This window comes from Planotetraspora sp. A-T 1434 (assembly GCF_025420585.1).
Lineage (GTDB): Bacteria > Actinomycetota > Actinomycetes > Streptosporangiales > Streptosporangiaceae > JAOEGB01.
Genome location: NZ_JAOEGB010000018.1, coordinates 1 through 55,881 on the forward strand (window position 1 = coordinate 1; position 55,881 = coordinate 55,881).

The 55,881-nt window shown below is 69.4% G+C and carries 55 protein-coding genes, 1 pseudogene and 1 riboswitch (1 of these 57 only partly in view); of the genes and pseudogenes, 26 read left to right on the forward strand and 30 right to left on the reverse strand.

The genetic code is table 11. The features are described 5' to 3' along the window. Positions 1-315 precede the first annotated feature (315 nt). The gene (locus N5079_RS35605) at positions 316-696 is read right to left on the reverse strand and encodes a DUF4158 domain-containing protein (RefSeq protein ID WP_410007821.1); all 381 of its coding nucleotides are present in this window, start codon (positions 694-696) and stop codon (positions 316-318) included. 290 nt (positions 697-986) lie between these two features. Beyond that, the gene (locus N5079_RS22630) at positions 987-2,243 is read right to left on the reverse strand and encodes a hypothetical protein (RefSeq protein WP_261585979.1); all 1,257 of its coding nucleotides are present in this window, start codon (positions 2,241-2,243) and stop codon (positions 987-989) included. 498 nt (positions 2,244-2,741) lie between these two features. Between N5079_RS22630 and N5079_RS22635 the strand changes: the two genes are divergently transcribed. The 5 genes from N5079_RS22635 (at position 2,742) to N5079_RS22655 (ending at position 7,274) form a co-directional block, all read left to right on the forward strand. After that, entirely contained in the window at positions 2,742-3,584 is an 843-nt protein-coding gene (locus N5079_RS22635) for a BtpA/SgcQ family protein (protein ID WP_261585980.1), read from the forward strand. A 243-nt stretch (positions 3,585-3,827) separates the two neighbouring features. Next, the gene (locus N5079_RS22640) at positions 3,828-5,315 is read left to right on the forward strand and encodes a cytochrome P450 (protein ID WP_261585981.1); all 1,488 of its coding nucleotides are present in this window, start codon (positions 3,828-3,830) and stop codon (positions 5,313-5,315) included. Next, the gene (locus N5079_RS22645) at positions 5,312-6,292 is read left to right on the forward strand and encodes an aminotransferase class IV (RefSeq protein WP_261585982.1); all 981 of its coding nucleotides are present in this window, start codon (positions 5,312-5,314) and stop codon (positions 6,290-6,292) included. Before N5079_RS22640 ends, N5079_RS22645 begins: the two co-directional genes overlap by 4 nt. A gap of 24 nt (positions 6,293-6,316) precedes the next feature. Beyond that, positions 6,317-6,925: a hypothetical protein gene (locus N5079_RS22650; RefSeq protein WP_261585983.1), complete on the forward strand. Its 609-nt coding sequence runs from the start codon at positions 6,317-6,319 to the stop codon at positions 6,923-6,925. Beyond that, positions 6,915-7,274 (forward strand): non-heme iron oxygenase ferredoxin subunit, encoded by a 360-nt coding sequence (locus N5079_RS22655; protein ID WP_261585984.1) that lies wholly within the window; start codon positions 6,915-6,917, stop codon positions 7,272-7,274. Before N5079_RS22650 ends, N5079_RS22655 begins: the two co-directional genes overlap by 11 nt. 6 nt (positions 7,275-7,280) lie before the next feature. Here the strand turns inward: N5079_RS22655 and N5079_RS22660 are convergent, their stop codons facing one another. Beyond that, positions 7,281-8,510: a benzoate/H(+) symporter BenE family transporter gene (locus N5079_RS22660; RefSeq protein ID WP_261585985.1), complete on the reverse strand. Its 1,230-nt coding sequence runs from the start codon at positions 8,508-8,510 to the stop codon at positions 7,281-7,283. A gap of 739 nt (positions 8,511-9,249) precedes the next feature. On the opposite strand from N5079_RS22660, the gene N5079_RS22665 reads away from it, so the two are divergent. After that, entirely contained in the window at positions 9,250-9,618 is a 369-nt protein-coding gene (locus N5079_RS22665; protein WP_261585986.1) for a hypothetical protein, read from the forward strand. A gap of 327 nt (positions 9,619-9,945) precedes the next feature. Here N5079_RS22665 and N5079_RS22670 read toward each other — a convergent pair whose 3' ends face one another. The 4 genes and pseudogenes from N5079_RS22670 to N5079_RS22685 form a co-directional block, all read right to left on the reverse strand. Continuing rightward, positions 9,946-10,176, reverse strand: a complete 231-nt coding sequence (locus tag N5079_RS22670) for a hypothetical protein (protein WP_261585987.1) — start codon at positions 10,174-10,176, stop codon at positions 9,946-9,948. A gap of 50 nt (positions 10,177-10,226) precedes the next feature. Continuing rightward, the gene (locus tag N5079_RS22675) at positions 10,227-11,384 is read right to left on the reverse strand and encodes a DHHA1 domain-containing protein (protein WP_261585988.1); all 1,158 of its coding nucleotides are present in this window, start codon (positions 11,382-11,384) and stop codon (positions 10,227-10,229) included. Positions 11,385-11,544: 160 nt separating this feature from the next. Further along, a pseudogene (locus N5079_RS22680) lies at positions 11,545-11,760 on the reverse strand (FAD-dependent thymidylate synthase); the annotation flags it as partial. Between the two features lie 204 nt (positions 11,761-11,964). Then, positions 11,965-12,201, reverse strand: a complete 237-nt coding sequence (locus N5079_RS22685; protein WP_261585989.1) for a hypothetical protein — start codon at positions 12,199-12,201, stop codon at positions 11,965-11,967. Positions 12,202-12,335: 134 nt separating this feature from the next. On the opposite strand from N5079_RS22685, the gene N5079_RS22690 reads away from it, so the two are divergent. The 3 genes from N5079_RS22690 (at position 12,336) to grpE (ending at position 15,701) form a co-directional block, all read left to right on the forward strand. Continuing rightward, positions 12,336-12,899 (forward strand): TetR/AcrR family transcriptional regulator, encoded by a 564-nt coding sequence (locus N5079_RS22690; RefSeq protein ID WP_261585990.1) that lies wholly within the window; start codon positions 12,336-12,338, stop codon positions 12,897-12,899. A 319-nt stretch (positions 12,900-13,218) separates the two neighbouring features. Beyond that, positions 13,219-15,087 (forward strand): molecular chaperone DnaK, encoded by a 1,869-nt coding sequence (dnaK, locus tag N5079_RS22695; RefSeq protein ID WP_261585991.1) that lies wholly within the window; start codon positions 13,219-13,221, stop codon positions 15,085-15,087. After that, positions 15,084-15,701: a nucleotide exchange factor GrpE gene (gene grpE / locus N5079_RS22700; protein WP_261585992.1), complete on the forward strand. Its 618-nt coding sequence runs from the start codon at positions 15,084-15,086 to the stop codon at positions 15,699-15,701. The genes dnaK and grpE overlap by 4 nt, the downstream gene beginning before the upstream one ends. Before the next feature lie 24 nt (positions 15,702-15,725). On the opposite strand, the gene N5079_RS22705 is transcribed toward grpE, so the two are convergent. Next, complete coding sequence (locus tag N5079_RS22705) at positions 15,726-15,980, reverse strand: hypothetical protein (RefSeq protein ID WP_261585993.1); 255 nt, start codon at positions 15,978-15,980, stop codon at positions 15,726-15,728. Positions 15,981-16,133: 153 nt separating this feature from the next. Here N5079_RS22705 and N5079_RS22710 point away from each other — a divergent pair, with 153 nt between their 5' ends. Next, positions 16,134-16,646 (forward strand): hypothetical protein, encoded by a 513-nt coding sequence (locus N5079_RS22710; RefSeq protein WP_261585994.1) that lies wholly within the window; start codon positions 16,134-16,136, stop codon positions 16,644-16,646. Between the two features lie 216 nt (positions 16,647-16,862). Here the strand turns inward: N5079_RS22710 and N5079_RS22715 are convergent, their stop codons facing one another. After that, the gene (locus N5079_RS22715) at positions 16,863-17,834 is read right to left on the reverse strand and encodes an aldo/keto reductase (protein ID WP_261585995.1); all 972 of its coding nucleotides are present in this window, start codon (positions 17,832-17,834) and stop codon (positions 16,863-16,865) included. Positions 17,835-18,033: 199 nt separating this feature from the next. Between N5079_RS22715 and N5079_RS22720 the strand changes: the two genes are divergently transcribed. Further along, complete coding sequence (locus N5079_RS22720; RefSeq protein WP_261585996.1) at positions 18,034-18,624, forward strand: TetR/AcrR family transcriptional regulator; 591 nt, start codon at positions 18,034-18,036, stop codon at positions 18,622-18,624. A gap of 403 nt (positions 18,625-19,027) precedes the next feature. Here N5079_RS22720 and helR read toward each other — a convergent pair whose 3' ends face one another. Together helR and N5079_RS22730 are read right to left on the reverse strand one after the other, a co-directional pair. Further along, on the reverse strand, positions 19,028-21,175 hold the full coding sequence (gene helR / locus N5079_RS22725; protein WP_261585997.1) for an RNA polymerase recycling motor ATPase HelR: 2,148 nt from the start codon (positions 21,173-21,175) through the stop codon (positions 19,028-19,030). Between the two features lie 986 nt (positions 21,176-22,161). Continuing rightward, the gene (locus tag N5079_RS22730) at positions 22,162-22,917 is read right to left on the reverse strand and encodes a helix-turn-helix domain-containing protein (protein WP_261585998.1); all 756 of its coding nucleotides are present in this window, start codon (positions 22,915-22,917) and stop codon (positions 22,162-22,164) included. Positions 22,918-23,154: 237 nt separating this feature from the next. Here N5079_RS22730 and N5079_RS22735 point away from each other — a divergent pair, with 237 nt between their 5' ends. Together N5079_RS22735 and N5079_RS22740 are read left to right on the forward strand one after the other, a co-directional pair. After that, positions 23,155-23,820: a DUF4097 domain-containing protein gene (locus N5079_RS22735; protein WP_261585999.1), complete on the forward strand. Its 666-nt coding sequence runs from the start codon at positions 23,155-23,157 to the stop codon at positions 23,818-23,820. Between the two features lie 155 nt (positions 23,821-23,975). Beyond that, positions 23,976-24,791 (forward strand): alpha/beta fold hydrolase, encoded by an 816-nt coding sequence (locus tag N5079_RS22740; RefSeq protein WP_261586000.1) that lies wholly within the window; start codon positions 23,976-23,978, stop codon positions 24,789-24,791. Positions 24,792-24,816: 25 nt separating this feature from the next. On the opposite strand, the gene N5079_RS22745 is transcribed toward N5079_RS22740, so the two are convergent. Both N5079_RS22745 and N5079_RS22750 read right to left on the reverse strand, forming a co-directional pair. Continuing rightward, on the reverse strand, positions 24,817-25,041 hold the full coding sequence (locus tag N5079_RS22745; protein WP_261586001.1) for a hypothetical protein: 225 nt from the start codon (positions 25,039-25,041) through the stop codon (positions 24,817-24,819). An 83-nt stretch (positions 25,042-25,124) separates the two neighbouring features. Continuing rightward, positions 25,125-26,399, reverse strand: coding sequence for an MFS transporter (locus N5079_RS22750; protein WP_261586002.1), 1,275 nt, complete (start codon positions 26,397-26,399; stop codon positions 25,125-25,127). Positions 26,400-27,120: 721 nt separating this feature from the next. Here N5079_RS22750 and N5079_RS22755 point away from each other — a divergent pair. Beyond that, a complete protein-coding gene (locus N5079_RS22755) occupies positions 27,121-27,921 on the forward strand; it encodes a phosphatase PAP2 family protein (RefSeq protein ID WP_261586003.1) in 801 nt (266 codons plus the stop codon). Positions 27,922-28,209: 288 nt separating this feature from the next. Here N5079_RS22755 and N5079_RS22760 read toward each other — a convergent pair whose 3' ends face one another. The 4 genes from N5079_RS22760 to N5079_RS22775 all read right to left on the reverse strand — a co-directional run bounded on the left by N5079_RS22760 (position 28,210) and on the right by N5079_RS22775 (position 31,367). Next, entirely contained in the window at positions 28,210-28,956 is a 747-nt protein-coding gene (locus tag N5079_RS22760) for a GntR family transcriptional regulator (RefSeq protein ID WP_261586004.1), read from the reverse strand. Further along, positions 28,953-29,738 carry a tryptophan synthase subunit alpha gene (gene trpA, locus N5079_RS22765; protein ID WP_261586005.1) on the reverse strand — a complete coding sequence of 262 codons (786 nt, stop codon included), beginning with the start codon at positions 29,736-29,738 and terminating at the stop codon, positions 28,953-28,955. The genes N5079_RS22760 and trpA overlap by 4 nt, the downstream gene beginning before the upstream one ends. After that, complete coding sequence (trpB, locus tag N5079_RS22770; protein WP_261586006.1) at positions 29,735-30,952, reverse strand: tryptophan synthase subunit beta; 1,218 nt, start codon at positions 30,950-30,952, stop codon at positions 29,735-29,737. The genes trpA and trpB overlap by 4 nt, the downstream gene beginning before the upstream one ends. 139 nt (positions 30,953-31,091) lie before the next feature. Then, on the reverse strand, positions 31,092-31,367 hold the full coding sequence (locus N5079_RS22775; RefSeq protein ID WP_261586007.1) for a hypothetical protein: 276 nt from the start codon (positions 31,365-31,367) through the stop codon (positions 31,092-31,094). Between the two features lie 170 nt (positions 31,368-31,537). Here N5079_RS22775 and N5079_RS22780 point away from each other — a divergent pair, with 170 nt between their 5' ends. Continuing rightward, positions 31,538-32,143, forward strand: coding sequence for a dihydrofolate reductase family protein (locus N5079_RS22780; protein WP_261586008.1), 606 nt, complete (start codon positions 31,538-31,540; stop codon positions 32,141-32,143). Here the strand turns inward: N5079_RS22780 and N5079_RS22785 are convergent. Next, positions 32,062-32,595 (reverse strand): hypothetical protein, encoded by a 534-nt coding sequence (locus tag N5079_RS22785; RefSeq protein ID WP_261586009.1) that lies wholly within the window; start codon positions 32,593-32,595, stop codon positions 32,062-32,064. The genes N5079_RS22780 and N5079_RS22785 overlap by 82 nt on opposite strands. A 748-nt stretch (positions 32,596-33,343) precedes the next feature. Between N5079_RS22785 and N5079_RS22790 the strand changes: the two genes are divergently transcribed. Then, positions 33,344-34,513, forward strand: a complete 1,170-nt coding sequence (locus N5079_RS22790) for a hypothetical protein (RefSeq protein WP_261586143.1) — start codon at positions 33,344-33,346, stop codon at positions 34,511-34,513. Between the two features lie 191 nt (positions 34,514-34,704). Here the strand turns inward: N5079_RS22790 and N5079_RS22795 are convergent, their stop codons facing one another. The 3 genes from N5079_RS22795 to N5079_RS22805 all read right to left on the reverse strand — a co-directional run bounded on the left by N5079_RS22795 (position 34,705) and on the right by N5079_RS22805 (position 37,255). Further along, complete coding sequence (locus tag N5079_RS22795) at positions 34,705-35,514, reverse strand: ArsR/SmtB family transcription factor (RefSeq protein ID WP_261586010.1); 810 nt, start codon at positions 35,512-35,514, stop codon at positions 34,705-34,707. Between the two features lie 47 nt (positions 35,515-35,561). Next, the gene (locus N5079_RS22800) at positions 35,562-35,918 is read right to left on the reverse strand and encodes a hypothetical protein (RefSeq protein ID WP_261586011.1); all 357 of its coding nucleotides are present in this window, start codon (positions 35,916-35,918) and stop codon (positions 35,562-35,564) included. Positions 35,919-36,127: 209 nt separating this feature from the next. Next, entirely contained in the window at positions 36,128-37,255 is a 1,128-nt protein-coding gene (locus N5079_RS22805) for an epoxide hydrolase family protein (protein WP_261586012.1), read from the reverse strand. Between the two features lie 63 nt (positions 37,256-37,318). Here N5079_RS22805 and N5079_RS22810 point away from each other — a divergent pair, with 63 nt between their 5' ends. From N5079_RS22810 to N5079_RS22820, 3 genes are all read left to right on the forward strand, one after another. Continuing rightward, positions 37,319-38,365: a helix-turn-helix transcriptional regulator gene (locus N5079_RS22810; RefSeq protein ID WP_261586013.1), complete on the forward strand. Its 1,047-nt coding sequence runs from the start codon at positions 37,319-37,321 to the stop codon at positions 38,363-38,365. A 47-nt stretch (positions 38,366-38,412) separates the two neighbouring features. Beyond that, positions 38,413-39,177, forward strand: a complete 765-nt coding sequence (locus N5079_RS22815; protein WP_261586014.1) for an SRPBCC family protein — start codon at positions 38,413-38,415, stop codon at positions 39,175-39,177. Positions 39,178-39,270: 93 nt separating this feature from the next. Then, a complete protein-coding gene (locus N5079_RS22820; RefSeq protein ID WP_261586015.1) occupies positions 39,271-39,762 on the forward strand; it encodes an SRPBCC domain-containing protein in 492 nt (163 codons plus the stop codon). Positions 39,763-39,899: 137 nt separating this feature from the next. On the opposite strand, the gene N5079_RS22825 is transcribed toward N5079_RS22820, so the two are convergent. After that, the gene (locus N5079_RS22825; protein ID WP_261586016.1) at positions 39,900-40,577 is read right to left on the reverse strand and encodes a CHAP domain-containing protein; all 678 of its coding nucleotides are present in this window, start codon (positions 40,575-40,577) and stop codon (positions 39,900-39,902) included. A gap of 14 nt (positions 40,578-40,591) precedes the next feature. Then, a riboswitch (cyclic di-AMP (ydaO/yuaA leader) is annotated at positions 40,592-40,726 on the reverse strand. Positions 40,727-41,421: 695 nt separating this feature from the next. Between N5079_RS22825 and N5079_RS22830 the strand changes: the two genes are divergently transcribed. Continuing rightward, a complete protein-coding gene (locus N5079_RS22830; RefSeq protein ID WP_261586017.1) occupies positions 41,422-42,651 on the forward strand; it encodes an alginate lyase family protein in 1,230 nt (409 codons plus the stop codon). Positions 42,652-42,698: 47 nt separating this feature from the next. Here N5079_RS22830 and N5079_RS22835 read toward each other — a convergent pair whose 3' ends face one another. Beyond that, positions 42,699-44,051 (reverse strand): serine hydrolase domain-containing protein, encoded by a 1,353-nt coding sequence (locus N5079_RS22835; protein WP_261586018.1) that lies wholly within the window; start codon positions 44,049-44,051, stop codon positions 42,699-42,701. A gap of 128 nt (positions 44,052-44,179) precedes the next feature. On the opposite strand from N5079_RS22835, the gene N5079_RS22840 reads away from it, so the two are divergent. Together N5079_RS22840 and N5079_RS22845 are read left to right on the forward strand one after the other, a co-directional pair. Beyond that, entirely contained in the window at positions 44,180-46,417 is a 2,238-nt protein-coding gene (locus tag N5079_RS22840) for an ATP-dependent RecD-like DNA helicase (protein ID WP_261586019.1), read from the forward strand. A gap of 252 nt (positions 46,418-46,669) precedes the next feature. Next, complete coding sequence (locus tag N5079_RS22845; RefSeq protein ID WP_261586020.1) at positions 46,670-47,878, forward strand: Ig-like domain-containing protein; 1,209 nt, start codon at positions 46,670-46,672, stop codon at positions 47,876-47,878. Between the two features lie 46 nt (positions 47,879-47,924). On the opposite strand, the gene N5079_RS22850 is transcribed toward N5079_RS22845, so the two are convergent. Both N5079_RS22850 and N5079_RS22855 read right to left on the reverse strand, forming a co-directional pair. Next, positions 47,925-48,680, reverse strand: a complete 756-nt coding sequence (locus tag N5079_RS22850) for a phytanoyl-CoA dioxygenase (RefSeq protein WP_261586021.1) — start codon at positions 48,678-48,680, stop codon at positions 47,925-47,927. A 165-nt stretch (positions 48,681-48,845) separates the two neighbouring features. Further along, positions 48,846-49,883: a radical SAM protein gene (locus tag N5079_RS22855; RefSeq protein WP_261586022.1), complete on the reverse strand. Its 1,038-nt coding sequence runs from the start codon at positions 49,881-49,883 to the stop codon at positions 48,846-48,848. Positions 49,884-50,113: 230 nt separating this feature from the next. Between N5079_RS22855 and N5079_RS22860 the strand changes: the two genes are divergently transcribed. The 4 genes from N5079_RS22860 (at position 50,114) to N5079_RS22875 (ending at position 52,255) form a co-directional block, all read left to right on the forward strand. After that, positions 50,114-50,437 (forward strand): DMT family transporter, encoded by a 324-nt coding sequence (locus N5079_RS22860; protein ID WP_261586023.1) that lies wholly within the window; start codon positions 50,114-50,116, stop codon positions 50,435-50,437. A 14-nt stretch (positions 50,438-50,451) separates the two neighbouring features. Continuing rightward, positions 50,452-51,234 (forward strand): TetR/AcrR family transcriptional regulator, encoded by a 783-nt coding sequence (locus tag N5079_RS22865; protein ID WP_261586024.1) that lies wholly within the window; start codon positions 50,452-50,454, stop codon positions 51,232-51,234. A gap of 26 nt (positions 51,235-51,260) precedes the next feature. Beyond that, positions 51,261-51,584 (forward strand): DUF952 domain-containing protein, encoded by a 324-nt coding sequence (locus N5079_RS22870; protein WP_261586025.1) that lies wholly within the window; start codon positions 51,261-51,263, stop codon positions 51,582-51,584. Positions 51,585-51,856: 272 nt separating this feature from the next. Continuing rightward, the gene (locus tag N5079_RS22875; protein ID WP_261586026.1) at positions 51,857-52,255 is read left to right on the forward strand and encodes a VOC family protein; all 399 of its coding nucleotides are present in this window, start codon (positions 51,857-51,859) and stop codon (positions 52,253-52,255) included. Between the two features lie 256 nt (positions 52,256-52,511). Here N5079_RS22875 and N5079_RS22880 read toward each other — a convergent pair whose 3' ends face one another. The 5 genes from N5079_RS22880 to N5079_RS22900 form a co-directional block, all read right to left on the reverse strand. Beyond that, positions 52,512-53,198, reverse strand: a complete 687-nt coding sequence (locus N5079_RS22880; protein ID WP_261586027.1) for a helix-turn-helix transcriptional regulator — start codon at positions 53,196-53,198, stop codon at positions 52,512-52,514. A gap of 214 nt (positions 53,199-53,412) precedes the next feature. Next, complete coding sequence (locus N5079_RS22885; RefSeq protein WP_261586028.1) at positions 53,413-54,135, reverse strand: DUF2786 domain-containing protein; 723 nt, start codon at positions 54,133-54,135, stop codon at positions 53,413-53,415. A 165-nt stretch (positions 54,136-54,300) separates the two neighbouring features. Continuing rightward, complete coding sequence (locus tag N5079_RS22890; RefSeq protein ID WP_261586029.1) at positions 54,301-55,098, reverse strand: ABC transporter permease; 798 nt, start codon at positions 55,096-55,098, stop codon at positions 54,301-54,303. A gap of 2 nt (positions 55,099-55,100) precedes the next feature. Continuing rightward, positions 55,101-55,871: an ABC transporter permease gene (locus N5079_RS22895; RefSeq protein WP_261586030.1), complete on the reverse strand. Its 771-nt coding sequence runs from the start codon at positions 55,869-55,871 to the stop codon at positions 55,101-55,103. 1 nt (position 55,872) lies between these two features. Continuing rightward, a protein-coding gene (locus N5079_RS22900; RefSeq protein WP_261586031.1) for an ABC transporter ATP-binding protein crosses the window boundary here: on the reverse strand, positions 55,873-55,881 show its 3' portion. It continues 927 nt past the right edge of the window; the window shows 9 of its 936 coding nt (coding positions 928-936); its start codon lies beyond the right edge, outside the window; the stop codon is at positions 55,873-55,875.

The window sequence follows — 55,881 nt, forward strand, 5'->3', positions numbered from 1 at the left end:
ATCGGTCGGTTAGGACCCCCGTAGTTCCACAGGGAGCCACAGTGACCGACACGGCCGCCCGGCTGACGCCGTTCGCCAAAGTACCCCGCGCCGCGGCGCTCGATGACCGGCTGAGCTACCGGGCCCGCGGGCTGCTGGCCGAACGGTGGTGCGACCGGCCGGGGTGGACCTTCACTGTCGAGCACCTGGCCCGCACGCGCGGCCCGGGGGTGGAAGGGCACACCGCGATCGGCCGCACGGTCGGCGAGCTGCGCGAGACCGGCTACGTCCATCTGACCGGCGTCCCTGGCCGGGGCGATCGGATGCGGTCGGCCTTCACGCTGTACCGGGCCGCGATTCCGGGCGGGGTGGGCAACGCCGAGCCGTGGGTGTGGGCGCCGTACGCGACCGCCAGAGATGGGCGGCTGTCGTACCGGGCGCGGGGGCTGCTGCTGGCCGGCGCCCCTTGCAGGTCCTCCGGAACGAACCCCAGCCATGGCAGCGTGCACAACTGCAGAGCCAGCCCCATCCGGGCCTCAGGCCCCGACCGCGACCCCGGTTGTCGACGAACTCCAGATCCGCCCGCGTCAGCGTGAAGAACCGGATCAGTTCATCTCGCCCAATATCCGGGAACGACCGCAACCGCTCAATCTGATCAACAGAGAAAGAACCGTGTCGCCAATCCCGCCAACCCCTACGAAGTACCGGAACCGGCACGAACCGTAGCGACAGAGATCAACGCCAGTCAGGGAAACCGGAGAAATCCCAGCTCAAGACCAACTTCGTTGGATTCACGGCCGTTGCTCAGCTGACCCCTATAGCGAACGCCTCCCGGAGGTCTCTCTGGTCGGCGTCCGCTGCCATCCTTCCCTAGCCGTCGCGGTGGTCGGCGGGCCCCCGATACCGCCCACCACCGCGAGCAAGGCCGGGCCGCGGCTGGTCTCACCCCCAAGCAGGAACCTCCGCGCGCGGCCCACCCGTTCGATCCGCTGATCTACTCGTCGGGCTCAGCTGGCTTCCAGTGGTGCCCAGTCGCTCCAGCCGCCGTTCTTTGCGGTCTGCCAGATGTGGTAGGGCTGACCGTTGCCGCGAATGGCGACCACCTCAAGCCTGCCGTCTTTGTTGCGGCCCGCGCCGAGACCTGAGCGGGTGAATCCGGTAAAGGTACCGAGCCTGTCCCACCCGCTCCAACCGCCGTTCACTGCGGTCTGCCACATGTGCTGGATAGTGCCGTCACCGCGAACCGTGAACGCTTCGAGGCGTCCGTCCTCGTTGTCGGCGATCGCCACTGGGGCCGTCGTATCGATTTCGCCGTTACCGCGGTTGTCAAAGTTCGACCAGCCGCCGGTGGTCAGTTGCCACTGGTGGCAGAAGTCTCCCCTGTACACATTGTTGGTCGGCATTATCTCGATGAGTTCCAGTCTTCCATCCTTGTTTTTAGCGGTGGTTATCGACGCCAGAGTGGTCTCATTACAGTGACTCATCGGCAACCAGCCACTCCACTCACCACCAGGAGAGCGCTGCCACTTGTGGTAGATGCCCGGCATGCCGCACGAATTCGTCGGGGTTGCTATGCCGCAACCCACAGCGAACGCCTCCAGCCGGCCGTCACCGTTTTGGGCGGCGGCCACCGCGCCGTTGTTCAACCAGGTGAAGGTCGGCCTGCCGAGGTTGAGCGATGCCCAGGAGGTTCCCGACGTGGCCGAGGTCTGGAAGACCGACCACAGGTCAGCGCCATCCGAGAGGAACACCTCGATGCGGCCGTCCAGGTTGGTGGTCACCGAGAGGCCGGTCATCAAATCCCACTTGCCGAGTTGTGCCCAGCCGCTCCAGCCGCCGTTGGGGGCGAGCTGCCACATGTGGTAGAGCCTGCCGTCCGCGGTCCCGGCGAACACTTCCATGCGGCCGTCTTTGTTCGACCTGACGATCGGCCCTTGGGTCACGACACCAGCAGGAACGTGGTCACGGCGCTGCCAGCCGTTCCAGCCGCCGCTGGGAAGCTGGAAGTTCGCGTAGAGAGTGTCATCGCCACTGAGGGCGAACACTTCCAGTCGCCCGTCTTCGTTCGAACCGATGACCGTACCCCACAGGGGCGTCGGTGCCGCCAACGCCGGTGTGGCCGTCGAAATACCTAACGCCGTCAGCATGACAGCAACGACGGACAGTCCCATGAATTCCTTCATGAGCCGTCTCAGACCCTTGTCCAGCATCCAGCCCTCCAGTTCGTGCCAGCCGAAAATCGGCTCCGGGTGAGCATCGGACACGCCGGTATAGGTGAGGTATAGGACCTGGTAGAACGCGATTCCGCGCCAGGGGGGACGTACGGTTCACTGGACAGACCCCGGTGGGGTTGTGGGCCGCGATGCACTCCTCGAGTGACGCGTGGAGCTGAGAAGACGACGGAGGGCCCGGATCGCGTTGATCCGGGCCCTCCGTCGTTCGGTGTCGGGGGTCAGCCGGTGACTGGGTCGGTCCTGGCTTAAATGCACAGGTGCTGAACGGGGTAGCCGGGTCAGCTTCACCGACCCCCGCCTGTGCACGGCCATCGTCGACCGGCTCATCTTCTAATGCCGACACGTGGACGATGTCGCGACTCTGGGCCGGACATACCCGGCGGCTGGAGGCACTTTCGAAGCGGAGAGTCGACCAACACGATCCGGTCTCGACCATGGGCTGGCGGGGTTCTGGTTTGTACCGTCGAGGTGCGCGGCTCTGCCGAGGACCGCGACCGGATGTCCGGCAGGGGTGGCATGATCGGGAATGTGGTGGGACTCGCGGGGCGTGGGGATCTGAAGATGCTGTTCGGGCGGCGGTTTGCGCTGATGGGGATGATCCATCTGCTGCCGCTGCCGGGGGCGCCCGGGTATCGGGCGGAGGCCGGGATGGAAGCGGCGATCCGGCAGGCGATCCGGGAGGCGCGGATCCTGGTCGATGCCGGGTTCGACGGGCTGATCGTCGAGAACGGCGGGGACATCCCGTTCCTCAAGCCCGAGGAGATCGGGCCGGAGACGCCGGCGGCGATGGCCGTCGCGGTGGCCGAGGTGGGACGCGCTGTCTCCGTGCCGTTGGGGGTCAACTGCCTGGCGAACGCCGTGGACCGGTCACTTGCCGTTGCGGTGGCGGGCGGGGGGCGGTTCGTGCGGGCCAATCAGTGGGTGAACGCGTACGTGGCGAACGAGGGGTTCGTCGAGGGACGTGCGGGGGCGGTGATGCGGTACCGGCGGGCGATCGGCGCGGAGCACGTGACGGTATGGGCCGATGTGCAGGTCAAGCTCGGGGCGCACGCGATCACGGCGGACCGGTCGCTCGCCGAGCAGGCGAGGGACGCCGCGTGGTTCGGCGCGGACGTGCTCATTGGGACCGGCTCGCGGCTCGGGGACGTGCCCGACGCGGAGCATCTCCGGGTCATCCGGGAGGCGACCGAACTGCCGGTGGTCGCGGGGTCGGGGGTGCGTACGGAGAACCTCGCCGGGATCTTCGCGCACACCGATGGCGCGATCGTCGGGAGCTCGATCAAGACCGGCGGGGTGTGGCACGGCGCTCTCGACGGTGCAGAGTGCGAACGGCTGTGCGCGGAGCGGGACGCCCTTGAGAGCCGGTTATAGCCCCTGGAGAAATTGCGCCATTCAGCCCATTGCGAATATCGGTAAGGCGCTTGTATATTGAGCCGGTCAAATGATTTGACCGCAGCGTCGCGGAAGCATGGGGCTGGTGCTTGTTCATCTCGGTGCTCGTTCATCTGGATGAACGCATAAGGGGGAGCATGCCACCCATTCCCGCAAGGGATTCGCCTGTTCTCTCCTAGAGTGCCCGCCTGCCCGAAACCTTTTGGTGTTGAGGAGCAGATCATGAGGCCTGTCGTCTATGTCCCCGTGGCGGCCGCAGGCGCCGCCACCCTGGCCCTGGCCGCGAAGGCCGCGCGCACGGTACGCGAACGCAGGTACTACGAGAAGCAGGGCGTCGTCTTCAGCAGGACCTATCCGCTCATCGGCTCCGAGACGGACGTGTCCAGCCTGATCAACCGGAACAAGACCCGCGACTATCTGTACCTGGACCGGCCCGCCACCGACTTCATCGGCAGCATCCGCGGTTTCGACATCCAGCTTTACGGGGTCAACAGGAAAACCGCCGAGGTTCTTGTCAACCCCGCCATCACCGGGAAGAACATCGATCGGGACACGCCCGCGCTGTATTCCTTCGGCCAGCTGTCCCCGTCGGCGATGACGTTCCAAAAAATAACTACCGAGCATTTCGGCGACCGGAAACGCAATCTCGGAAAGGGTTTTGACCAGGAGCGGATCGGCGGGATCGCCGCCAAGCGCTCGGCCGAGCTGTGCGCGTCGTTCGGCGGAGGCGCCCCGATCGACCTGAAGCGCATCGTGGGCGACTACACCCAGGACGTCATGGGCGAGTTCGTTTGGGGCCGGGACGCCATGCGCCTCACGGTCGCCTACAAGGACAAGGCGGGCCGGGTGTCGCGGGTCCCGTTCATGTTCGCGCTGAACGAGACCTTCACCCATCTGCGCTTCTACTCCAACCGGTTCTGGAACCGGGTCCACTTCCCGGCGGCCACCTGGCCGGTCACCCGCGAGGCGAGGCGGCTACAGCACAACATCCGGCAGCTGCAGAACCACCTGGCGGAGGTCCTGCGCGGCACCCCCGGCCCGGGGACTGTCTGGGAGCAGGTCGCGCTCGGCAACGAAAAGCTCGGCATTGCGACCGAGATCATCCGGGACGACCTGCTGACGGCGTCGATCGCCGGTCTGGACACCGTCCAGAACACCATCCTCGCGACCCTCTGGTATGTCCTCCAGCCGGACAACGCCAAGTGGCGCCAGGCGATCGCCTACGCCGACGACGAGTCCCGCCGGAACGAGCTGGTCGAGGCGTGCGTCAGCGAGTCGCTGCGGCTCAGCCCGCCGGGGTCGGTAATCAACAACAAGGTGATCGAGGATCTCGCGATGGAGGTCGAAGGCCGCAAGTACGTGCTGCGCAAGGGCACCCGGGTGATGCCGAACATCCACGCGGTGCACGCCGAGTACGGCGACGCCTTCGAGCCGGAGCGGTTCCTGCCGGAGTCCAAGGGGGCCGAGCCGTATGTGATGCCGTTCGGCAAGGGCCGGCGCAGCTGCCCGGGACGCAACCTCGGCATGGTCATGGCGAAAACCTTCGTCGGCCGGTTCCTCACCACCCATCCGGACGCGTGGATCGCCAACACCGCGGACCGGGACGTCCACTTCAACAACCTGTCCCAGTCCCAGCTCATGATCGTGATCGGCGGGCGCTGGGAGCGGGACGACACCGCCGCGGGCGTCTGCCCGGTCATGCCCGCGTGAGCGGGCACCTGTGGCTGCCCTCGGTCGCGGTCTCGCGCGGCGCCGATGACGGCTACGAGCGGCCGGCGCTGACCGGGAACGCCGTCGGGGACCTCGCCGAGTTCGGCGCGGACGGTATCCAGTTCGGGTTCTCGGTCTTCGAAGGCATGCGGGCCTACGCCGACGGCACGTCGGTCCTCGTCTTCCGGGCACGCGACCATCACGAGCGGCTGCGTGCGTCGTGCGCGGCGCTGGCGCTGCCGTGCCCGGACTACGAGGTTTTCACTGAGGCGATCGAGCATGCGGTGTGCGCCAACGACGATGGCGTCACCACGCGCCTGTACGTCCGGCCGATCGTGTTCGCGGCCAGCGGCGACGTCATGCCGCTGCGGGACGGCAGGTTCGTCTTCGCGGTGCTGGTGAAGGCGTTCGACCCGGTCATCGCGGACCTCGGCGTGCTCGTCGAGGAGCACATGCCGCGCACGGTCCCGATGTTCGCCGCCGTCAAGACCGCCGGAAACTACACGAGTTCCGCACTGGCGATGCGGGACGCCCACGAGGCGGGCTGCGACACGGTCCTGTGGCTCGACGGCGGAGGCAACATCGCCGAGTGCACGACCATGAACGTCTTCCTGTTCCTGGACGGCCGGATCGTCACCCCGGGGCTCGGCGCGATCCTGCCCGGCGTCACCCGCGGGACCGTCCTGGACCTGCTGGCCGAGGCGGGCGAGCCGGTCGAGGAGCGGGACGTCCCCCTCGCGGAGTTGGCCGATCGTCTCGCCGCCGGGGAAAGCGTCGGCGTGTGCACGACGTCGACCGCGCTGGGGATCCGGCGCGTCTCCCGCCTGCGCCTCGGCTCCCGCGACCACCGGCTCGAGGCGAAGACGCCGGACGCGTGGCAGGCGATGCGGGAGCGGTACGCCCAGGCCACGGAGCGTTTCGCGGAGGCCCCGCACCCGCTGGTCATGGCGCGGTCCCACCTGTTCCGCACCGGTTGATCATCCAGACAAGATGGGATCCATGTGATTGTTCTTTTGGCGCAAGGGCCGCTGCACACGAAGTACGGCGATTTCACCGAGTACCTGTTCTACGACGGCAAGAGCGAGTCGATCGCGATCGTCAAGGGGGAGATCGCCGGACGCGAGAACGTGCTGTGCAGGGTCCACTCGCACTGCACGACCGCGCACGTCTTCAACGGCATCGAGTGCGACTGCCGCGAGCAGATGGCGATGGCACAGGAGAAGATCGACGAGGAGCGCGCCGGGCTCGTCATCTGGCTGGACCAGGACGGCAAGGGCAACGGCCGCATGGCCGAGCTGCTGACGGCGCGCCTGCGTGACGAGGGAGTCGCCCAGACCGAGGCCTACGCGCAGCTCGGGTTCCAGCGGGACGCCCGGTCGTTCGACCGGGCCGCGGAGATCCTGGCTTTCCTCGAGGTCGCCTCGGTCACGCTGCTCACCAACAACCCGGAGAAGGCCGAGGGGCTGGCCGCGTGCGGGATCAAGGTGGCCGGAACCTTGAGCCTGGCGTTCCTCCCCGACGACAACCCGCTGCTACAGAAGACCTACCGCGACAAGGTCCGGTACCAGAACCACTCCGTCGAGCTGGCGGAGGACGCCCATGGCCGTTGATCCGATCAAGGTCTGTTCCCTGTCTGACCTGTCCACGGACCAGGGCCGCCGGATCACGTCGGTGTCACCGCCGCTCGCGGTGTTCCTGACCGTGAGCGGCGAGGTGTACGTCCTCGACGACGTCTGCACCCACCAGGACGCCGCGCTGACCGACGGCTGGGTCGACGACTGCTTCGTGGAGTGCCCGCTGCACATGTCGCGGTTCGACCTGCGGACCGGAGCCGTCGACTCCTCGCCTGCCGAGCGATCGGTCCGGACGCACCGGGCCGAGGTTATCGGCGGCGAGGTCTGGGTGACCCTGTCGGAGGAGGCTCCGAACCTGCCGCCGGGCGTCCGGTCCGGAGCCTGATCCCGGTCAGGGCTTCGCCGATCCGTCCTGCGCCGGTGCCGACTCCGGGCTCGCGGCTCGCGCCCGGAACGCGAGCCGGACAGCGAGCCCGGCGACGAGCGCCCAGAAGGCCGAGCTGACGCCCGCGAGCGTCGTTCCGGAGGCGGCGACCAGGAATGTGACGGTCGCCGCCGTGCTCTCGGCCGGGCCACCGGTTCCGCTGAGCGCCGCGGTCAGGGAGTAGGTGAGCGTCCCGAGGAGGCCGAGCCCGGCGACGGTGCCGACGACCTCCACCGGGGCGACGGCGAGGAAGCTGGTGAGCGCGGTGGTGCCCGCGGCGATCCCCAGGTAGGTAATGCCGAACGCCTGGGACGCCTTCCACCGCCGCGCCGGGTCGGGGTGCGACTCCGGCGACGCCGGGAGGGCCGCGCTGATCGCGGCGAGGTTGACGGCGTGCCCGCCGAGCGGGGCAGCGAGGAGGCTACCAAGGCCGGTGACGCCCATGGCCGCCCGCCACGGCACCTGGTACCCGAACGAGCTCATGATCGCGACGCCGGGCACGTTCTGCGCGGCCATCGTCACGACGTACAGCGGCAGGGCGATGCCGATCAGCGCCGCCCAGGTTAGGCCCGGAGTCGTCCAAACAAGCTGTGGCAGCCACGGCCCGTGCAGCCCGTCGCCGGTGGCGGCGAGCACACCGACCACGATCACGGTGACGCCGAACGCAGCGAGGATGGCCCAGCGCGGTGCCGTCACCACGACGATCAGCCAAGTGAGGAGGATCGGCGCGACCTGCCAGGGATGGGACGCGAGCGCCTTCACCGGCACCAGGCAGAGCTCGACGAGCACACCGGCGAGCATCGCCTGTGCGATCGTCGCCGGGATCGCCGACACCAGGGAGCCGAGCCGCGGCCAGAGCCCGGTCAAGGCCACCAGGACGCTCGCGACCGCGAACCCGCCGACGGCCGCGGGCCAGCCGCCCGCCACCTGCCCCGCGCTCGCCAGCACGGCGGCACCCGGCGTCGACCAGGCCAGAGTGATCGGCATCCGGGTGCGGCGGCTCAGCCAGAGGCTGCCGAGGCCAAGGAAGGCGCAGAGCGCGACCAGCCCGGAGGTCGCCTCGGCCGGGCTCGCGCCGGTCGCCCGCAGCCCCACGAGGACGACGCCGAAGGTGCTCGTGTAGCCGATGAACGCGATCGCGATCCCGGTGACGACTGGTTGTCCGCGTTGCTCCCGGAGTTCCTGCCGAAGTTCCACCCGAAGCACACTAATCGAGCGCCTTGAGTCGCGCTCGAGCGATCTTCATATTGTCGGCCCAGTAGCCGCCGGAGACGCCGTCCGGTACCGCCCGCGCCCGATCGGGCGGCCCCAACGGACACCACTCAGCGAAGATCGCGAAAGCGAGGGCCAGAACCTATCTCGGCCGGGCGTAGCGCAGAGCGTCCGGGTCCACGGCGTCGACACGCTCGGCAGCGTACGGGCGGCTCTGGGAGGCCATGACCTCCAAGAGGATCCGGCCGTCGCGCTGTAAGAGCGTAACTAAACACCCACGGCTCTTTGTGTCGGCAGGACAGCCGGGCGGTGGCCGTGCCTAGACGATGACGTCGACCACCGGTCTAACGCAGATAAGCAGGGGGAGCCGCCCGGCCGCGGCGGGAAGTACCCCCAGGGCGGCACCGGCGCTATCGCAGATAATCACTCACTATCTGTGATAACAACCCGTGATCATCGCTACCGCTAATTTCTGCACTCAGGCTCCTCGAAGGCTGTCTTCCCGGCTGAGGCCCCGCTGGTCACCGAACCCGTGGCCTGCAGACCCGTCACCACGCTTAGGGCGTCACAGGGCGGCCAACGCCTCGGCGTGAGTCTCGTCGGTGCGGACGTCGCGTCCGACTGGACCTGGCCCCCTTGAGGCAGGCCTGCACGCCCGATGAGTGTACGGCCCGAACGCGGGCGTCCACTGTCTGACTTCGATGGACGAAAGGAAATGGGAGAGATGCCCGGTCGGCGGATGATGGTCCTGGCTGCGCTGGTCGCGGGTTCGATGCTCGCGGGGGCCTCGGGAGCCTCAGCAGACGTGGAGCCGTGGGGAGCCCGGCTCATGAACGGAAACGGCTCGGTCGACGTCAGTGCTGACCGCAAGGACATCACGGTCTGCGATCTGGAGGCCGACGACGATTTCGTGGGAGCCGAGTACGAGACGACGGCAGGGAGAACGATCAACGTGCAGGCGGGTCCGGGCCGGCAGTGCGTGAGCGACTCGGTTTTCTTCGGTCGCATCCGGTCGGTGATGCTCTGCCACGGCCCCGACGTCAACCCGGAGGGTGGCTCTTTGAGGTGGTGCGACCCACGCACCACATTCTGATACCGCCGCACTGCGACAGCCGACGCCGAAGCGGAGCCCCGGCCTCGCAGGCGTCGGCGCGGTCGTTGCGCGCTCAAGAGGAGAAGCTGCAAGTCGTTCTCCGAGGACGCGATGAGGACGGAGACCGTGCCAGTCCCCGACCAGCACCGGCCCAGGGGGGTCCGTCCCACCACGAACGCTCTGGCCGTACTCGGCATGATGCTCTGAACCCCGAAGGCCCGTTCACCACGCTCGGGGAAACCTCCGGCGCGCGGGACCCAAGTACCAGGTCTCGGCTGTGACGCTGTGAGCAGCTGCACCACTACGGCTGGTCGTGCGTTGTGGAGGTTACGGGCGCTCGGTCTGGACGAAACGTGCTTCCCAGCGGGCGAGCAGGGCCGCGTCCTCCTGCGGGTCGCCGGCCAGCCCGGAGAAGGTGATGGCGGTCGCGGCGTGGAGGTCGTAGTGCGGATCGCCTGGAGTCACGATGACGGCACCGTCGGCGTGCCAGCCCTCAGGGGTGCCGACGTGCACGGGCACCACGAGAGAGCCGTCGTCGCGCTTAACCGCTGACCACATGACGACCTCCTTCACACCCCATAGTGCCTCCGATAGTTGCGCTCAATCCGTTAGGCGAACAGCCGTGCGGCATCCTGGAACGCAGTCATCAACGCCTGATCGAGAGCCTCGGGGCGGCGGCCTCCCGCTTGCGCCACGCCTGGCTTGCCTCCAGCTCCGCCTCCGACGACGCGCGCAGCTTCCGTGAGGATCTGCTGCGCCTCGATGCCGCTGTCCAGGACAGAGTAGGAGACGGCGGCGACCAGCACAGCTTTACCTTCGTGTTCCAGGCCGAGGACCACCGCGGAGTGGCCTCCATGGACGCGGGCCACCGTGTCGGTGGCCAGGGCTCGCAGTTCGTCAGGGGCGATGCCGGTGACCTTCTGCGCGACGATCCAGCCGCCGCCGGACTGCTGCGCGGTGTCGGCGAGTAGCACGGCCTGGTGTCGCAGTTCCTCGGCCCGGAGCCGTCCGAGCTCGTCCTGCGCTTCCGCCAGGGCGCCCAGCCGCTTGCGCAAGACATCCGGGGCGTCCTTGGGACGGGTGCCAAGGAGGGAGGCCACCTGTTGGAGCAGGCGGCGCTCGGAGTCGTAGTAGAGCAGGACGTCCCGCCCGGTCAGAGCCTCGATCCGGCGCAGATTGGAGCCGATGGACGATTCCCCCAAAACGCGGACGGGGCCGGCGCCGGCGCCGTGGCCGACGTGGGTGCCGCCGCAAAGTTCACGGGAGATATCGCCGATGTCAACGATGCGGACCTGGTCGCCGTACTTCTCCCCGAACAGCGCGGTGGCGCCTGCGGCTTCGGCCTCGACGCGGGTGGTGTGCCAGATGCGCACCTCCGGGTCGTCCATCAGGTGGTCGTTGACCAGTGCCTCGACCGCGGCGAGCTGGGTGGGATCGACTGCGGAGAAGTGCGCGAAGTCAAACCGCAGCCAGCCTGCGTCCACAAGGGAACCCTGTTGGCGGGCGTGCTCCTCTTCGGCGGTGACGACCTGTTCGATCAGCGAGGACTGGGCGGTCAGCTCGGGCCAGACGTTGCCGAGGTTGGCGATCACGCTCGCGGTGGCGGCAGGCAGGACGGGCCCGGCACCCTCGGCGGCTACGTCGCGGGGGAGCCATCGTGTGTGCGCCAGCGTCGCCAGGGTGAATTCGCCGTCGTGGACGCCGCCGATGAAGGCGTCCCACTCCGCCGACGTGTACGGTTCTGCTCGTACGCGTGCTGGGTGCACGGGCAAATCTCGCTGGGCCGGTCGCCCCAGTGGAGGCCGTTGAGCGACCATTTGCGCAGAACGCCAGCTGCGCGCTCGCATCCGTCATAGAAGACGCCGAACGTCGCACGGAACTCGGCGCCGTCGCGGTTGCCGCAGAGATGGCACGCCCCTTGCTCCCTCATACCTTCCGCCACTTCGACGGGACCCACGCCCCGGTCTCGGTCACCTCGAAGTCGCCGAACAGGGCGGCCACCTCGTCCCGCATGATCCGGGCGACCTGCCCGAACACGAGGCGGATCTCCTCCTCGGCGCCATCGGCGGTACGGGTCTCGATCACGTGCCGCAAGGTGCGGATGTTCGCCGACCACACCATGCCCGTCGCGACACCTTCCGGGGTTGGAGTGGCAACCTGGGCAAGAACCGCGCCCGCCGCCGCGCCCAGCACCGGAGCGGTCGGCGGCTGCAGGCGCTGGACGCCCCCTCCGCATACCTGCCTGTCGCCGTGGGGAGGACGATCGTTACGGGTGGCAAACTCCATACCGGACAGAATGAGGTTTCTGTCTGGTATAGGACGCTCTGTCCATTTCCTGTCAGGGTCTCATACGTCGCTCTTCGCCTTCTCCACTCCCTGACGAAGGGTATCGGCTATCGCCGGTACCGAATCCGGCTCGTAGATGAGCAGGAGCCTTCGTTCCCGCCCCGTCTCCCGATCGATCCCGGTGACGTCCTGTACGACCATGCGGGCGCTGATAGTGCCTTCCTCCGTGGGCACGTCCACGTTGGCGACCCCGACAACCACCTCGCGCGAAAAGATCTGCTCAAGCTCATCCGCCATATCTCCGACGCTATTGCGCAGGCCAGCGGGGCACCACCCGCACCGGTTAATGTCCTGGCTCGTTATGCGTGGGCCGGGGCGGAGCTTTGGCGTGCACCAGCACGGCCAGCCTGGGAGGGTGCGGTGGTGATGGGGTGAGTTTTCGCAGGTCAGCGACGAACTACCGGTGCCGCTTGATCATCGCGGCGGCCCGGGAGCTGGCCGAGGCCGAAGGATGGGAGGCGGTGACGACCCGCCGCCTCGCTGAACGGGTCGAGTACAGCCAGCCCGTCCTCTACAGCCATTTCAACGGCAAGGACGCCATCATGGCGGCGGTGGCGGTGGAGGGCTTCGCCGACCTCGCCGCCGAGCTGCGCGCGGCCCGCATGTCGGCGTCCGACCCCCGCCAGTCCCTCGCCGCCGTCAGCGCCGCCTACGCCGCGTTCGCCGAGCGGCGGGCCGCGCTGTACGACGCCATGTTCAACCAGACGGTGGACCTGCCGTTCGCCACCCCCGAAGCACCGGCCGCCCTGCACGCGGCCTTTGACGAGCTGCGCGAAGCCGTACGGCCACTGGCCGCAGAGGACGACCTCGGCCTGCTCACCGAGACGTTCTGGGGCGGCCTGCACGGATTGATAACGCTCATGCGCGGCGGCAGGCTGCCGCGCGAGCACCACGAGCGGCGGCTGGCGCTGCTGCTCAGCCGCTTCTCACACTGACCCGCCGATCACACATGCCTTCCAAGGTCGCTGGGGCACGGCGGTGCCCGCCTGTGGGGGCACATCACGAGCTTCCCCACGCTGGGGTGGCGGCGAGCTACAGGAGCGCCTGGCTGTATAGCCCAATCCGGACGTCTTGACCAGTCTCCCTTGGAAGTTTTATACAAGTTTCAGGGGGGGTTTGACCGTACTCGCAGGTCACAGCGCTGCCCGCTGATGACGGTCCTCGGCGGAGGTGAGCGCGGTGGCCGCGCTGTATCCGGCACCACGGGCGGCCCACGGGGGAGGCGGTCAGGGGGAGCGACCAAGGAGGCCTGAGATGGCACGAGCGGTCGGTATCGATCTCGGCACGACGAACTCGGTGGTGTGCGCGCTGGAAGGCGGTGAGCCGACCGTCATCGCCAACACCGAGGGATCGCGGACGACGCCTTCCGTGGTGGCGTTCGCGAAGAGCGGTGAGGTGCTGGTCGGCGAGGTCGCCAAGCGTCAGGCGGTGACCAACGTGGAGCGCACCGCGCGGTCGGTGAAGCGCCATATGGGGGAGACCGCCTGGCGGTTCCCGGAGACCGGGAGCGTGGACGGCAAGCGGTACACGGCGCAGGAGATCTCCGCCCGGGTGCTGCAGAAGCTGAAGCGTGACGCCGAGGCCTACCTTGGAGAGGGCGTCCACGACGCCGTCATCACGGTGCCGGCGTACTTTGACGACGCCCAGCGGACCGCGACCAAGGAGGCGGGCGAGATCGCCGGCCTGAAGGTCCTGCGGATCATCAACGAGCCGACGGCCGCGGCCCTGGCGTACGGACTGGACAAGGAGAACGACCAGACCATCCTGGTCTTCGACCTTGGCGGCGGAACGTTCGACGTGTCGCTGCTGGAGATCGGCCAAGGCGTCGTCGAGGTGAAGGCCACCGCCGGTGACACCCACCTCGGTGGGGACGACTGGGACCAGCGGATCGTCGATCACCTGGTCAAGCAGTTCAAGAACGGCTACGGGGTCGACCTGTCCAAGGACAAGATGGCGGTCCAGCGGCTGCGCGAGGCCGCCGAGCGGGCCAAGATCGAGCTGTCGGCCGCCACGGAGACCACGATCAACCTTCCCTACATCACGGCCTCGGCGGAGGGCCCGCTGCATCTGGACGACAAGCTGACCCGCGCGCAGTTCCAGCAGCTCACCCACGACCTGCTGGACCGCTGCAAGGGCCCCTTCCACCAGGCGGTGAAGGACGCCGGGATCGCGGTCTCCGACATCGACCACGTCATCCTGGTCGGCGGCTCGACCCGGATGCCGGCCGTGGTCCATCTGGTCCGGGAGCTGACCGGCGGCAAGGAGCCGCACAAGGGCGTCAACCCCGACGAAGTGGTTGCGGTCGGCGCCGCGCTGCAGGCCGGGGTGCTCAAGGGCGAGGTCAAGGACGTGCTGCTACTGGACGTCACGCCGCTGTCCCTCGGCATCGAGACCAAGGGCGGCATCATGACCCGGCTCATCGAGCGCAACACCACGATCCCGACCAAGCGCTCGGAGGTGTTCACCACGGCGGACGACAACCAGCCGTCCGTGGCCATCCAGGTCTACCAGGGCGAGCGGGACATCGCCGCGTACAACAAGAAGCTCGGCATGTTCGAGCTGACCGGCCTGCCGCCCGCCCCGCGCGGGATCCCGCAGATCGAGGTCACCTTCGACATCGACGCCAACGGCATCATGCACGTGTCCGCCAAGGATCTCGGCACCGGCAGGGAGCAGTCGATAGCCATCACCGCCGGCTCGGCGCTGCCGAAGGAGGACATCGAGCGGATGGTGCGCGATGCCGAACAGCACGCCGACGAGGACCGCCGAAGGCGCGAGGCGGCCGAGACGCGCAACAGCGCCGAGACGCTCGTCTACACAACCGAAAAGCTGCTGCGGGACAACCCGGAGAAGGTGCCGGCGGATGTGAAGTCCGAAGTGGAGGCCGCGGTCGCCGACCTCAAGGACAAGCTGAAGGGCGAGGACGTCACCGCCATCCGCCAAGCCACCGAGAAGGCCACCGCGGCCGCCCAGAAGGTGGGCCAGGCGATGTACGCGCAGGCGCAGGGAGCCGCCGCTGGAGAGGCGCGTGCGGATGAAGGCGCGCAGCAGCGGACCGGCGAACAGGACGTCGTGGACGCGGAGATCGTCGATGAGGACAAACGACAGGGAGGCACCGGATGAGCCGCCCGTCTGATTCCCGGCGCGGAGGCCGGCCGCGTGCCGGCCTGCCGCCGCTCCCTGAGGGGACCCGAGGACGTAAGGCCATCCTGGCCGGTGCGCCGGCACCGGCCGGCGGAGTGCCCGCTCCGGCGCCGCGGACCGCGGCGGGCAAGCCACCCGCGCGGTCGCTGACAGCGAAGCTGAAGGCGGAACTCGCCGAGCGCACCGCGGACCTGCAGCGGGTCAAGGCGGAGTACGACAACTATCGCAAGCGGGTCCAGCGCGACCGCCTGGCGGTCCGCGAGATCGCGGTGGCGAACGTCCTGCGCGGCCTGCTGCCCGTGCTCGACGCCATCGCCCGGGCCCGCGAGCTCGGCCAGGTCCACGACGGCTTCCGGCAGGTCGCCGAGGTGCTGGAAGCCGAGCTCGCGGCTCTCGGCCTGCGGTCCTTCGGCGAGCCCGGCGAGCTCTTCGACCCCGAACGCCACGAGGCGATCTTCCACGCGTACTCCACCGGGGTCGACCAGGCGATATGCAGCGAGATCCTGGCCCATGGCTACCGGGTCGGCGACCTCCTCCTGCGCCCGGCCCAGGTGACGGTCACCGAGCCGGCCGCTCCCACCGGCGACGGGTGACAGGCGGCCTCGCTCGGCGCGGCTTCATCTCGGCGAATCCCAGCGATCGGAGGCGTTGCGACCAGTACCACCTCGAAACAGCCACCCGCGCGGCCAGCTCTCGGTGAGGGTCGGGGTCAGGTCGGCGCGGAGACGCTCGCACCCGATCAAAAAGTCCTCCAGGGTACCGGTCTCCATGAAACGGGCCCGCACGACCGGGTCGAGCACCCGCTTCCTGCCCTGGCACGACCCCGAGTAGCCAGCACCGTCGACGCCGTGCAACGCGAGCTGTGCTGGCACGGCTTGCTGCTGCGCTACCCGCCCCAGGCCGGCGGCGTCGACGGCTTGATGAAGGCGGGCAGCCGCATCTCAACTCACTCTCACCTCGCGTCGTTACACCTCATAGAGATTCGTGGTATGTTCTACCTATTTCCAGTAGAGAAAGTGGGGATCATGCGCGCCGAACTCGCCGCCCTCGCCACCACCCACCGGCCGTACAAGCCGGAGGAGTGCGCCGAGCTCGCCCGTCGGGCCGCGGAGTTCGTCGACATCGGCGAGCTGCCCCGGAGCGGGCCGGGGGGCTATGTGCTGCTGTGGTCGGACGAGCACTCCATTGCCTGGCTCAACACCTGGTGGGAGGCTCGCGACACCGGCTTCCACGATCACGACGGATCGGCGGTCGGCGTGTACGTGCTGGCGGGCAGGGTGTCCAACGAGGGGCTTTCGATCGCAGGCACGCGGCAGGTCGGGTTTTACGGAGCAGGCGAGTCGTTCTCCTTTCCCGGGACCGGCATCCACCGGATGGATCACGAGGCGGGTGCGGTCACGATCCATGTCTACTCGCCGCCGCTGCGCGGCATCGGGCACTACGAGGTGGTGGACGGGTTCCTGCGACGGACGCCCGGCTCTCCCGACGAGGCCTCGCCACCGAGCCCGGGGCTGCGCGAGGCGCTCGGCGTCGGCTGAAACCCTGTGGCGCACGCTGTACGAGACCGGTCGCCCGCGCTGCCGAGATCCTCTCCCTCAACACCGAAGACCTCGACCTGGAGAACCGGCGCGCTCCGCCGCGGTCCAAGGGCGGCGACACCCACTGGGTGCACTGGGATGCGGGCACACCGCCCTGGGTAACCGTCCTAGCGCGGAACGCCCGTCCGCCGCTGGCGGCCACTCGTACATGAGCGATCAGCGGCGGCGTAGCGATGGGTCGAGCAGGGCGGGCGGAGTGTCGAACTTCTCGTGTGCGGCAAGGTCGATGCCCGGCGCGACGATCGCGTCGATGGCGTCAAGGATGTCGGCGGAGAGCACCGTGTCTGCGGCGGCGAGCTGCGAGTGCAGGTGGTCCAGCGTGCGGGGGCCGATGATCGCGCTGGTCACGGCCGGGTGCGCGGTCACGAAACCGAGCGCGAGCTGGATCATCGTCAGACCGGCCTCGTCGGCGACCTTCGCCAGCCGCTCGACTGCGTCAAGCCTGGCGCGGTTGGACGGAATGGAGGTGTCGAAGCGCTGCGGCATGAACGTCGAGCGGCTGGTGGCGATTTCCCGGCCGTCGCGTATCGCGCCCGACAGCCAGCCCGAGGCCAACGGGCTCCACACCAGCACACCGAGCCCGTACTGCTCGGTCACGGGCAGTACGTGGGTCTCGATCCCGCGCTGCAGGATCGAGTAGCTGGGCTGCTCGGTGACGTAACGACTCAGGTGGTTTTCTCGGGCGGCCCATTGGGCTTGCACGAGGCGGTACGCCGGGAAGGTCGAGGAGCCGAAGTAGCGAATCTTTCCCGCGCGCTGCAGATCGGTCAGAGCCGACAGCGTCTCCTCGTCGCTGGTGCCCGGGTCCCACCGGTGGATCTGGTAGAGATCGACGTGGTCGACGCCGAGGCGGCGCAGGCTGTTGTCCAGCTCGGAGACCAACCAGCGGCGCGAACTGCCCTGATGGTTGCGCTCGTCACCCATCGGCATGCTCGCCTTCGTGGCCAGCACGATGTCCTCGCGGCGACCGGCAATGGCCTTGCCGACCATCTCTTCCGACTCGCCGTCGCTGTACCTGTCGGCGGTGTCGATGAGGTTGATCCCCGCCTCGATGGCGGCGTCGACGATAGCGGTGACCTCGTCCTGGGTGGTGCGTCCGATTTTGCCGAAGTTCATCGCGCCGAGCACGAGGGAACTGACCTGCACACCTGTGCGGCCCAATGTGCGGTAATGCATGACCGTGTTCCTCCACTGTGGTGAAGCGTGGTGACAAGGCGTGGCTTGGTTGTCGGCCGCTGCTCTGGCATCATGAGCAATCGGAACCTTGTTCCGATAACGATAGGGAACGTTGTTCCGTTTGACAAGTTCGGTAGCGGAGGGAACCGCGTTGAAGGACAGCGACGGGGGCGCAGGGCATCCAGCCCCGCGCAAGCGGGCCGACGCCCGGCGGAACGAGAGGACGCTGCTCGACGCCGCCGCAGCAGTCTTCGTGACCTCAGGCGTCGAAGCGCCGGTGCGCGACATCGCGTCCAGGGCGGGAGTCGGGGTGGCCACGATCTACCGCCACTTCCCGACGCGAGCGGCTCTCATCATCGCCGTCTACCGGCACCAGGTCGAGGCCTGCGCCGAGGCTGGTCCAGCCCTCCTGGCGAGCAGCGCGAGTCCTCACGCCGCACTAGCGCGATGGATCAACCTGTTCGTTGATTTCCTGGTCACCAAGCACGGACTCGCTGCCGTGCTGCAGTCCGACGACGCCGGCTTCGACACGCTGCACGCCTACTTCCTCGACCGGCTCGTGCCCGTGTGCGCCCAGCTGCTCGAAGCCGCAGCCGTGGCTGGCGAGATCCGCTCCGACGTGGACGCCTACGAACTCATGCGCGGTGTCGGGAACCTCTGCATCGGTGCGGACAACAATCCCCGCTACGACGCACGTCGGCTGGTCGAACTCCTCATCTCAGGACTGCGCCTACCGCGCTAGCCGTTGCGCGTATCGGAACACCGTTCAGGGGCGTTCATCTGGTATATACGGAACTACATTCCGGATGTGTCCGTCGCGGTAGAACGCCGTGGTCGCAGACCATTTCGACGTGACGCTCTGTCGAGACGCGACAGCGGTATCGGCGCCCGACTGGTGGCCGGACGGCCGAAACCGCAAGTGGTCACGAAGCGGTGTGCGCGTCCGACCATTCCGGGTGCTCTCTTGTCTTGGCCGCCACCGTGACCCATCAGCATTAGAGGCGCGCTATCGGAGCCGGATGCGGGCGACCAGAGCACGCCGGGGACCTCACCCACAGTGAGTGAAGTCGCGTTTGATTCGCCCCCGCGCCCTTGGCGCCGTGGTGAGGTTGTCCCGCACAAGCTCGACGAGCTGTTGGCCGACGTCAGGAGCTTGTGAGGATGACGAGTCGCTGGGTCGCTCGGGTCATCGCGACATAGCGGTCGACCGCTCCTTCGACGCCCTTGCCGTACGCCTCTGGGTCGATGAGGACGACCAGGTCGAACTCGAGCCCCTTCGACAGCTCCGGCGTCAGCGACCGCACGCGGGACGTCGACCGGAACGTGGGATCGCCGATGACGCAGGCGATTCCGTCGGCATGCGCGGCGAGCCACGTGTCGAGGATCGAGCCCAGATCCGAAACGGATCCGTGGACGACGGGGACGCCGCTGCTGCGGATGGAGGTCGGCACGTTGGCGTCCGGGAGCACGGCCCGGATGACCGGCTCGGCTTCCGCCATGACCTCTTCCGGCGTCCGGTAGTTGATGCTCAGGGAGGCCAGGTTGATCCGGTCGAGTCCGATCCGCTCGAGCCGTTCCTCCCACGACTCCGTGAACCCGTGCCTGGCCTGGGCACGGTCCCCGACGATGGTGAAGCTCCGGGACGGGCAGCGGAGCAGCAACATCTGCCACTCCGCGTCGGTCAGTTCCTGAGCCTCGTCCACGACGATGTGCGCGAACGGGCCGGCGAGCACATCCGGGTCGGTGCTGGGGAATGCGGTCTCGTCGACCAGGGCGTCCTGTATGTCCTGTCCTCGCAGCATCGTCACCACACCTTCACCGTCGTCATCGGCCTGGAGCAGGTCGTCGACGACCCTGGCCATGTGCTCCCGTTCGGCGGCGACAGAGGCGTTGTGCCGACGCTTACGTCGTGACGACTCCGGGTCGCCGAGCCGCTGCCGTGCCGCGTCCAGGAGCGGCAGGTCGGACACCGTCCAGGCCTGGGCATCCCCGCGCTGCAGCGTCTGAACGTCATCGGGGCTCAGCCAGGGAGCGCACATCCGCAGGTAGGCGGGTACCGACCACAGGTCTCCGACGAGGTCAGCCGCTTCGATCAGCGGCCACGCGCGGTTGAAGGTCGTGAGCAGATTCCTGTCCTGCAGCAGCGACTTGCGGAGCAGGTCGGCCGGGGCGTCGCCGTCGTGCTTGTCCATCAGGATCGTGAGCAGCTCATCCCAGATCTGGTCGCGCGCCTCGTTGTGCGGAGTACCGGGTTCTGGCGCTTCGAACGCCTCGGCCCAATCGTCGGCACTCAGCCAGATGTCGGACCAGTGGGTCGCGACCGTCATCCCCTTGGTGGGCGGGTTCTCGTAGAACCTTACGGCTGTCTCGATCGCCTTCACCAGGTTCGCGGACGACTTCAGGAGGGCTACGTTCGGGTCGGCCTCGATCGCTGCTGCGGCTCCCTCGGAGACGAGGTCCCGCAGGGTGCAGGTCTGTACGCCCTCCTCTCCGAGGCTGGGGAGTACGTCGGCGACGTAGGCCAGGTAGGGCTGGTGCGGACCGACGAACAGCACGCCGCCCCGGCGGTGACCGAGGCGAGGGTCGGAGTAGAGGAGGTAGGCGGAGCGGTGCAGAGCGACGACGGTCTTCCCCGTGCCCGGACCGCCGTCGACGACGAGAGCGCCGCGGGATCCCGCGCGGATGATGGCGTCCTGGTCGGCCTGGATCGTACCGAGCACGTCTCGCATCCGGGCCGACCGGTTGCCGCCCAGACTGGCGATGAAGGCGGACTGGTCGTCGAGCGCGGCGTGCCCTTCGAACACGTCCGAGGTGAACACCTCGTCCCAGTAGTCGCTGATCCGGCCGCGGGTCCAGCGATACCTGCGGCGGCTCGCCAGACCCATCGGGTTGGCGTGGGTCGCTCCGAAGAACGGCTCAGCCGCGGGGGAACGCCAGTCGAGCAGCAGCCGACGACCCGCGCTGTCCGTGAGGCCGAGTCGTCCGATGTACACGGGCTCGGGGTCGTCCGCGCTGACGATGTGTCCGAGGCACAGGTCCAAACCGAAGCGACGCAGGGCGCGCAGGCGAGCGGTCAGCCGATGGATCTCCATGTCCCGGTCCATCGCCTGCCGGCCTTTGCCGCCGGGCGCCCTCCGCTCGGCATCGAGGCGGTCGGACAGGTCGGCGATCGACTGCTCGAGGCTCGCCGCGATGGCCGCGAAGTGCTGCTCATCGCCGGCGATCAGCGTCGGGTCGGCCTTGGCGGCAAGGTGGTCGGGAAGGTCAAACGCGCTGGTGGTCAGGGGGTTCACGTCATCAGCTCCGATCTGAGGTGGACGAGGCGCTTTCCCGGCTCGGGGATCCCGCGTGGTTCACGCGGACACTGGCGGCCTTTCTCGGCTGATCGCGTCGAGCAGTGGCTTCGCGGCCACCGTCGCCCCCTCGGTGCGGATCGCGCCGGCCACGGCGGCCGCTCGTGCACGCACACCCGCGCCCCCGCGCCGAGTTCCCGCAACCGCACCGAAAGTCCACCATCGGTTCGACGTCCCCGTGTAACCCATACGTCGACAGCAACACACGCACTTCGCAACCCCCGTTTCCGCAGGTTCTGGCCTCGGCCAGCGATTCTGCGGCACGACCCGGGTCTTGCCGCAAGCCCCCCGGTGCGCTATACGTTGAGAGTGGAAAGGAACGGGTAGCTTCCTCTTCCTCTAACGTCCGCTGTGGACGGACAACCTCCTCGCGAAGCGGCGGCGCGCCGCGTACGGCGGTGCCGTCGGCCCAGGAGGATCCCCTGTGAGCCTACGGATGCATCCGCGGAACGAGAAGTCTTATGCTGCGCCCGGGAAACGCGGGCGCCAATACGATCGCCGACCACATCGAGGTGCTGGCCGCGGCGATCGCGCAGATCCCGCCAAAGCACCGGCGCCGGATCCTGGTGACCGTGTACGGCGCCGGCGCGACGATCGACCTGCTGAAGTTCATCACCACGCTGAACACGCGGTTCGTCCGCTGCGGTAAGAACCCGGGCCGGCCAGCCCGCCCTCGTGGTCGCCGGCCATCAACCGGGCCTGGTGCGCCGCCGCCGCGATCGGCGGCGACCTGCTGGCCGGGCCTTGCTGTGCTGCGGCGGCGACCCGGCCGCCGCCGAGCCAGGCACCTTGGGGGTTACTTGCTGCTGTACACCAGCGGCCGCCCTCGAAGGGTTTCACGTGCGGACGGCTGCCGTGGTGGAACCCCAAGTTTCCCGAGGACGCAGCTGGCTTCGTCTCACGGCTGTGACGATCGAGACGGCTGTCTATCCGTGGTCTGCACTTGGTTGGGCGGTGTCGTTTGAGGTTGTTCGGGGTTTGGTGTGGAGGACTTCGCGGGCCTGTTCGGCGGCGCGGGTGATGCTTTCGCTGATGAAGTCGAGGAAGCGGGCGATGTTCTCCAGGCGGGTGGCGGCGGGGGTGTGGGGGCCGAGGATGGCGACGCCTTGGCGTGCGGTTTCGACGAGCAGGTCGTTGGATCGGGCGCTGGCGATCGTCGCCTGGTAGTAGAGCTCGTCGTCGACCACGTAGCGGTCGCGGCGGCGTTCGTCGCGTTCTCGGCGGACGAGGCTCTGGCTCTCCAGGAAGGCGATCGCTTTGGAGATGGACGCCGGGCTGACCTGGAGGCGCTGGGCGAGTTGGGACGCGGTGAGGCTGCCCGCGTCGGTGGTGAACAGGCAGGTCAGCACCCGGGCCGGCATCTTGGTCAGGCCCGAAGCCATGAGGACGGTGGTCAACGTCTCCTCGTACTCGGCCACGGCCTCGGCGTCGCGTCCGTGCGGCTGGGGGACTGACCCCGCCCCTCGGGAGGGGGCGGGCCTGCGCCGGTGGGCGCGGCGTTCGGTGGCGCGGTGGGCCAGGTCGGCGCGGTAGGCGGCGGGGCCGCCGTTGCGCATCACCTCACGCGTGACCGTCGAGGTCGGACGGTCGAGGCGCCGGGCGATCTCGGCGTAGGGGAGGCTGTCGGCCAGCCCCAGCGCGATCTGCTGTCGTTCCTGCTGGGTGAGCCTGCCTCCCGGCATCGCGATCTCCTTGGTGATCCTTCGTGGCGGTCCCTGATCCCCCCACTATAGCGTTCACTTCTCATCCATTGCAATGATCAAGCAGCTGACGTTGCGTTATCCTCAAGACCGTTGCAACAGTTTCTCGGTCTCTAACTGCTTAAATATCGATTCTGTGCAACAGGCATGTTGCCTGAATCTGGAAAGCAACGTAGCGTTTCCATCGTCAGAAACAACGAACGAGCACGGGAGAGCACGATGCAGAAGTTCGACACCCCCGCCCCCATCTCCGCCGTCCTGGACATCCCCGCCGGACGCATCCAGTTCATCGCCGCAGACCGCGCCGACACCACCGTCGAGGTCCTGCCCGCCAACCCCTCCAAGAGCCGCGACACCAAGACCGCTGAGCAGACCACCGTCGCCTATGCCGACGGCGTCCTGCGGATCACGGCCTCGACCCCCAACAACCAGCTCTTCGGCCCCTCCGGATCCCTGGAGGTCACCGTCCAGCTGCCCGCCGGCTCCCGCATCGAGGCCAAGGCCGCCAGCGCCGAGCTCCGCGGCGTCGGACGCCTCGGAGACGTCGCCTTCGAAGGCGCGCACCGCCAGATCAAGATCGACGAGGCCGCGAGCGTCCGCCTCGCTGCGATCGACGGCGACGTCGAGGTCGGCCGGCTCAACGGTCCCGCGGAGATCAGCACCGCAAGGGGCGACATCCGGATCACCGAGGCCGTGCGCGGCACGGTCGTGCTCCGCACCCAGTCCGGCGACATTTCGGTCGCCGCCGCCGCCGGCGTCTCGGCCACCCTGGACGCCGGCACCGACTACGGCCGCGTCAGCAACGCCCTCAAGAACGATGGCACCGCCGAACTCGACATCCGCGCCACCACCTCCCACGGCGACATCACCGCCCGCAGCCTCTGAAAGAGCAGAACCAGGACTATCCGGCCGGGCCCACCGCGATCGAGATCCTGTCGGTCGTCGCCGAGGGCGCGGCCGTCCGTCCCGCGGAGCCTGCGATCCACGTGCAGGGCCCTGGAGAAGTCGTACAAGACGCCTAACGCGATCAGGTGGAACACATGACGAAGAACAGCACTTCCTCGACCAGTTCGAAGTGGACCGGCATGGTGCAGGTTGACGATACGGCCCTGGCCGTCACCGACACCGGCGGTCCCGGTATCCCTGTGGTCTACCTCAATGGCCAGTTCGCCACCCAGGGGTACTGGCGGCGGGTCATCGCTGAACTGGGGACGGGGTGGCGGCACATCACCTACGACGAGCGGGCCCGCGGCAAATCGGAGCGTTCGGCGGACTATTCCTTCGAGGCAGCCGTCCGGGACGTCGATGCCGTTCTCGCGGCCAGGGGTGTGGACCGGGCGCTGATGGTGGGCTGGTCCTACGGGGCGTTCGTCGGGGCGCACTGGGCCAGCCGGAATCCGGAGCGTGCCTTGGGCGCGGTACTGGTCGACGGCGCGTTCCCGTACGACTGGCTGGACGAGGCCATGGAGCAGCGGATCCGGAAGCTGTTCCGGCGGTTGGGCTGGTTCCTGCCGCTGCTGCGCCCGACGGGCCTGGCCCCGCGGATGACCGCCGAACAGCAGGCGAACAGCAACATCGAGCTCGGCAGGGTCTCCCGCGAGCGCGAGCTGGGCCCCGTGCTGGACAACATCACCGTCCCGGTGCGGTATGTGGTCGCTTCGGGGACGTCCTTCGGAAGCCGCGGTGATGAGCAGGAACGGATACGCACCAGCCTCGATACGGTGACCGCCCACAACCCGAACATCCAGATCGGCGCGAAGGTCGCCAGCAACCACGGTGCGATCCTCAAAAAAGACTTCCGGGCCATCGCCGAGGCCGTACGCGAGGTCGCCGCCCTCGATCGCGGGGGGCACTGAAGACACGGCCAGCGGACTGACGAAACTACACGTCCTCGCCACCATCGTCATCATCGTCCAGCCCGACCGCGTCCGGGCCGCGCAGGGGCCGCAGTCCTCCGCGCGGGACGGACGCGGTGAAGCTGTAGTGGCCGAGCACGTTGAGGTTGCGATGCTTGAGCGGGGGAGAGCCGGGCGACATCCTCGCCCGCCCGTGCAGGAACATGCGGAACCGCCGCGGCACCCTCGCGCCGTTGTTGGAGTGGATCATCGGGCGACAGTCCAGAAAGTCGGCGCGAAGGCATGGCCGGCCGGGGCGCCGGCGGAGCCGAAGCCGCTGAAGCTGACCCGGTATCAGCCGTCGGGGCCGCTCACCGTGCTGGGAAGGTCCCTTCCCAGGCGGGCGAGAGGGGACAGGGCCATGAACAGCGGAGACAGCGCCAGCATGACGGCGGTCAGCAACAGACTCCTGCGCAGCCCCAGCGCGCCGGCCAGATAGCCGCCGAGAAGAGAACCGAGTGGGGTCAGCCCCATGCCGGCGAAGTTGATCGTCGCCACGACCCGGGCCTGGATCGGGACGGGCGTGATGGCCTGGCGTACCGTCACGACGGTGACGTCGACCAGTTGGCTGAAGACGCCGAACAGGAAGTTGACCGCCATGAGCGCGGCAATCGTGACGGCGGAGGATCCGTGCAGCGCGGGGACGCAGAGCATCGCGCCATCGGCGAGCAACGCGGCGGACACCAGCACGACGCCGTAGCCGTACCGCGCCGGCAGCCTGGCCGATAGCAGCGAACCCACCAGCGCGCCCGGGCCCGTCGCCGCCAGCACGAGCCCGACAGCGGCGCCCGGCAGGTGCAGTGTGCGCGGCAGGAAGAGCAGGTAGATGGTCATGAGGGCGGCGAAGGAGAACTGGAAGAGGGCCGAGGAGATCCCCACAGCGCGCAATGAGGCGTCGCTGACGACGAGGTGAAGACCTTCGTGGATCTGCCGCCAGACGCGCGCCTGCCGTACGGCGGCCCGGGGCATCGGCTCGGGACGGCGGATCCGCCGGATCGACAGGAAGGACAAGGCGAAGAAGAACGCACTCACCACGATGGCGATAGGTGCGGTGAGGAGCGACACCAGCGCGCCGCCGATCGCGGGGCCGGTGATCTGTGCGGCGGATCTGCCGCCTTCGAGCGCGCTGTTGCCCTGGGCGAGCCGGCCGCGTTCCACCAGTCGTACGAGGGAGGTCTGGTAGGCCACGTCGAAGTACACGGTGAGAGCACCGACAAGGAAGGCCACCAGGACAATCAGCGGAATGTCGAGCATGTCGAGGAGGTAGACGACGGGCACGACGGCCAGCACCACGGTCCGGCCGAAGTCGGCCACCACCATCACCGTGCGGGAGCGCCGGCGGTCCACCCAGGCGCCGGCGAAGAGTGAGAGCAGCAGGATCGGCGCCTGCTGGACGGCGCGGAGGGCGCCGATCTGCTGGGTGTCGGCGCTGAGCGCGACCACGGCGATGAGCGGCAGGATGACCTGGCCGGCCTGGGCCCCCAGTTGGGAGGCGGTCTGGCCGATCCAGAGCCTGCGGAAGTCACCGTCCCGCCACAGGCTCGGCGCAGGTGAGACGGATGCCTTCATCGACGGCCTCGCACTGACGGGCGCGCGAGCACGGCAGGAGAAACGAACGGCACAGGGGTCCTTGAGTCGCTGAGAACGGTGCCCGTCCCGCAGGATCAGGGCAGGGGAAGGTGTGCTGTGCCGCAGTTCGGATGCAGCACGCGGTGACAGGTCAGGAGTGACCTGCAACGTCAGCGCGTGCTCGGTTGGCCGGGCATCTCAGCTCCTCGTAAGGATCATTCGCCGTTCGGAGCCTAGCCGCCGACCATCGTGTCTCGTTGAGCCTGGAGTTAGGTTTCTCGCCGGGACGTTGACTGCCAGTGGCGACGTAGCTGCCCGACTCGAGGTTCGCGCGGAGATTTCAAGCTCCTCGGTGATCCACTTGATCACGGGTCCCACTTGTGACTCCAGGTGTGGGCGTTCCAGATACAGGTGGGCGCGACAGTGCGGATCAGCTCGTCGAAGAAGCGATCCCGGCCCCGATCGTCCACGGCGATTGATCGCCAGTGTGGTGTTGCGATCAGTCACACTAGGGCAATGATCTGCGGGTATTCGGATGCGAAGACTGGTTGCGGTGAAAGCATCGAGGTGCAACAGCCCGCAAGGGAGCCGTCGTGCCTTGCAGGTCGAAGATCGAGCTGTACGCGGCCATCCGCCTGGTTCTCGCGCTGGCATAGCCGGCCTTCAGCCCGCCACACATTCATCGGCTGACATGATCCATGCCGAAGCGGACTGAGTTAGGGTGACCCGCGTGACCCTACGTGAGGTGGCCGCCGGCCGGTTTTCACGCCTGGTCGCACGTGCCCGGTCAGCCGCACTTGCCGGGAGGATGGGTGGGCGCCCCGCACCACTCGTCGAAGCGGCAGGTCTGCTGCTCGTGATCCTTCTCTTCTCGCGGCTTCATGCCGCAGTCGGGAGAGACGTCGCAGCCGCCACCGCCAACGCTCTGGCCCTGCAATCCATAGAACGGGCCCTCCACCTGGACATCGCACTGAGGGCGAACCAGTGGCTGACCGAGCATCCAGCCCTCATCCAGCCGGCGGTGTACTACTACCGCCTGTACTACCTCGCGATCATCGGTGTGCTGGTGTGGGTCTTCGTCCGGCACGCCGATGTCTACATCAAAGTCCGCCGGACCCTCGTCGCGATGGCCGTCCTCGTGCTGCCCGTTTACTGGGCGCTGCCCATGTCGCCCCCACGGTTCGCCCTACCGGGCGTCGTCGACATCATTGCCGAGCACGACATCCTGGGCGGCCATGCCTCACGAGAGATCCAGAACGGCCAGAACCTGTCGGCGATGCCCAGCATGCACGTGGGGTGGTCGTTGTGGTGCGCGTATGCCGTATGGTATGCGCTGCGGGCCTCCCATCCGCGACTGGCGTTGCTGTCCTGGATCTTTCCGCTGGGCATGGCGGCAGTCGTGCTCATCACGGGGAACCACTACGTGCTCGACATCGCCGGAAGCGCTGTGTTGCTGGTCTTCTCCATCGCTGTCGTATCAGCGTGGGGCCACCTCGCCGAGCGCCGACCTGCTCGGGATTGAGCGCCTGCGGACAGTCACAGGGAAACCGCTGCCGCCCGGGCGCGGGCGGAGTGTGACACAGAATTTGCATCATCTGGGTCTGCGGCCGTCCTCCGCCCCAGCTTGCCCTCCAGCGCTTCGGAGGTGACTCGGCAACGTTCCTTGTTCGTGCTGTGAGTGGATGGCGGCCAGGTGCTGAAGAGTGGAGCGTCCAGCCGGTCCCGTGCGGGTCGAGGGCGGCGGTAGCGGTCTTGAGCAGATACACGCCCGTGGGTCGCCGTCTGGATCTTCTCCTCAAACCGTGAACGGTCAGCGCTGGGAGACCCAGTGCAGCGACAGGTCCGTGGTCTTGCGCTCGGCCCTGATCTCCATCCACTCGCCGAGGATCGTGGCGTGGTCGATGACGACCAGGGCGCCCTGGTCGTCATAGGTCGCCCGTTCGCTGACGAAGACCGGGCTGCCCGCCGGGTGCTGCAGCCGCGCCGCGACCAGGGCGGTGAGCAGGGCCGGCCTGACCCGTTCAGTCGCCCGGTGCACTCGCGCGCCGACGTCGGCGAGCGCGGTGTACAGCGGGGTCTCGGCGAAATCGGTCCCCTTGATCGCCGAGGCGTGCGGCTCGACGATCCAGGAGATCTGGTGGACGGCGGGCCGGCCCAGCAGATGCCGTACGCGTGCCAGCCGGAGGGCCCGGCGGCCGGTCGGCGCGTCGCCCACCAGCCGGGTGAGCGAGCGCGGGGCCTGCCGGATCACGGCCGACAGCACCTCGGTCCGCAGGGGGTAACCCTGCCTGCGTAGGTCGTCGCCGAGACTGCGCAGCGTGTCGAGGGGGTACTCCGCACTGGCCGGCGTCACATAAGTGCCGCGGCCGGCCCGCTGGACGATCAGACCCTCGCCGCTGAGGACCTGCAACGCCTGCCGCAGCGTCATCATCGTCACGCCGTAGAAGGCGCTGAGCTCACGCTGCGCGGGCAACGCCTCGCCCGCGCGGTAGTGGCCCGACCTGATCTTGTGGGTCAGGTCGTCCGCGATGGCGCGGTAGCGGGGCGTACTGCTCATCTGGCTCCATGGTCGAGTGCGCGTCGAATGCTCGCCACATAGTCTCCCAGCTCGCGTGGCCGGGCGCCGTCGAGGAGCTTGCGCATCAGCGCCGAAGCCACCACGACGCCGTCCGCATGACCCGCCAGCTCGGCGGCCTGCGCCGGGTTGGAGACCCCGAAACCGAACAGGACCGGCCGGTCGGTGAGTCCCTTGAGCTCGCGGCCGAGCCGGACGGCCTGCTCGGGAATCTCGCCGCGCTCGCCGGTGGTGCCCATGCGGGTCAGGGCGTAGACGAAGCCCCGGCTGCGCTCGGTGATCTCGCGCAGTCTGGCCCGGGAGGAGGACGGGGCGGCGAGCAGCACGAGATCCAGGCCCTCGGCCGCCGCGGCGTCCGCCAGCTCTCCGACCTCCTCCAGGGGCGAGTCGGGCACGATCAGCCCCCGCAGCCCGCTCGCGGTGAGCGCCGCACAGAACTCCGCGGTGCTCTGCTGCACCACCAGATTGCTGTAGGTCATCGCGATGAGCGGCACGTCGACGTCGAGCGTCGCGACCTCCTCGAGGATCCCCTTGACCGTGGTCCCGGCCGCGATCGCCCGGTCGGAGGCCTCCTGGATCGTGACGCCGTCCAGCATGGGATCGGAGAAGGGGAAGCCCAGCTCGACGGCGTCGGCTCCGGCGTCAGCGTAGGCGTGGACGATGTCCGTCCACCCGGGGGTGACCCCGGCGGTGACATAGGGCACCAGCAGGAGACGCCCCGTGTCACGGCGTGCGATCAGGAATTCTTCCAGGGATTCGGTCACAGCAGCTCCTTGATGGAGGCGATGTCCTTGTCTCCCCTCCCGGAGAGAGTCAGCATCACGGTCGACCCCGGCGCGATCTCGCCGGACTTGGCGGCCCGGATCACCCAGGCCACGGCGTGCGAGGACTCCAGCGCGGCCAGGATCCCCTCGGTGCGGGCCAGGCACAGCAGCGCCTGGACGACCTCTTCGTCGTTCACGGTCTCGTAGCGGGCGCGCCCCCCGTCGCGTAGATGGGCGTGCTCGGGGCCGATCCCCGGATAGTCGAGGCCGGCCGCGACCGAATGGGCCTCCGTCACCTGCCCGTCCTCGTCCTGGAGGACCAGCGAGCGGAAGCCGTGCAGCACCCCGACCCTGCCGAAGGTCGCCGCCGCGCCGCCCTCGGCCTCGACCCCGATGAGCCGGGCAGTGGTGTCGACGAAGCCGGCGAACGTGCCCGCGGCGTTGGAGCCGCCGCCGACGCAGGCGACCACGTAGTCGGGCACACCGACGGGGAGTTCGGCGGCGCACTGGGCGCGGGCCTCCTCACCGATCACCCGCTGGAACTCGCGCACCATCCACGGATAGGGATGCGGGCCCATCACCGACCCGATGCAGTAGTAGGAGTTGTCCACCGACGACACCCAGTGCCGCATCGCCTCGTTGCAGGCGTCCTTGAGGGTGCGGCTCCCGGTCGTGACCGGCACGACCTCCGCGCCCAGCACGTTCATCCGCAGAACGTTGAGCTCCTGCCGTTCGATGTCGCGCTCGCCCATGAACACGGTCGCCTTAAGGCCCAGGAGCGCCGCGGCGGTGGCCGTTGCGACGCCGTGCTGGCCCGCGCCGGTCTCGGCCAGCAGCCGTTCCTTGCCCATCCGGTGAGCGAGCAGCGCCTGGCCGATCACATTGTTGATCTTGTGTGAGCCGGTGTGCGCGAGATCCTCGCGTTTGAGGAACAGGGTGATGCCGAGCTCATGGGAGAGCCGCCAGGCGGGGGTCAACGGAGTGGGGCGGCCGGCGTAGACCGCGAGCAGGGTGTCGAGCCTGCTGCGGAACTCGGGGTCGCTCCAGGCCTCACGGAACGCCGCCTCGATCTCGTGGCAGGCCGGGATCAGCGACTCCGGCACGTGCCGCCCGCCGTAGGTTCCGAACCGGCCGGTGGCGCCGGGGTCGTTCATCGCGCGGGTGGCGGCCGGCACCGTGACGCCCTGCCGACGGGACCAGGACATCTCGCCCATGATCGTCTTCTCTCTCTCGACTGTTCTAGAACAGTAGCCCAGGGCGCCGGTCGGCAAGCCCCGGATCCCGGGGCCCGGTAGCAATCGCGGAAATCCAACGAACCCGGGTCTGCAGGAACAGTCGGCCGAACGGGTCGTTTCAGTCGTAGACAGAGCCGCCCAGCCCGAACAGGACACCGCGACCGGACAGTCCGGTCAGGATGTCGTTGGCCTCGGCCATGTTGGCGGGCGAACCGGTCGAACTTGGTGACCGTGAACACCGACCGGTCCCAGACGGCGGCGAGGTGACCTGGCCGGGCCGCCTCATCGACGCCCTGCTGGCCGCGGCGCGCGGCGACATCCGGAAGGCGGCCGACACCGCCCGCGACATGGACGCCTGGGCCGCGCCGGGCTCATCGGCGCCTACGCCTGCCACATCCGCAGCCTCGCCGCCCTCGGCCAGGCCGACTTCGAGACAACCGGATCAACCTTCTCTGTGCCATCCGGAGAAGGCCGGTCAGCTGCGGCGCATTGTTGCCGTTTCGGCACGCATGGTTGGCACGGAGCGCCTGGTGCGGCCACGATGCACACATGAGGCTGACTACGATGACGCAGATCACCGTGGACGGTGTGATGCAGGGCAACGGTCACGCGACTCCCGAGGAACTGGCGAGCGGGTTCACGCGGGACGGCTGGGCGCTCGGGGCATTCGCCGATGACACTGGCGAGATGATCACCAGGACCTATCAGCGGGCGGATGCGTTCCTGTTCGGGCGGCGCACGTACGAGATGTTCGCCGAGACCTGGGGCACCCGGCCGGAGATGCAGGCGCACCCCATCGGGGTCGCGCTCAACGGGGCGCAGAAGTACGTCGCATCCAACAGTCTCGAGAAGCCGTCGTGGGGACCCGCCACGCTGCTGTCCGGGGATGCGACCGCGGCGATCAGGGAACTGAAGGAATCGTCATCGGGCGAGATCCAGGTACACGGGAGCGCAACCCTGATCCGCTCGCTGCTCGCCGCCGGCCTCGTCGACGAACTGACGCTGCTGGTCGTCCCCGTGCTTCTCGGACAGGGCATGCGGCTGTTTCCTGACGATGGGCCCGCCGCCGCGCTCGAGGTCATCAGCTCCTATACCGACGCAAGGGGCGCCGGCGTGCACGTGTACCGGCCGGCCGGACAACCGGAGTTCCACCCGGCGCGGCCGACGTAGACCGACCGGCGGCGTCCCCGCGCGATCGGCCCGCGCTGCCGGTCCTCCACCAGCTCGACCGGGCAGACCTCCACGGCCAGCCACTCGGCCAGCACCTTCTCGTCCGCGACAGTCGACGGCCGGAACCCCAGAGCCTCGCGGATCTGCTTGCGGTGGTACTCGGCAGTCCGGCCGGCATGGGCGAGCGCACTGTGGCGCAGCTTTGTGCAGCGTGTCCACGGCCCACCGGTCAGCTCAGCGGTGGCCTGCTCGAACAGCTCGGCGGCGCGGCGGTAGGACAGCCGGGCCCGGCAGGAGCCGGGGTCGACGTCGGCCGGCGGCAACGCAACGCGGGCGCGCCGGTCGGTGAGGAACACCGGGCCGGTGCGGCGCCCGTCCAGCAGGCGGGGCAGCAGCCGGGCGGTGGGCGTTTGCCAGACGATGACGTCGACCGCGCCACCCTTACGCCACACCTTGGCACGGCGGTTGCGCTGGTCGAGGTCGGCGATGTCGAGGGCCAGGACCTCCTGAGCCCGCGCCGCGCTTTCGTAGAGCAGCCGAAAAAGGTGCGCTCGCGCAAGACCAGGTTCCGCCGAGTGAGCAGGGCCTCGATCTGGACGCGGTCCAGGGCCCTGGTGCGGTCAGGGGTACGTGCCCGCCTGCGGATGCGGCGCAGCGGGTCACCGCTCAGCCAGTCCTGATCGCGCCACCAGGAGAGGCTGAGCGCAGCGCGTCCAGACGGGCGTTGAAGGTGCCTGCGGCCGCCTGGCCCCAGCGGGTCGGCGCCGGCCTCGCCTTCCAGGTGCATCAGCGGCGCCTGCTCGCCGAACTCGCCGAACTCGCCGACGAGCTCGCGCAGCGCGATCGCGTACGCCTTGGCCATGTTGTGGTTGCCGATCGTGGCCAGGAGCGCCTCGATGGCCGCGCCGAGAGCGGGCGCGCCCGGGCGGGGGATGCAGGGTCCACCCGAACGGGGGACGGCCGGCACGCCGACCGGGGTGGGACGGATCCTCAGATGACGCCAACTTCGGTGAGACGCACGTCAGTTCTCGTGAGAACAGGACACCAAGATCGTGCGCCTGCGGCACGCGGCCTGTACAGATAACTTGCGAGAATTAGCAATCTCCCAAGTTATCCGTCGTCTCAGCTGCGCAACGGATCGCTGTTTTCAGATTTCTATTTCCAGAAATCCAGAAAATCGCTACGATCATGGGCGTGACGATGCCTGTGGGGACGACGGCGTGTAAGCACTGCGGCGCGGTGATCGAGCAGCGAGCCGGGCGGGGGAGGCCGAAGGAGTACTGCCCCGAGGGCGACTGCCAGGCGGCGGCGAAGCGGGAGCGCGAGATGCGCCGAGCCACCCCGGGCCTCGAGGGCGCGCTGGCCCGGGTCGAGGACCTCTACGAGCGCATGGAGAAGGGCCTCGCGGCGGCCATCGCGCCGCTGGCCCAGGTGCTGTCGGAGGAGCTGAGCCCGGCCGGCGTGGAGGCGAAGCTGAGCGCGATCCAGGCCGAGGCGCACACCCGCGTCGCCATCGCCCGCACCGAGCGTGAGCAGGCCATGGAGCAGGTACGGCTGGCCCGCGCGGCGACGGAGGAGGCCAGGCGCGAGGCTGAGGACATGCGGCGCCTGGTCGAGGAGGCCAACGCGGAGCGGGACACGGCGTTCACCGACGCCGAGACGGCGCGCGAGCAGGCACTCGCCGCGCTGCGAGAGGCGGCCACCACCGAACGGCGGGCCCGGCAGGAGGCGGAGGAATCCCACCGGAGGGCCGCTTCGGCCGAGGCGGCCCGCGACCGGGCCACGCGCGAACTCGCCGAGCGGACGGAGAAGGCCGCCGCCGAGGTCGGCGAGGCGACGGCGCAAGCCGTACAGGCACGTCAGGAGCGGGACCGGGCACAGGCGGAGGCCGCGAGCGCCCGTGAGCAGGCCGAGCTGGCCCGGCGGGCACACCGCGAGGCCGAGCAGGCGAGCGCCGCCGCCGTGGCCCGCGCCCAGGCGGCCGAGGCGGAACGCGACCGCTCGGTGTCACGCGCCGAAACCGAACGGGACCGCGCCGTCGCGCTCGCCGAGGCCGAGCGTGATCGGGCGCTCGGCCGAGCGGAGGCGGCCGAGACGGCCCGCGCGGTGGCGGTCGCGGACGCGGCCCGGGCCACGGCCGAGGCGGCTCAGGCCGTGGCCCGGGAACAGGCCGCCGCCGACGAGGCGGAACGCGCGGCAGCCGAGGCCCGTACGGCTGCCGCGGCCCGGGAGCGGATCCAGGCGGAGCTGGCCCTGGAGCGCGCTCGCCTCGCCGACCTGCGGGCCCAGCTCGATGTGGCCAGAGGGGAGGCGGCCCAGCTCCGCGAGCGCGCGGTCACGGCCGAGTTGCGCCTGAACGACCGTATTTAGGCCGCCGACATCCGCCGCAGGACGCCGCTGCGATGCCAGTATCAACCGGCGTGAGTAGTCGAGGCACAGGAGGTCCCGGTGCCGACCCGAGCGGGCGGACCCCCGCCAGCCATACACGGGAAGATCACGCTGTGACTTTGGCCCCGACGCCCTCCGGCTGTGAATACGGGAGGGCTGCGGCCGATGCCGTCTCAGGCCTGTGCGGGGGATATCTCCCATGGCGCCTGTGGGAGGACGTCGCCGGTCTCAAGCAGCGACTTGAGGTTCGCCAACACGGCTGGCCATCCGTGCGAGACGCCGCTGTGCATCTCCTGGTTGGGGAGATTTTCGTGGGTCACGGTGAGGCGGACGATGTCCTGGTGTGGTTCGACGAGAAAGGTGACAACCGACGGTTCTCTTGGCGATTCGGCGTCGGGGGCGTCGTCGAAGGTGATGACCAGGCGCGTTGGGGGATCGGCCTTGATCACTCGACCGGCGACATCGACGACGCCTGATCCGTCGACGCGTTGGTGCTCCCAGGTCGAGCCCGGCTGCCAGTCCGAAACGTTGGCGTGTCCCCAGTAGCGCGCCGTCAGGTCTGCGTCCGTCAGGGCTTGCCACACCTGTTCCGCGCGTGCGCGGATGTAGGTGACATAGACGTAGGTCGGCACGGACGTGCGTCCGTTGGTCATGGCGTACTCCTCTGCCTGGTTCTTGATGGCACTGATCGCTTGCAGGCGGGGCTTGTCGAACCCCGAGATCCAGCGCTCCTCGATCTCGTGAATGGGTGTCGGGTTGAGGTAGTGAAGCCGTTCCCGTCCGCGTCGTACGACGGTCACGAGGTTGGCCCGCTCAAGGATGTCGAGATGCTGTGTCGCCGACTGGCGCGCCATGTCCAATCGTTCGCACAGCTCGCTCAGTGTCTGGCCGTTGTGCTCACGCAGACGGTCAAGCAGGAGTCGTCGGGTGGGGTCGGCCAGCGCTTTGAAGACCGAGTCCATCGCCCTCGCTTCGAGGCTCACGCCTCCATTATGCAGGTATTTGCCTGCCTAATGTCAATGACGATCGACTAAGTCGCAATCGCCTGTTTCGCAGGTGGCCTACGAAACAGGCGAGAGACGCGCCTAGATCGCCATGGCCACGGTTTCACCGGGTGACGGCCGCCCGGCGGGGCAGACGGCGCTTGCCGAGGACGGGCGAGTAGACGTGGCGGTAGCCCGCCCGGCGCTCGGCCCTCGCGGATGTACTCCTCCAGGGTGTGCCGTACGGCCGCGCCCGCGGGCAGCCAGTACGGCAGGCCCGCGCCGATCAGCGGGTCGGTGTCGAACAGGTCCAGCTCGCGGCCGAGCCTGCGGTGGTCGTGCCCGGCGGTCGCCGCGGTGTTCGCCGCACTGGTCGAGGCGGTGTGGAAGACGGTGGTCTCCATGGGTGGGTCTCCTCGCGATCTGGTGAGGCGAGTGACCCTGGCCGACGATGCCGACTGTACGGCGAAGCCCCGGGGCACTCGCCCCGGGGCTTCGGACAAAGACAGTCAGCGCGCCGGGACGAACTCCGGCGTCGTCGTCATGGCGGCGCGCTTCACGCGGGCAGACTAACAGACCTCCCACCCGCCCATGAGGGCCGGCGAATCAGGAGTCAGCGCAGCGCGCCGTAGAAGGCGCGCAGGTCGTCGGCGAGAACCTCCGGGACGATGTGGGCGGCGTAGTGCCCGCCCTTCTCGTACGACTTCCAGTGCACGATGTTCTTGTGGTCTCGCTCGGCGAACGTCCGCATGGAGACGAAGTCGCCGCCGAACATCGCCAGGCCGATCGGGACGGTCGTGGGCTCCGTGGGGTGCTCGGCGTGCGCGTCCTCGTAGTAGAACCGGGTCGCCGACGTCGCGGTGCCGGTCAGCCAGTAGAGCATCGTGTTGGTCAGGATGAAGTCGTCGTCGATGTCGACGGTGTCGCCGAACAGCTGCGAGTTCCACCCCAGCAGCCCGGCGGGCGAGTCGTAGATCGCGTACGACAGGGTCTGCGGCTGCTGAGAGTGCAGGATGTTGAACGACATCTTGTTGTCGTAGAACCACTGCAGGACTTCCAGGCCCTTCTTCTCCTCCTCGGTGATCTGTTCGAACTCGGCGGGGTCTCCGGAGGGGAAGGAGAAGATCTGTGTGACGTGCACGCCGACGACGTGCTCGGGATCGACCCGGCCCACCTCTGGTGAGACGAACGAGCCGCCGTCGTTGCCGGCCGCGCCGTAGCGGCCGTAGCCGAGCCGTCGCATGAGCTCGGCCCATGCTCTGGCGGTGCGGTACCGGTTCCAGCCCCTGCCCCTGGTCGGGCCGGAGAAGCCGAAGCCGGGAAGCGACGGGATCACGAGGTGGAACGCCTGCGCCGGGTCCTCGGGGTTGGTCAGCGGCTCGATGACCTTGAGGTACTCCACGATCGAGCCGGGCCACCCGTGGGTGAGGATCAGCGGCAGCGCGTCCTCATGCGGCGACCGGACGTGCAGGAAGTGGATGTTCTGCCCGTCGATCTCGGTCGTGTACTGCGGGTACCGGTTGAGCTCCGCCTCCTTGGACCGCCAGTCGTACCCGTCGCGCCAGTATTCGGCGAGCCTCTTCACGTACTCCACGGGAACCCCGTAGTCCCAGCCCGCTCCGGGGATCTCGTCCGGCCAGCGGGTATGGCCCAGCCGGTCGCGGAGGTCATCGAGGTCGGCCTGCGGAACGGCGATGCGGAAAGGGGTGATCAGCGGAGTGATTTCGGTGTTCTCGCTCATGACCACAACGCTACGGACCCTTCCGGTCAGGTCCTGTCCTGAAGTCTGGGCAGACTTGAAGCCATGTTGGAGACCTCGGCGCGGTTGCTGCGTCTGCTGTCGCTGTTGCAGGCCAGGAGAGACTGGCCGGGCGCGGCCCTTGCGGAGCGGCTGGAGGTGAGCGAGAGGACGGTCCGCCGCGACGTCGAACGGCTTCGCGACCTCGGATATCCGGTGCACGCGACGAGGGGCACCGACGGCGGCTACCGCCTGGGAGCGGGCGCCGCGATGCCGCCGCTCCTGCTCGACGACGAGGAGGCGGTGGCCGTGGCGGTCGGGCTGCGGACCGCCGCCGGAGGTACCGTCGCCGGCATCGAGGAGACGTCGGTGCGGGCGCTCGTCAAGCTCGAACAGGTCCTGCCGTCCCGGCTGCGGCATCGGGTCAACGCGGTGCAGGCCTACACCGAGCCCGTGCCGGCGGACCGTCCGGGCCCGAAAGTGGACCCGGCCGTGCTGACCGCGCTCGCGGCCGCGTGCCGGGACCGGGAGCGGCTGCGGTTCGACTACCGGGGCCACGACGGGTCGGCCGGTCTCCGCACGGTCGAGCCGCACCGACTCGTCTCCTGGGGCCGCCGGTGGTACCTGGTGGCCTGGGACGTCGACCGCCAGGACTGGCGGACCTTCCGGGTGGACCGTGTGGAGCCGCGAACGCCCACCGGCCCGCGCTTCCCGCCCCGCGAACCGCCCGAGGGCGGCGCCGCCGCGTACGTCGCGCGCGGGGTCTCGGCGGCGGCGTGGCGTCATCACGCAAGGGTCGTCGTGCACGCGCCCGCCGAGGTCGTGTCCGAGCGCGTCAACCCCGCGGTCGGCGTCGTGGAGGCGCTGGACGGGCGGACCTGCGTCCTGGTCACGGGCGCGGACAGCGTGCACACGCTCGCCGTCCATCTCGGCCTGCTCGACCTCGACTTCGAGGTGACCGAACCCGCGGAGCTCGTGGAGCACATCCGCGCGCTGGCGGCTCGCTACGTCCGCGCGACCCCCGGCGCGCCGGAGAAGGCGGCCCCCGCTGCGCCGGACGCCGGCCTCGACTGCGCCGGAGAAGGCGAGTCCGGCGCGCTCAACGGGGCATGATGGTGGCCCTGAGGCCGCAGCCACAACGGGAACAAAGGAGTTTTGAGATGGGCCGCGCGTTCGAACTGCGCAAGGAAGTCGAGCTGGAGGCCAGCCCTGAGCAGGTGTGGGAGGCGATCGCCACCGGCCCGGGAGTGGACTCCTGGTTCATGGGACGCAACGTGGTCGAGCCCGGCGAAGGCGGCATCGTACGGCTGACCCTGGGCGGCCAGAGCCAGGAGAACACCGTGACCGCCTGGGAACCCGGGAAACGACTCGCGCACCGCGGCGCCGAGCCCGACGACGGAAGCTTCATGGCGATCGAGTACCTCCTTGAAGGACGCGACGGCGGCGGCACCGTGCTACGGATGGTCCAGAGCGGCGTCCTCGGCGACGACTGGGAGACCGAGTACGAGGCCATGAAGACCGGCTGGGACATGTACCTGCACAAGCTGGTCCAGTACCTCACCTACTTCCCCGGCCGGAGCGCGACGCCGGTCTTCGCGATCAGGCAGCAGGGGACCGACCCGGAGCGGGCATGGGAGGCTTTCACGCGTGAGCTCGGGCTGTCCGGCACCGTGGCCGAGGGAGATAAGGCGCGGATCACGCTGGACGGATCGGACCCCGTGGGAGGGGAGGTCGAAGGGGTCGTGGACTACGTCGACCACCCGATTTTCCTCGGCGTGCGTACTCCCGACGCGTTGTACCGGTTCATCCATTCGGGCCCGGCCCGGGGCAATGTGGTCGTCCTCGGGCACCATCTCTTCTTCGACGCGGACCAGCACAAGGCCGAGGCCTCCTGGCAGTCCTGGCTCGACGCCGTACTCACCTGACAGGGCCCGGCCCGTCCGGAGCGCACACCGAGGGCCCGCGTCAGCCTGCCCTTCGGCCGCCGCGAAACCCACCCACCCCCGAGAGGAACCGCTATGACCGAGACGTCGAACGAATCCGCGCCGACCGCGGAGTTCACGATCACCCGGGTGTTCGACGCGCCCCGCGAGCTCGTCTTCCAGGCGTGGACGGACCCCGCGCACTTCACGCACTGGTTCGGCCCGCGCGCCTTCACCACGCCGCTGTCGAAGATCACGATGGAGCCGGCGCCGGGCGGCGAGTGGCGGGCGATCCTGGTCTCCGGCGACGGGATGGAAATCCCGCTGTACGGGACCTATCGCGAGGTGGCGGGGCCCGCCCGGCTGGTGTTCACCACCGGCGATCCGGACAACACGGCCGGAGACCTGGCCTCGGTCGTGACCGTCGACCTGGCCGACCTCGGCGGCAAGACCGAGATGACGTTCCACCAGGCCGGGGTCAACACCGACGAGGCGCACGCCGAGCAGTCCAGGGCCGGGTGGATCGAGTTCTTCGACCGGCTCGCCGAGCATCTGACCGGGCACCTCGCCGGCGACACCACCGCTTGACCGGTGCTCGCAGGCGACATCCTTCGGGTGCCTCCCGGCTGAACGAAACGCGCCCGGACTGTTCGTCCGGGCGCGTTTCGGTGGGAGGGCGAAAAGTGTGTGCCGGGTGCCGGCCGTACTGCGGAGATAAGGCGAGGTCAGGCCTTGTCGGTCGCGGTGTAGTAGGGGTAGCCGTATCCGACGACGGAGTCGGTGGACCGGGTCCGGACCTCGACGGCGCCGTTGCCGGTGTTGCCCTCGACGGTCTGGATGGTGCCGTCACCGTTGTCGCGGATGACGAAGCCGACATGGTCGATGTCGTCGAAGGACTTGCCGCCGCTCCAGCCGAAGAAGACCACGGCGCCGGGCGTGGCAGCGGTGCCCCAGCGGTTGTTGGCGGCGAACCACCGGGCGTGCTGCACGGTGTAGGAGTCGGAGCCCAGGACGGGCGTGATGCCGAGCCTGTCGCCGACCCAGGAGACGAACATGTCGCACCAGGCGGCGTTGGCGTAGCCCGAGAGGGTGCCGCCGTCGCGGGCGAGGGTCTGCTGGGCGCGGGGGGTGGACATGTACCAGGCCTGAAACTTGGTGCCCCCGCCGAGGCTGTTCTCCCTGATGCCGACCTGGCTCTGGGCGAGCCTCAACAGCTGGGACGGGCTGACCTTGGGCAGTCCGACGGCCGCCTGGGCGAGGGGGGTGACGTTCGAGTAGCCGACTTCGGTGACTTGCGGTGTGTCGGCGACGTCCGCGTGGGCCGCCGTGGTTCCTGCCAGCACCGCCGAAGCGAGTGCGCCGCTGACAAGGGCAGCACGAATACAGGTGTTGAGGGCTCGCATGGTGGGGTCTACTCCCTTGCTTCCATGCCGCCTACCGGGTTAGCTGACGGGTTCGGGCTGGAAGACGCCCTACGGCACTAGGTGCCGATTCACCCCAGGAGAGGTGGGTCCCCGGCTCCGCGCGGACGCGGACTCGGCGGCCGGGCGGCCATCCGGCTGGATGACCGCGTCGGTCTGAGGCTGGCACCCTTGACCAGAGATTTGGACAGGTATGCCCGAGTTGCCTAAAAGGTAATAGACAGACCGAAACCGGTCAAGTAAGGACAAGTCAGGTTTTACTTGTCACGTCCTCGTTAAAGCCGCTGATGATCGGGGTAGGGAACCCCTCTCGCGGGCCCGGGCCGTACGGCGCCGCCCGCCGGTGGCGGCCGACCCGGCGGCCCGGTGAGCCGTGCCGAAGGCCGTCACGTCGGGGACTCCGGCACACGGCCGGGCCGCTCCGGATCCCCGCGCTGGGCGGCGATTGAGCGCGCCCCGGCGGCAGTGACGTCCCGCCGCCGATCCCTGAGCCGCGATCTCGCAGGTCACCGCCCCGTGCGGGGGCCGTACGGCGACGCCACCGGCCGCCGGCGAGCGCCGGAGCGTCTGGATCGGGACGCGTCCGGAGCAGCAGGCCGTTGGCCGGGTTTCGCTCCCAGCGAACTCCGACCGGCCCCGCGCGGCCCCGAAAGGTCCCGCACGGTCCCCCTGGCCAGGGCGGCGGACGCACCCCTCCGGCGAGGCGCTTCCTTAAGGGGTCCCGATGTCCGTGTTAAAGGTAAGGAAATCTTCCTCGTCCGGTTGACGGGCATTTTGGTAGATCGCTTTGATTGGGGCATTTACGGTCCCCCAAAAGGAGTGTCTCGTGCCCCGATCGGTGCGCGGATCCGTTACCGCCGCGGCCCTGGCCGTCCTCACCGGCCTCGCCCTGCTGCCCGGCATCGCCTCGGCCTCCGACGCGAAGTCTTCGAGAGCGAAGGCCGCCCCCGGGGCGCACGCCGCCCTCAGGGCCCCGGCCGCGTTCACGCATCCGGGTGTGCTGGTGAGCAGGGCGCAGCTCGACTTCGTCCGCGCCAAGCTGACGGCGGAGCCGTGGAAGTCGGCGTTCGCACAGGTCAAGGCCAGCCCGCTGGCCTCGCTCTCCTACAAGGCCAAGCCGCGGGCCGTCGTCGAGTGCGGGCCGAGCTCCAACCCCAACTACGGCTGCTCCGACGAGCGGGGCGACGCCCTGGCCGCCTACACCGACGCGCTGCTGTGGTATCTCACCAGGAACGCGGCCTACGCCAAGAAGGCGATCGAGATCATGGACGCCTGGTCGGCCGTGATCACCAGTCACACGAACTCGAACGCGCCGCTCCAGACCGGGTGGGCGGGGGCGTCGTTCTCCCGGGCCGCGGAGCTGATCAAGCATACGTATTCGAGCTGGCCCAACGCCGCGAGGTTCGCCACGAAGCTGCGCACGGTCTATCTGCCGGTGGTCGGCGGCACGGCCGCGCGGGACAAGAACGGCAACTGGGAGCTCATCATGACGGACGCGGCGATCGGCATCGCCGTGTTCCTCGACGACAAGACGGCCTTCGACAAGGCGGTCTCCACGTGGCGGGGCCGCCTGCCCGCCTACATCTACCTCAAGTCTGACGGGCCGCTGCCCAAGCAGGCGCCGGGCAGCAAGTACGACACGTCAGCGGAGATCATCAACTATTGGGAGGGTCAGACGACCTTCGTCGACGGTCTGGCGCAGGAGACCTGCCGCGACTTCGGCCACACCGGCTGGGGCATCGAGGCGGCCATCCACGTCGCCGAGACGGCCCGCATCCAGGGCCTCGACCTGTACGCCGAGGGCAAGGAGCGGCTCAGGCTGGCCATGGGCTTCCACTCGCAGTACGAGCTGGGCGCGGCCGTCCCCTCGTGGCTGTGCGGGGGGAAGCTGAACACGGGCATCGGCCCGGTGTTCGAGGTCGGCTACAACGCGCTGGCGGGCCGGCTGGGCTACAGCATGCCGCGCACCCTGCAGGTCGTGCAGAAGTACCGGCCCGCCGGGGCGAACTACTTCCTGGCCTGGGAGACCCTCACCCACGCGGGCAACCCGAACTGAGCGGGGGCTACCCGAACTGAGCGGGGGCTACCCGAGCTGGGCGGGGGCTACCGCCAGCCCTCCGGGTCGACGCCGCCCGGCACGGCGGCCGCCGTGCCGTACGGCTCGCGCGTGAAGACGAACGTGTTGACGTCGAGGTGCACGCCCGCGGGGGAGCGGACGACCTGGAGGGTCTCGCCGGCGTAGTAGCCGTCGAGGCCGAGCCAGGTGCCGTCGGCCTGGGCGGCGAAGCGGGAGGCCCGGCCGTGGCCGTTGACGGGGCTCAGCGACAGCCCCCGCCTCGGCAGGACCCGCAGCACGTACGCGGTGGGCCCCCAGTACCACGGCCCGGTCAGCGCCAGCAGGTCCTCGTCGACGGGGGAGGGCGCCCACTCGGCGGGCAGCGGCGGCTCGTGCTGGGCGAGGATGTCGAGCAGGTCGGTGTCGAGCGGGCCGCGGATCCCGGACGTGGCGTTGGCCAGCCACAGCACGGCGACGCCGTCGGCCGGGTCGGCCCAGAACGTGGACAGGAAGCCGGGCATCGACCCGCCGTGCCCGGCCAGCCGGCGGGCGCCGCCCGGGCCGGTGTGCCGTACGAGCTGGAGGCCGAGGCCGTAGCCGCGCGTCCAGGCGTCGCCGTCCTCGACGATGGCGGGCTCGCGCATCTCGGCGACGGTCTCGGGCCGCAGGACGCCGCGGGTCTCCCCGGCGACGAAGGCCGCCCAGCGGGCGAGATCGGCGGCGGTCGACCACAGCTGCCCGGCGGGGGCCATCGCCCCGTGGTCGTTCTCCGGCTCGGGGAGCAGCACGTCGGCCCAGGGATGCACGGCGTAGCCGGTCGCGTGCGGCGCTCGTGGGCGCGGCGTGGTGTCCCGCATGCCGAGCGGCTGGAGGATCTCCTCCCGCACGGCCTCCTCCCAGGGCGCCGTCCGCTTGCGCGCGACGAGCTCGCCGAGCAGGGCGAAGCCGACGTTGGAGTAGTGGTAGCGGCGGCCCGGGCGGTGCCTGGCCGACTCCGGCCCGAGGGCGGCCAGCAGCGCCGGCACGGAGACGCCGGGCGTGCGCTCCCACCAGTCGCCGGGCGATTCGGCGGTCAGCCCGCCGGTGTGGGAGAGGATCTGCGCGATCGTCACGTCGCCGACCGGGGTGCCGGGCACGTGCTTGTCGAGAGGATCGAGCAGGTCGAGCTGGCCCTCGTCACGCAGCCGCATCACCATGGTCGCCACCATGGTCTTGGTGAGGGACCCGATGCGGTACTGGGTCGTCTCCTCCGGGGGCTTGGCCCCGACCCGCCCGCGGGCGCCGAACCAGCTGATCTCGCCGCCCCGGACCAGCGCCGCGACCAGCGAGGGCACCCTCGCGTCCGCCTGCTCGATCGCCAGCCTGCGCAGCAGCGCGCGGGCCGTCCCTTCCAGAACCATTACCCCTCCAGAGCCATTGCCGCAGTCCCTCCGCGTCGCGATCGCACCAGGCTAGCGCCCGATCATCGGTGAGTTCGCTGATGCCGGGGATGGCGCGGCGACGCACGGGCTGGGGCAGAATGCCACCCATGACCACCCCTCCCGGCGGCTCTTCAGGCGATCCCGCGGGCAGGCCGCCCGGTGCCCTCCTCGACTGCGTGCTCGAACGGATCACGTACGCCAACGAGGAGACCGGCTACACGATCGCGCGGGTGGCGACCGAGCGCGGCGGCAACGAGCTGCTGACCGTCGTCGGGCCGCTGCTCGGGGCGCAGGTGGGCGAGTCGCTGCGGCTCACCGGCCGGTGGGGGTCTCATCCCCGGTACGGCAGGCAGTTCGAGGTGTGGTCCTACACCACCGTGCTGCCGGCGACCATTCAGGGCATCCAGCGCTACCTCGGCTCGGGGCTGATCAAAGGCATCGGCCCGAAGATGGCGGAGCGGATCGTCGACCACTTCGGCACCGACACACTGCGGGTGATCGAGGAGGAGCCCGCCCGGCTGGTGGAGGTGCCGGGCCTCGGCCCCAAGCGCACGAAGATGATCGCGGCGGCCTGGGAGGAACAGAAGATCATCAAAGAGGTGATGATCTTCCTGCAGGGCGTCGGGGTGTCCACGTCGATCGCCGTGCGAATCTTCAAGCAGTACGGCGAGGAGTCGATCGACGTCGTCCGCAAGGAGCCCTACCGGCTGGCCGACGACGTGTGGGGCATCGGCTTCAAGACGGCCGACACCATCGCGCAGGCGGTGGGCATCCCGCACGACAGCCCCGAGCGGGTGAAGGCGGGCCTGCGCTACACCCTGTCGCAGGCGGCCGACGACGGCCACTGCTACCTGCCCGCGCCCAACCTCGTGGCCGACGCGGTCAAGATCCTGGAGGTGTCGGCCGAGCTGACGGCCGCCTGCCTGGAGGAGCTCGTCGCCGAGGAAGGGGTGGTCCGGGAGGAGGTCCCCGCGGGGGAGAGCACCGTCCCGGCCGTCTATCTCGTGCCGTTCCACCGGGCCGAGCGGTCCCTGGCGGGCACCCTGCTCGGGCTGCTGTCCTCCGGGCACGACCGGCTCAAGGTCTTCACCGACGTCGACTGGCCCACCGCCCTCGACTGGCTGCGCGGCCGGACCGGCGCCGACCTCGCCCCAGAGCAGGCCCAGGCCGTACGGCTCGCGCTGTCCGAGAAGGTCGCCGTCCTCACGGGCGGGCCGGGCTGCGGCAAGAGTTTCACCGTCCGCTCGATCGTGACGCTGGCCAGGGCGAAGCGGGCCAAGGTCATTCTCGCCGCGCCGACCGGCCGGGCCGCCAAGCGGCTCGCGGAGCTGACCGGCCACGAGGCGACGACCGTGCACCGGTTGCTCCAGTTGCGGCCCGGCGGCGACGCGACCTTCGACCGGGACAACCCCCTCGACGCCGACCTGGTCGTGGTCGACGAGGCGTCGATGCTCGACCTGCTGCTGGCCAACAAGCTGGTCAAGGCCGTCGCCCCCGGTGCTCATCTGCTGTTCGTGGGCGACGTCGACCAGCTTCCCTCGGTCGGCGCCGGCGAGGTCCTGCGCGACCTGCTCGCCGCTCCCGAGATCCCGCGCGTACGGCTGACGCAGATCTTCCGCCAGGCCCAGGAGTCCGGGGTGGTGGTCAACGCCCACCGGGTCAACACCGGGCAGCAGCCGCTGGTGCGGGACTTCCCCGACTTCTTCCTGTTCCCCTGCGAGGAGCCCGAGGAGATCGCCGCCCTCACGGTCGACGTGGTGGCCCGGCGGATCCCGGCCAAGTTCGGGCTCAACCCCCGGCGCGATGTGCAGGTGCTGGCCCCGATGCACCGCGGGGCCGCCGGGGCGGGCGCGCTCAACATCGCCCTGCAGGAGGCCCTGACGCCGTCCCGGGAGGGCATGCCCGAGCGGCGCTACGGCGGGCGGGTCTTCCGCGTGGGCGACAAGGTCACCCAGCTTCGCAACAACTACGACAAGGGCGCGGCGGGAGTGTTCAACGGCACGGTCGGCGTGGTCACCGGCCTGTCGCTGGAGGAGAGCAAGCTGACCGTGCTCACCGACGAGGACGAGGACGTCGACTACTCCTTCGACGAGCTCGACGAGCTGGCCCACGCCTACGCGGTCAGCATCCACCGCTCCCAGGGCAGCGAATATCCCGCCGTCGTCATCCCCCTGGCCACCAGCGCGTGGATGATGCTGCAGCGCAACCTGCTCTACACCGCCATCACCCGGGCGAAGAAGCTCGTGGTCATCGTCGGGTCCCGGCGAGCGCTCGCGCAGGCCGTACGCACGAGGGGAGCGGGCCGCCGCCACACGGGCCTCACCCACCGGCTCCACACGTCCTGAGAGCGGCCGCGCGGACGTGTCCGAGGTGCCGGGCTCTTGTGTCCTGACGTGCCGTTTCCACGTGGCCTGACCGGCAGGGGATAAATCACTGACTGGGGGATTGATCCTTTTTGGCGCGGACCTTACCCTGTCTAAACGGGTTCTACCCACTTCGGGACCGAACTGTGATCTAACTCATCCTGAAATAGCACAAATAATAGGCATCCCCTAATAGGGTCTTGAGGTGCCCTTTGCGCCCATGGGGGAGAGGTTGTGCTGAGCGCTCACTTTGGTTCGAGGTTGCCGATCGCCGGAGTCGCCGTGGCCATGGCCGCGGTTCTGACGGCATGTTCCGGCGGATCCGCCACGCCCGGGTCGCCGGGGGGCGGCGGACCCGGTGACGCGACGACCCAGAGCCCGGCCGGGCCCTCCATAAAGATCAGCCCCGTCAAGGGCAGCGCCAAGGTCCGCCCGGACAAGTCCGTGGTCGTCACGGCGGCCAACGGCTCACTCGAAGAGGTCACCGTCCAGGCGGGCGGTGAGTCGGTCGAGGGCGAGTTCGACTCGGCCCACGCCAAGTGGACCTCCAAGCAGCCGCTCAAGCCGTCGACCACCTACACGGTGTCGGCCAAGGCCAGCGGCGCGGGCGGCCCCACCACGGCGACCAGCCAGTTCAGCACGCTCAAGCCCAAATACGAGCTGGCCGTCGCCGACGTGACGCCCGGCATCAAGGGCGAGACCGTCGGCGTCGGCATGCCGATCATGGTGACCTTCAACCAGGCGGTCACCGACAAGGCCGCGGTCGAGCAGGCCCTCGAGATCGAGGCCGAAAAGCCCGTCACCGGCGCATGGCGCTGGATCAACGACCGGCTGGTCATGTACCGGACCGCCAAGTACTGGCCCGCCCACCAGAAGGTCACCTTCACCGCGCACCTCGCGGGCGTCCACGGCGGCAAGGACATGTACGGCACCGAGGACCACACCACGACGATCAAGATCGGCGCGGCGTGGATCAGCACGGTCAACACCAAGACCCACATCATGGTCGTCAAGCGGGACGGCAAGACCGTGCAGACCATGAAGATCAGCGCGGGTAAGGCGACGACCCGCGAGTACACCACGACCAGCGGCATCCATCTCACGATGGAACGCGGCAACCCCGTGACGATGATCTCCCCAGGCAAGAAGGAGGGCGACCCCGGGTACTACAAGGAGGTCGTCAACCACGCCGTGCGCATCTCCAACAGCGGCGAGTACGTCCACAGCGCCCCGTGGTCGGTCGGGTCGCAGGGCCGTGCCAACGTCAGCCACGGCTGCGTCAACGCCCGGCCCGACCAGGCCAAGTGGTTCTACGAGAACTTCCACCGCGGCGACGTCGTCAAGATCGTCGGTACGACCCGCATCCTGGAGTGGAACAACGGCTGGGGCTTCTGGCAGATGCCGTTCAAGCAGTGGAAGAAGGGCAGCGCCCTGGAGTCGTAGGCGCCGGGGGACCGGCTTGCGCGGCCGACGCCGATGATGTGAGCCGTCAGCCCAGTGCCAGCCGTACGGCCCGGCCCAGCGGCGTGGGAGCGCCGGGGTGCAGCGGCTCGGCGAGGAAGAACGGCACCTGGGACATGAACCGCGGCCGGGCGCCCCGGTGCGGCTGCGCGGCATGGACGAGAAACGGGTGACACAGGTACACGTCGCCGGGAAGCCCGGTGGCGTACGCCAGGGGCCGGTGGGCGCTGGCCTCGTCCAGGATCGGGCCCGAGGTGAAGAACGGCAGCCCCTCCTCGCCGTACGGCTCCAGCGCCCGGGCGGCGTCGAAATGCGACCCGACCCGGATCCGCGTCGGCGCGTCGTCCGGGCCGACCTCGGAGAACAGCAGCAGGGCCAGCATGGTGCGCGGCCTGCCGGTGACCACTCCCCACGCGCCTTTCGGGCCGGGGTCGTTCTGGTCGATGTGCCAGCCGGTGTCCCCGGCGTCCGACGGGTGCGGGAACCGGATCGGCGCGTTGCCCACGCTGCCGCGCGGCGCCCAGCCACCCCGTCCGGCGAGCTGATCCAGCGCGGCGGAGAGCCGGGGGCTGCGGATCGCCTCACCGAACGGGCCCGCACCGGTGTGGTCGGTGGCCCAGATCACGGGCTTCGTCCACTCCGACGGCCTGTCCGGGGACAGCCCGATCATGTCCCACATGAGGGCGCGGGCGCGGTCGCCGGCCTCCCGGGGAAACGCCTCCTCGATCTTGAGGAATCCATCCGTGACGAAGCGGTCGAGGTCCGCGTCGCTGAAGAGCTCCATGCCGCCGACGCTAGCGATCTCCCGTCGTCCCGGTCGACCGGTTTTCCCCGCACCGCCGTGAGGTGACCGGACGAGGTCAGCGGCCGCCAGGTCGGCGCGCCGCAGGCTGGGCCCCGAGGTGCCGGCGCAGCCCTCGCGCCGGCGAGCTCGGCGACGTACCGGCCATCAGACGAGGGCGAGCTGCCTCGCCGGGGAGCGGCGGCGGCGCCAGCGGCGGGTGTCCTGGCCGATGCCGTAGGCCGCCGCCAGGCCCCGGACCTGCTCGGCGATCCGGCTCCGATAGTCGGGGTCCGCCGTGGGGCCCTTGCCGTACAACGCCTGATAGCGGGGCACCAGCCCGGGGTGCTCGCGTTCGAGCCAGCCCAGGTAGGACTCGCGGGCGCCGGAAGGCAGGCGAAGCACGACGGGCGTCACGCTGACCGCGCCCGCCTCGGCGGCCCGTCGCACGGTGGACCGCAGGTGATCGGCCGAGTCGGTGATCAGGGGCAGGATCGGCGCCATCAGAACACCGCACGGGATGCCCGCGTCGTTCAGCGCGGCGCAGACCTCCAGCCGCCGCTGCGGGGTGGCCGCGCCCGGCTCGACGGCCCGGCGGATGCGGTCGTCGACGAACCCGACCGACACGGCGGCGCCGACCTGCGTCACCTTGGCGGCGTCGCGCAGCAGGTCGAGGTCGCGCAGGACGAGAGGGCTCTTGGTCAGCACGGTGAACGGGTTCCCGGCGTCGGCCAGGGCCCGGACGATGCCGGGCATCAGCCGGTAGGTCTCCTCAGCGGGCTGGTAGCAGTCGCCGCTCAGGCCGAGCGCGACCGGATCGCCGTCCCAGCGCGGGGCGGCCAGCTCGCGGCGTAACCGGTCCGCCAGGTTGGTCTTGACGACGATCCGGGAGGCGAAGTCCTCTCCCGCGTCGAGCCCGAGGTAGCGGTGACCACGCCGGGCCGCGCAGTAGCGGCACCCGGCCTCGCACCCGCGGTAGGGACTCACCGCCCACCGGTAGGGGAGCTCGGCGGCCTCCGGCACGCGGTCGATCGCGGTCCGCGCCGGCACCTCGTAGCACGTGATGTCGCCGAAGACGCGGGTGACGGCCTGCCGTTCGATCCGGGGCCGCGCGGGTCCTCCGTCGAGGAGCGACTGCTGGACCCCGGGGGCGGCCCCGGAGCCGGAAGAGGCGTCGCGACGCATGGAGATCAGTAGAACACGCATTCGACCCCCACGCCAAGTGGCCACGCCGTACGGCAGGCCCCCACGCCCCCCACCGCGGAGGCGGCCGGGAGACACCGGGCTCCGGCGGCGCGCACGGCGGCACGTCTCCCTGGCAGACGCGACCACTGGGCCGATTGGCATGTTGGGGCACCCGCTGGGGCCGGTTCTGTCGCCCGCGAAGCTCAACCTCTAATCTGGGACAAGCGTACCGTTTTTATGGAGGATCCCCCATGGCCTGGCTCTTGCTCGCCGCCGCGATCGCCTCGGAGGTCCTGGCCACCTCCGCCCTGAAGCTGAGCGACGGGTTGTCTCATGTCGCCTGGACCGTGGTGGTCGTCGCCGGATACGTCGCCTCGTTCATCCTGCTGGCCTGGACTCTGAAGCTGCAGATGCCGGTCGGCATCGCCTACGCGGTGTGGGCGGGCATAGGCACCGCGGCGATCGCCCTCATCGGCACGCTGTTCCTCGGCGAGGGGATGAACCTCACCAAAGTCGCCGGTATCGTGCTGATCATCTGTGGCGTCGTGGTGCTCAACTTGGCCGGGTCGCACTGAGGCGTCGTCGCGATATGAACGCACAGCAAAGCAACCGGGCCGTGCCCGAACAGGCCAACTCGCCGCCCGTACCGCCCGGCACGCCGGTCCGTGACCCGGTCCGTGACCCGGTCCGTGACCCGGTCCGTGACCCGGCCAGGGAGCCTGTTCGCACGGCGGGTCCCGAGGCAGGCAGTGGCCCGGGAGGCGCGACAGCGCGTGAGGCGGTCGGCGGGGATCCGGCGGCTCTTGGAAGGCGGCGGCAGGAACGGGCGCTGCGCCGCCGGGAGGCGCTGCTGGACGCGGCGGTCGCGCTGCTCGCCGAAGGCGGCTTCGCGGCGGTGACGCACCGGGCGGTCGCCCGGCGGGCCGGGATCCCGCTCGCGGCGACGACGTACTACTTCTCCTCCCGCGACGAACTGGTCGCCCAGGCGTTCGGCCTGCTCGTGGACCGGGAGCTCACTTCGATGCGCGCCTCCCTCGACTCCGTGCGCGACCGCTCGCCGGAGCGGCTCGCCGAGGTGCTGGCCGACGTGTACGCGCTCGACCGGCCGAGGCAGCTCGGCCTGTGGGAGCTCTATCTGCAGGCGGGCCGCGACCCGGCCCTGCAGGGCATCGCGCGGGGGTGGACGGACGGCTGTGAGGAGATCGTCGCGTCCGTGCTCGGGCGGGCGGGCTACTCCTACGGGCGGTCCGAGGTCCGTTTCGTCACCACCGTGCTGTCGGGCCTATGGCTGGAGGACGTCGTGGAGGCGCGCCCGGAAGGGCGTGATCGGGCCAGGGATGTGGTGGCCCGCGCGCTCAGGGCGATCAGCTGACCCCGTAAGGTCGGTAGGGTCGAGCCATGATTGTGCACCTCGCACTGGCCGAAGACTGGGCCGAGGCGGAAAATACGGGCGAATACCGGGTGTCAACGCTGGGCCGGACGCTGGAGGAGGAAGGGTTCATTCACGCCTCCGCCGACCTGGAGCAGGCCGAGGGCGTAGCGCGCCGTTTCTACCGCCACGTCACCGAGCCGCTGGTGCTCCTGACGATCGAAGAGGACCGCCTCGGATGTCCGGTGAAGTATGAGGTTCCCGAGGGGACGACCGAGGCGTTCCCGCATATCTACGGCCCCGTGCCCGTGACAGCCGTCGTCGCCGTCACCCCGTTCACCGCTCCTGCCTGATCACTCGCGTCGGTCGTGACCGCCATGAGGGCGGGCCGTGGGAGCTTGCCGTACCGCTCATGGGCCGGCCATCCCGGTGAGCAGGCTGGCGACGAGCGTCTCGGCGAACCGGCGGGTCAGAGGCTGGCCGGGGATGAGCATCCGGTGATATCAGGCCCCCCAGAGCTGATCGACGACGACTTCCGGATCGACATCGCCCCGTGGCCGGCCGCGCCGTGGAGTGTCCGATTCGTTCAAGACGGCGGTACGGCGAGGCCCCTAGCGTGGGCTTCATGGCACCTTCCTTCGATCTGATCGGCCTCGTGGTGGCCGACCTGAGCAAGTCACTGGCGTTCTACCGCCGCCTGGGCCTGGACATCCCGGCGAGCGCCGACACCGAGCCCCATGTAGAGGTGACTCTGCCCGGCGGGCCGCGGCTCGCTTGGGACACCACTGAGACCATCCGTTCCTTCGACCCCGGGTGGACGCCCCCCAGCGGGAGTCCCCGGATCGGGCTCGCCTTCCGCTGTGACGACCCCGCCGAGGTGGACCGCGTCTACACCGACCTCGTCGGCGCGGGTTACGAAGGGCACCGGCAACCGTGGGACGCGTTCTGGGGCCAGCGGTACGCGATCGTGCACGACCCGGACGGCAACAGCGTCGAACTCTTCGCGGCACTGCCGACCACCTGAGCCCGCCGTCCCGGCCCCGGACTCCTATCTGCTGCGCAGCGTCCGGCTATGGAAGCGATACCTCGACCACGCCTTCCCGGGTGCCAACCCCGCCGGTTTCGGCGACTACGTCGCCGCGATTGAAGCGGACTTGCGCCGGCCGGGCAGGATAGCCGTTGTCGGCAAGCTGGGCAGGGCCGCCCCGACTGATGCGGGAGCCCCGTTTGCCGAAGTCCGATGCCCGTGTGGGACGGCCCGATCGATGAGGGTAGGGGCACTAGCTGAGGAGGGTGCTGAGCGGCACTCCGGCCAGCGCCTTCACCTCCCGGGCGAGATGGGCTTGGTCGGCGTATCCGGCGGCTACCGCCACGTCCGCGAACGGCATACCGGTGCGGGCCATGTCGACCGCGCGGTTCATCCGCAGGATCCGCCCCAGGGTCTTCGGGCCGTAGCCGAACACGGCCAGGCAGCGCCGGTGCAGCTGCCGCTCACTGATGCCGGCCTCGGCGGCCATGTCTGCCACGGGTGCACCGGCCACGACACCCGCCGCGACGCCGGCCATCACGGGGTCAGGGGAGGCTGCCTCACGGAGCCTTCCGGCGGAGGCCCACTCCAGGGCCGCGCCCGGGTCCGCGACCGCGCCGGCCTGATCGGCCAGGCGCCGGACCCGCACGGACGGCCAAAGATCCGACAGCGGAACCCGGCGGTCGCGGAGCTCGTGCGCAGGCACTCCCAGGACGGCCGGACCCCTGCCGGGGGCGAAGCGCAGCCCGACATACCGAGCGCCCGGCGAGCCCGGCACCAAGTGCGCCTCGGTGTCGGGCCCGGCCACGAGCAGTTCGCCGTCGGCCCAGATGAGATCCATGCAGCCGTCCGGCAGCACCCGCTGCGCCGAGCCCGACGCCGGCAGGGTCAGCCGCCACAGGACCGCGCCCGGCACCCGCGACGCCCGCTCCTGATACATGCCTGCAGTATCCCGCGCCGGTGAGCCATGGCGGCCCGCCGCATGTCGCCCCACGGCCCCCGGGCCGGCCACCCCCGGAGCGCCCCTCGGGCACCCCGCTTGTCCGGTCAGGAGCCGGTCGCCGATCGCGGCCGGGCGCCAAGGGGGGCGCCACCGCGTGGCAGGGCCGCCGACCACCGGGGCGAGCTGCCCCACAGAACCCTTGCTGGTGCGTTCAGGAGCCGATAGAGGATCGGGGCCGGGCGCTGAGGCGGCTGCCACCGAGGTCGGCGCGGTCACCGGCGGCCCGGCCGCTGGACCAGCCGGCCCAGTCCGAGAGCGCCCGCCGTCCCGCCTTGCGAACCTGCGGGAACATCTGCTGGTACACGCGGCTCACCTCGGCCCTGCGGTCGAGCAGCACCAGGTCGGTCGACCGGCCGGTGACCGGCTCCGCCTCCTGCGCCGCTCTGCGCTCGGCGGCGCGCAGCCGTTCGCAGACCCGGTTGACGTATCCGGCCATCCAGCTCTTGCGGTAGCTGATTGTCGTGTGCCCGGGCGGCGCGGCGACCCGCAGCACTCCCGACGCCATCTGAAGGCACAGCGAGGTGAACAGCATCTCGACGAGGGCCAGGTCGGATCGGTAGCCGACGACCTGCACCTCCGACACCTGCCCGATCTTGCGGTAGATCGACTGACAACGCAGCGCGGCCGCCACACCGGCGAGCAGGGTCCGCCGGTCCGGCTGGTAGGGGTTGCCCACCCGGATGGTGATGCACCCGACCTCGTCGGCCACCTTCCCGGCATCGGCGAGCATGGCCTGCTCGATTCCGTAGGCGGCCATGATGCCGCAGGCTCTCTCCAGGTAGATGGCCGCCTCGGTCTCGCTGGTGTTGGGATGCTCGGCCACCGCGAGCAGCTTGCGCACCAGTTCGAGCTTGCGCTCGGGGATCTCGGTCATCCGGGCCATCCCTTCCATGCGGACGACAGCGCCGCCGGCACACGCCGGTCGGGCGACGGGGCGCCGGCCACCACCGACCGGCGTCAGACGCAACCGTACGACCTGCCACCGACAGTTACGGATCCGTCTCTGATCGTCACAGACATCGGCCGCCCGGAACGGGACTCAGACGCACAGCCTCTTCTCCATGCGGCGGGCGGCCAGCCACAGCCCGCCCACGGCCATGACGGCCAGATAGGCGGCGTGGCCGGCCAGACCCACCCCGAGCACGCCGGTGCACAGCCCGCGGACCAGCTCGACCGCGTGGTAGAGCGGCGTCAGCTGGATCAGGATCTCCACGCCCAGCGGATAGTTCTGCACGGGGGAGAAGGTGCCGGAGAACAGGAACAGCGCGAACTGGCCCGTGCTCATCAGGTCGAAGTCCTGCCAGCCGCGCATGAGCGTGCTGATCCACATGCCGACCGCCCCGAAGGCCAGCCCCACGAGCGCGGTGGCGGGGAAGGCCGCCAGCGCCCAGCCGGGCGTGGTCAGCCCCAGCGCCACCATGACGCCCAGGAAGATCCCGGTGTAGACCGAGCCGCGGACCATCGCCCAGGTCAGCTCGCCCATCGCGACCTCGATGGGCCGCACAGGAGTGGCCAGCACCGCCTCGAACGTCTTCATGTACTTCAACTTGAAGAAGAAGTTGAACGTCGTCTCGGCCAGCGCGCCCGACATCGCGGACACCGCCAGCATCGCGGGGGCCACGAACGCCGCGTATGACATGGTCCGCCCGCCGACCGTCAGGTCGCCGACCAGCGCGCCGACGCCGACGCCGATCGACAGCAGGTACAGCAGGGGCTCGAAGAACCCGGACACCAGGACGATCCAGTAGGACGGTCCGGAGCGCAGCGCGCCCACATTGCGGCTGATCACGGCGCTCACCCTGCCGGGCGAGACCCGGGACGCCACCAGCGTGGTCATCATCAGTCTTCCAACCTCCGGTGGAACGCCCTGACGGCCAGGAAGACACCCACGGCCGAACACGCGAGCAGATATCCGGCATGCGCCGCGACCGGCCAGGCCGGCGCGCGCCCGAGCGTGGCCGCCCGGCACAGCTCGACCGCGTGCCACAGCGGCGACACGTACGCCACGGGCCGCACCACCGCCGGGAGCTGCTCCACGGGGAAGAACACGCCCGCGAAGAGCGTCGAGGGAATCACCACGAACCGGAAAAGCAGCGCGAAGTAGCTGTCATGGTCGATGCTGGCGGCGAACGCGGTCACCGGCGCGGCCGCCGCCACCGTGAGAAGAGCGCAGACGAGCGGGGTGACGAGCGCCCACGGCGAGTGCAGCCCACCGAAGAACACCACGACCAGCAGAAACGCGAGAACGGCCCCCTCGACCCGGAACACCAGATACAGCAGGTGCCCACCGATCATGTCGGCCGGCCGTACCGGTGTGGCCCGCATCGCGTGGTAGCCCCGCACCCACTTGAAGTCGCCAAGCACCGAGAAGGTCGACTCAGCGATGGCGATCTGAAACGCGGTCGAGGCGAGCACGCCCGGCACTATCCACGACAGGTAATCGACATCTTGAATAGATCCGACATATCGGCCCACGCCGATGCCGATGCTGATGAGGAACAGCACCGGCAGGACGAACGAGGAGAACACCGACGCCTGCCACAGCCGCCGGTAGAGGGTCAGATGACGCTCCAGCACGGCGACCGTGGGATGCACAGCTCCAGCGGTCATGTCAGTCCAC

Excerpts from the sequence above, each read along its gene's own strand:
- N5079_RS22870 (WP_261586025.1), top strand. The coding sequence starts at position 51,261 with ATGATTGTGCACCTCGCACTGGCCGAAGACTGGGCCGAGGCGGAAAAT.
- N5079_RS22875 (WP_261586026.1), top strand. The coding sequence starts at position 51,857 with ATGGCACCTTCCTTCGATCTGATCGGCCTCGTGGTGGCCGACCTGAGC.
- N5079_RS22710 (WP_261585994.1), top strand. The coding sequence starts at position 16,134 with ATGCGCGCCGAACTCGCCGCCCTCGCCACCACCCACCGGCCGTACAAG.
- N5079_RS22655 (WP_261585984.1), top strand. The coding sequence starts at position 6,915 with ATGGCCGTTGATCCGATCAAGGTCTGTTCCCTGTCTGACCTGTCCACG.
- N5079_RS22885 (WP_261586028.1), bottom strand. The coding sequence starts at position 54,135 with ATGACCGAGATCCCCGAGCGCAAGCTCGAACTGGTGCGCAAGCTGCTC.
- N5079_RS22790 (WP_261586143.1), top strand. The coding sequence starts at position 33,344 with ATGCCTGTGGGGACGACGGCGTGTAAGCACTGCGGCGCGGTGATCGAG.
- N5079_RS22730 (WP_261585998.1), bottom strand. The coding sequence starts at position 22,917 with ATGCCGGGAGGCAGGCTCACCCAGCAGGAACGACAGCAGATCGCGCTG.
- N5079_RS22815 (WP_261586014.1), top strand. The coding sequence starts at position 38,413 with ATGGGCCGCGCGTTCGAACTGCGCAAGGAAGTCGAGCTGGAGGCCAGC.
- N5079_RS22750 (WP_261586002.1), bottom strand. The coding sequence starts at position 26,399 with ATGAAGGCATCCGTCTCACCTGCGCCGAGCCTGTGGCGGGACGGTGAC.
- N5079_RS22895 (WP_261586030.1), bottom strand. The coding sequence starts at position 55,871 with ATGACCGCTGGAGCTGTGCATCCCACGGTCGCCGTGCTGGAGCGTCAT.
- N5079_RS22890 (WP_261586029.1), bottom strand. The coding sequence starts at position 55,098 with ATGACCACGCTGGTGGCGTCCCGGGTCTCGCCCGGCAGGGTGAGCGCC.
- N5079_RS22760 (WP_261586004.1), bottom strand. The coding sequence starts at position 28,956 with ATGAGCAGTACGCCCCGCTACCGCGCCATCGCGGACGACCTGACCCAC.
- N5079_RS22850 (WP_261586021.1), bottom strand. The coding sequence starts at position 48,680 with ATGGAGCTCTTCAGCGACGCGGACCTCGACCGCTTCGTCACGGATGGA.
- N5079_RS22860 (WP_261586023.1), top strand. The coding sequence starts at position 50,114 with ATGGCCTGGCTCTTGCTCGCCGCCGCGATCGCCTCGGAGGTCCTGGCC.
- N5079_RS22800 (WP_261586011.1), bottom strand. The coding sequence starts at position 35,918 with ATGGAGACCACCGTCTTCCACACCGCCTCGACCAGTGCGGCGAACACC.
- N5079_RS22670 (WP_261585987.1), bottom strand. The coding sequence starts at position 10,176 with ATGTGGTCAGCGGTTAAGCGCGACGACGGCTCTCTCGTGGTGCCCGTG.
- N5079_RS22825 (WP_261586016.1), bottom strand. The coding sequence starts at position 40,577 with ATGCGAGCCCTCAACACCTGTATTCGTGCTGCCCTTGTCAGCGGCGCA.
- N5079_RS22880 (WP_261586027.1), bottom strand. The coding sequence starts at position 53,198 with ATGTATCAGGAGCGGGCGTCGCGGGTGCCGGGCGCGGTCCTGTGGCGG.
- N5079_RS22820 (WP_261586015.1), top strand. The coding sequence starts at position 39,271 with ATGACCGAGACGTCGAACGAATCCGCGCCGACCGCGGAGTTCACGATC.
- N5079_RS22640 (WP_261585981.1), top strand. The coding sequence starts at position 3,828 with ATGAGGCCTGTCGTCTATGTCCCCGTGGCGGCCGCAGGCGCCGCCACC.
- N5079_RS22735 (WP_261585999.1), top strand. The coding sequence starts at position 23,155 with ATGCAGAAGTTCGACACCCCCGCCCCCATCTCCGCCGTCCTGGACATC.
- N5079_RS22740 (WP_261586000.1), top strand. The coding sequence starts at position 23,976 with ATGACGAAGAACAGCACTTCCTCGACCAGTTCGAAGTGGACCGGCATG.
- N5079_RS22865 (WP_261586024.1), top strand. The coding sequence starts at position 50,452 with ATGAACGCACAGCAAAGCAACCGGGCCGTGCCCGAACAGGCCAACTCG.
- N5079_RS22745 (WP_261586001.1), bottom strand. The coding sequence starts at position 25,041 with ATGATCCACTCCAACAACGGCGCGAGGGTGCCGCGGCGGTTCCGCATG.
- N5079_RS22780 (WP_261586008.1), top strand. The coding sequence starts at position 31,538 with ATGACGCAGATCACCGTGGACGGTGTGATGCAGGGCAACGGTCACGCG.
- N5079_RS22685 (WP_261585989.1), bottom strand. The coding sequence starts at position 12,201 with ATGGCGGATGAGCTTGAGCAGATCTTTTCGCGCGAGGTGGTTGTCGGG.
- N5079_RS22840 (WP_261586019.1), top strand. The coding sequence starts at position 44,180 with ATGACCACCCCTCCCGGCGGCTCTTCAGGCGATCCCGCGGGCAGGCCG.
- dnaK (WP_261585991.1), top strand. The coding sequence starts at position 13,219 with ATGGCACGAGCGGTCGGTATCGATCTCGGCACGACGAACTCGGTGGTG.
- N5079_RS22855 (WP_261586022.1), bottom strand. The coding sequence starts at position 49,883 with ATGCGTGTTCTACTGATCTCCATGCGTCGCGACGCCTCTTCCGGCTCC.
- N5079_RS22835 (WP_261586018.1), bottom strand. The coding sequence starts at position 44,051 with ATGGTTCTGGAAGGGACGGCCCGCGCGCTGCTGCGCAGGCTGGCGATC.
- grpE (WP_261585992.1), top strand. The coding sequence starts at position 15,084 with ATGAGCCGCCCGTCTGATTCCCGGCGCGGAGGCCGGCCGCGTGCCGGC.
- N5079_RS22665 (WP_261585986.1), top strand. The coding sequence starts at position 9,250 with ATGCCCGGTCGGCGGATGATGGTCCTGGCTGCGCTGGTCGCGGGTTCG.
- trpB (WP_261586006.1), bottom strand. The coding sequence starts at position 30,952 with ATGGGCGAGATGTCCTGGTCCCGTCGGCAGGGCGTCACGGTGCCGGCC.
- N5079_RS22810 (WP_261586013.1), top strand. The coding sequence starts at position 37,319 with ATGTTGGAGACCTCGGCGCGGTTGCTGCGTCTGCTGTCGCTGTTGCAG.
- N5079_RS22805 (WP_261586012.1), bottom strand. The coding sequence starts at position 37,255 with ATGAGCGAGAACACCGAAATCACTCCGCTGATCACCCCTTTCCGCATC.